The organism is Geobacter sp. (genome assembly GCF_030834625.1).
GTDB lineage: Bacteria > Desulfobacterota > Desulfuromonadia > Geobacterales > Geobacteraceae > Geobacter.
On sequence record NZ_JAUQXO010000059.1, the window covers coordinates 1 to 55,762 of the forward strand.

The 55,762-nt window shown below is 58.6% G+C and carries 57 protein-coding genes and 2 pseudogenes (1 of these 59 cut by a window edge); 24 read left to right on the forward strand and 35 right to left on the reverse strand.

Annotated features, from left to right (window positions below):
- Nucleotides 1-1,115: 1,115 nt before the first annotated feature.
- From RCH91_RS13830 to queD, 5 genes are all read right to left on the reverse strand, one after another.
- Nucleotides 1,116-1,802, reverse strand: a complete 687-nt coding sequence (locus tag RCH91_RS13830; protein WP_306535553.1) for an RES family NAD+ phosphorylase — start codon at nt 1,800-1,802, stop codon at nt 1,116-1,118.
- Nucleotides 1,802-2,263, reverse strand: a complete 462-nt coding sequence (locus RCH91_RS13835) for an MbcA/ParS/Xre antitoxin family protein (RefSeq protein ID WP_306535554.1) — start codon at nt 2,261-2,263, stop codon at nt 1,802-1,804. Before RCH91_RS13835 ends, RCH91_RS13830 begins: the two co-directional genes overlap by 1 nt.
- Nucleotides 2,264-2,331: 68 nt before the next feature.
- On the reverse strand, nt 2,332-3,051 hold the full coding sequence (locus RCH91_RS13840; protein ID WP_306535555.1) for a creatininase family protein: 720 nt from the start codon (nt 3,049-3,051) through the stop codon (nt 2,332-2,334).
- Nucleotides 3,052-3,068: 17 nt separating this feature from the next.
- Complete coding sequence (locus RCH91_RS13845; protein WP_306535556.1) at nt 3,069-3,821, reverse strand: 7-carboxy-7-deazaguanine synthase QueE; 753 nt, start codon at nt 3,819-3,821, stop codon at nt 3,069-3,071.
- Nucleotides 3,814-4,182 carry a 6-carboxytetrahydropterin synthase QueD gene (gene queD, locus RCH91_RS13850; protein ID WP_306535557.1) on the reverse strand — a complete coding sequence of 123 codons (369 nt, stop codon included), beginning with the start codon at nt 4,180-4,182 and terminating at the stop codon, nt 3,814-3,816. Before queD ends, RCH91_RS13845 begins: the two co-directional genes overlap by 8 nt.
- Before the next feature lie 161 nt (nt 4,183-4,343).
- On the opposite strand from queD, the gene RCH91_RS13855 reads away from it, so the two are divergent.
- The 3 genes from RCH91_RS13855 to RCH91_RS13865 all read left to right on the forward strand — a co-directional run bounded on the left by RCH91_RS13855 (nt 4,344) and on the right by RCH91_RS13865 (nt 6,009).
- A complete protein-coding gene (locus tag RCH91_RS13855) occupies nt 4,344-4,712 on the forward strand; it encodes a hypothetical protein (RefSeq protein ID WP_306535558.1) in 369 nt (122 codons plus the stop codon).
- A 38-nt stretch (nt 4,713-4,750) separates the two neighbouring features.
- Nucleotides 4,751-5,155 carry a CoA-binding protein gene (locus RCH91_RS13860; RefSeq protein WP_306535559.1) on the forward strand — a complete coding sequence of 135 codons (405 nt, stop codon included), beginning with the start codon at nt 4,751-4,753 and terminating at the stop codon, nt 5,153-5,155.
- Nucleotides 5,156-5,316: 161 nt separating this feature from the next.
- Nucleotides 5,317-6,009, forward strand: coding sequence for an A/G-specific adenine glycosylase (locus RCH91_RS13865; protein WP_306535618.1), 693 nt, complete (start codon nt 5,317-5,319; stop codon nt 6,007-6,009).
- A gap of 38 nt (nt 6,010-6,047) precedes the next feature.
- Here RCH91_RS13865 and gpmA read toward each other — a convergent pair whose 3' ends face one another.
- The 4 genes from gpmA to RCH91_RS13885 all read right to left on the reverse strand — a co-directional run bounded on the left by gpmA (nt 6,048) and on the right by RCH91_RS13885 (nt 12,754).
- Nucleotides 6,048-6,791, reverse strand: a complete 744-nt coding sequence (gene gpmA, locus RCH91_RS13870) for a 2,3-diphosphoglycerate-dependent phosphoglycerate mutase (RefSeq protein ID WP_306535560.1) — start codon at nt 6,789-6,791, stop codon at nt 6,048-6,050.
- Between the two features lie 86 nt (nt 6,792-6,877).
- Nucleotides 6,878-9,991: an efflux RND transporter permease subunit gene (locus RCH91_RS13875; protein WP_306535561.1), complete on the reverse strand. Its 3,114-nt coding sequence runs from the start codon at nt 9,989-9,991 to the stop codon at nt 6,878-6,880.
- The gene (locus RCH91_RS13880; protein WP_306535562.1) at nt 9,988-11,196 is read right to left on the reverse strand and encodes an efflux RND transporter periplasmic adaptor subunit; all 1,209 of its coding nucleotides are present in this window, start codon (nt 11,194-11,196) and stop codon (nt 9,988-9,990) included. The genes RCH91_RS13875 and RCH91_RS13880 overlap by 4 nt, the downstream gene beginning before the upstream one ends.
- Before the next feature lie 49 nt (nt 11,197-11,245).
- Complete coding sequence (locus tag RCH91_RS13885) at nt 11,246-12,754, reverse strand: TolC family protein (protein ID WP_306535563.1); 1,509 nt, start codon at nt 12,752-12,754, stop codon at nt 11,246-11,248.
- A gap of 353 nt (nt 12,755-13,107) precedes the next feature.
- Here RCH91_RS13885 and RCH91_RS13890 point away from each other — a divergent pair, with 353 nt between their 5' ends.
- Complete coding sequence (locus tag RCH91_RS13890) at nt 13,108-13,683, forward strand: OmpH family outer membrane protein (protein WP_306535564.1); 576 nt, start codon at nt 13,108-13,110, stop codon at nt 13,681-13,683.
- A 167-nt stretch (nt 13,684-13,850) separates the two neighbouring features.
- Here the strand turns inward: RCH91_RS13890 and RCH91_RS13895 are convergent, their stop codons facing one another.
- The 16 genes and pseudogenes from RCH91_RS13895 to RCH91_RS13975 form a co-directional block, all read right to left on the reverse strand.
- On the reverse strand, nt 13,851-14,078 hold the full coding sequence (locus RCH91_RS13895; protein ID WP_306535565.1) for a hypothetical protein: 228 nt from the start codon (nt 14,076-14,078) through the stop codon (nt 13,851-13,853).
- A gap of 65 nt (nt 14,079-14,143) precedes the next feature.
- A complete protein-coding gene (locus RCH91_RS13900) occupies nt 14,144-14,587 on the reverse strand; it encodes a hypothetical protein (protein WP_306535566.1) in 444 nt (147 codons plus the stop codon).
- 62 nt (nt 14,588-14,649) lie between these two features.
- Nucleotides 14,650-16,218: a cytochrome C gene (locus RCH91_RS13905; protein ID WP_306535567.1), complete on the reverse strand. Its 1,569-nt coding sequence runs from the start codon at nt 16,216-16,218 to the stop codon at nt 14,650-14,652.
- A gap of 479 nt (nt 16,219-16,697) precedes the next feature.
- Complete coding sequence (locus RCH91_RS13910; protein WP_306535568.1) at nt 16,698-18,629, reverse strand: SWIM zinc finger domain-containing protein; 1,932 nt, start codon at nt 18,627-18,629, stop codon at nt 16,698-16,700.
- Between the two features lie 77 nt (nt 18,630-18,706).
- A pseudogene (locus tag RCH91_RS13915) lies at nt 18,707-19,701 on the reverse strand (Fic family protein).
- A gap of 7 nt (nt 19,702-19,708) precedes the next feature.
- On the reverse strand, nt 19,709-21,631 hold the full coding sequence (locus RCH91_RS13925; RefSeq protein WP_306535571.1) for a type I restriction-modification system subunit M: 1,923 nt from the start codon (nt 21,629-21,631) through the stop codon (nt 19,709-19,711).
- A gap of 80 nt (nt 21,632-21,711) precedes the next feature.
- On the reverse strand, nt 21,712-22,902 hold the full coding sequence (locus tag RCH91_RS13930) for a restriction endonuclease subunit S (RefSeq protein ID WP_306535572.1): 1,191 nt from the start codon (nt 22,900-22,902) through the stop codon (nt 21,712-21,714).
- On the reverse strand, nt 22,899-25,304 hold the full coding sequence (locus tag RCH91_RS13935; RefSeq protein WP_306535573.1) for a DEAD/DEAH box helicase family protein: 2,406 nt from the start codon (nt 25,302-25,304) through the stop codon (nt 22,899-22,901). The genes RCH91_RS13930 and RCH91_RS13935 overlap by 4 nt, the downstream gene beginning before the upstream one ends.
- On the reverse strand, nt 25,301-25,522 hold the full coding sequence (locus RCH91_RS13940) for a DNA-binding transcriptional regulator (RefSeq protein ID WP_306535574.1): 222 nt from the start codon (nt 25,520-25,522) through the stop codon (nt 25,301-25,303). The genes RCH91_RS13935 and RCH91_RS13940 overlap by 4 nt, the downstream gene beginning before the upstream one ends.
- A gap of 10 nt (nt 25,523-25,532) precedes the next feature.
- Complete coding sequence (locus tag RCH91_RS13945) at nt 25,533-25,781, reverse strand: hypothetical protein (protein WP_306535575.1); 249 nt, start codon at nt 25,779-25,781, stop codon at nt 25,533-25,535.
- A 221-nt stretch (nt 25,782-26,002) separates the two neighbouring features.
- On the reverse strand, nt 26,003-26,227 hold the full coding sequence (locus RCH91_RS13950; protein WP_306535576.1) for a sulfurtransferase TusA family protein: 225 nt from the start codon (nt 26,225-26,227) through the stop codon (nt 26,003-26,005).
- Between the two features lie 5 nt (nt 26,228-26,232).
- Complete coding sequence (locus RCH91_RS13955; RefSeq protein ID WP_306535577.1) at nt 26,233-27,186, reverse strand: 4Fe-4S dicluster domain-containing protein; 954 nt, start codon at nt 27,184-27,186, stop codon at nt 26,233-26,235.
- Nucleotides 27,187-27,200: 14 nt separating this feature from the next.
- Nucleotides 27,201-27,599, reverse strand: coding sequence for a M67 family metallopeptidase (locus tag RCH91_RS13960; protein WP_306535578.1), 399 nt, complete (start codon nt 27,597-27,599; stop codon nt 27,201-27,203).
- Nucleotides 27,600-27,601: 2 nt separating this feature from the next.
- Nucleotides 27,602-28,411, reverse strand: coding sequence for a molybdopterin-synthase adenylyltransferase MoeB (locus RCH91_RS13965; RefSeq protein ID WP_306535579.1), 810 nt, complete (start codon nt 28,409-28,411; stop codon nt 27,602-27,604).
- Complete coding sequence (thiS, locus tag RCH91_RS13970; RefSeq protein WP_306535580.1) at nt 28,412-28,624, reverse strand: sulfur carrier protein ThiS; 213 nt, start codon at nt 28,622-28,624, stop codon at nt 28,412-28,414.
- 11 nt (nt 28,625-28,635) lie between these two features.
- A complete protein-coding gene (locus tag RCH91_RS13975; protein WP_306535581.1) occupies nt 28,636-29,880 on the reverse strand; it encodes an O-acetylhomoserine aminocarboxypropyltransferase/cysteine synthase family protein in 1,245 nt (414 codons plus the stop codon).
- A 408-nt stretch (nt 29,881-30,288) separates the two neighbouring features.
- Here RCH91_RS13975 and RCH91_RS13980 point away from each other — a divergent pair, with 408 nt between their 5' ends.
- From RCH91_RS13980 to RCH91_RS14000, 5 genes and pseudogenes are all read left to right on the forward strand, one after another.
- On the forward strand, nt 30,289-30,606 hold the full coding sequence (locus RCH91_RS13980) for a hypothetical protein (RefSeq protein ID WP_306535582.1): 318 nt from the start codon (nt 30,289-30,291) through the stop codon (nt 30,604-30,606).
- A gap of 82 nt (nt 30,607-30,688) precedes the next feature.
- Complete coding sequence (locus RCH91_RS13985; RefSeq protein ID WP_306535583.1) at nt 30,689-31,699, forward strand: vitamin K epoxide reductase family protein; 1,011 nt, start codon at nt 30,689-30,691, stop codon at nt 31,697-31,699.
- Nucleotides 31,700-31,803: 104 nt separating this feature from the next.
- Nucleotides 31,804-32,124: a YHS domain-containing protein gene (locus RCH91_RS13990; protein WP_306535584.1), complete on the forward strand. Its 321-nt coding sequence runs from the start codon at nt 31,804-31,806 to the stop codon at nt 32,122-32,124.
- Nucleotides 32,125-32,259: 135 nt separating this feature from the next.
- A pseudogene (locus tag RCH91_RS21485) lies at nt 32,260-32,500 on the forward strand (copper-transporting ATPase); the annotation flags it as partial.
- 21 nt (nt 32,501-32,521) lie between these two features.
- Nucleotides 32,522-33,505 (forward strand): HD-GYP domain-containing protein, encoded by a 984-nt coding sequence (locus tag RCH91_RS14000; RefSeq protein WP_306535586.1) that lies wholly within the window; start codon nt 32,522-32,524, stop codon nt 33,503-33,505.
- Here the strand turns inward: RCH91_RS14000 and RCH91_RS14005 are convergent.
- Nucleotides 33,502-33,945 (reverse strand): PCYCGC motif-containing (lipo)protein, encoded by a 444-nt coding sequence (locus tag RCH91_RS14005; protein WP_306535587.1) that lies wholly within the window; start codon nt 33,943-33,945, stop codon nt 33,502-33,504. The two genes, RCH91_RS14000 and RCH91_RS14005, sit on opposite strands and share 4 nt — an antisense overlap.
- Nucleotides 33,946-34,257: 312 nt before the next feature.
- Entirely contained in the window at nt 34,258-35,310 is a 1,053-nt protein-coding gene (locus RCH91_RS14010; RefSeq protein ID WP_306535619.1) for a DMT family transporter, read from the reverse strand.
- Nucleotides 35,311-35,552: 242 nt separating this feature from the next.
- Between RCH91_RS14010 and RCH91_RS14015 the strand changes: the two genes are divergently transcribed.
- The 3 genes from RCH91_RS14015 (at nt 35,553) to RCH91_RS14025 (ending at nt 38,767) form a co-directional block, all read left to right on the forward strand.
- Nucleotides 35,553-35,894, forward strand: coding sequence for a hypothetical protein (locus tag RCH91_RS14015; protein ID WP_306535588.1), 342 nt, complete (start codon nt 35,553-35,555; stop codon nt 35,892-35,894).
- Entirely contained in the window at nt 35,891-37,372 is a 1,482-nt protein-coding gene (locus tag RCH91_RS14020; RefSeq protein ID WP_306535589.1) for a TolC family protein, read from the forward strand. Before RCH91_RS14015 ends, RCH91_RS14020 begins: the two co-directional genes overlap by 4 nt.
- A gap of 123 nt (nt 37,373-37,495) precedes the next feature.
- Complete coding sequence (locus RCH91_RS14025; protein WP_306535590.1) at nt 37,496-38,767, forward strand: multicopper oxidase family protein; 1,272 nt, start codon at nt 37,496-37,498, stop codon at nt 38,765-38,767.
- A gap of 130 nt (nt 38,768-38,897) precedes the next feature.
- Here the strand turns inward: RCH91_RS14025 and RCH91_RS14030 are convergent, their stop codons facing one another.
- From RCH91_RS14030 to RCH91_RS14065, 8 genes are all read right to left on the reverse strand, one after another.
- On the reverse strand, nt 38,898-39,266 hold the full coding sequence (locus RCH91_RS14030; RefSeq protein WP_306535591.1) for a hypothetical protein: 369 nt from the start codon (nt 39,264-39,266) through the stop codon (nt 38,898-38,900).
- Nucleotides 39,267-39,545: 279 nt separating this feature from the next.
- Nucleotides 39,546-40,511, reverse strand: coding sequence for an HD-GYP domain-containing protein (locus tag RCH91_RS14035; protein ID WP_306535592.1), 966 nt, complete (start codon nt 40,509-40,511; stop codon nt 39,546-39,548).
- 157 nt (nt 40,512-40,668) lie between these two features.
- Nucleotides 40,669-41,268 carry a M23 family metallopeptidase gene (locus RCH91_RS14040; protein ID WP_373694394.1) on the reverse strand — a complete coding sequence of 200 codons (600 nt, stop codon included), beginning with the start codon at nt 41,266-41,268 and terminating at the stop codon, nt 40,669-40,671.
- A 44-nt stretch (nt 41,269-41,312) separates the two neighbouring features.
- Complete coding sequence (cysK, locus tag RCH91_RS14045) at nt 41,313-42,242, reverse strand: cysteine synthase A (protein WP_306535594.1); 930 nt, start codon at nt 42,240-42,242, stop codon at nt 41,313-41,315.
- Nucleotides 42,243-42,274: 32 nt separating this feature from the next.
- The gene (locus RCH91_RS14050; RefSeq protein WP_306535595.1) at nt 42,275-42,424 is read right to left on the reverse strand and encodes a hypothetical protein; all 150 of its coding nucleotides are present in this window, start codon (nt 42,422-42,424) and stop codon (nt 42,275-42,277) included.
- Nucleotides 42,425-42,455: 31 nt separating this feature from the next.
- The gene (locus RCH91_RS14055; RefSeq protein WP_306535596.1) at nt 42,456-42,647 is read right to left on the reverse strand and encodes a hypothetical protein; all 192 of its coding nucleotides are present in this window, start codon (nt 42,645-42,647) and stop codon (nt 42,456-42,458) included.
- Nucleotides 42,648-42,668: 21 nt separating this feature from the next.
- Nucleotides 42,669-42,842 (reverse strand): hypothetical protein, encoded by a 174-nt coding sequence (locus tag RCH91_RS14060; RefSeq protein ID WP_306535597.1) that lies wholly within the window; start codon nt 42,840-42,842, stop codon nt 42,669-42,671.
- Between the two features lie 144 nt (nt 42,843-42,986).
- Complete coding sequence (locus tag RCH91_RS14065; protein WP_306535598.1) at nt 42,987-43,511, reverse strand: hypothetical protein; 525 nt, start codon at nt 43,509-43,511, stop codon at nt 42,987-42,989.
- Between the two features lie 446 nt (nt 43,512-43,957).
- Here RCH91_RS14065 and RCH91_RS14070 point away from each other — a divergent pair, with 446 nt between their 5' ends.
- The 12 genes from RCH91_RS14070 to RCH91_RS14125 all read left to right on the forward strand — a co-directional run.
- Nucleotides 43,958-44,389, forward strand: coding sequence for a heavy-metal-associated domain-containing protein (locus RCH91_RS14070; protein WP_306535599.1), 432 nt, complete (start codon nt 43,958-43,960; stop codon nt 44,387-44,389).
- A 25-nt stretch (nt 44,390-44,414) separates the two neighbouring features.
- Complete coding sequence (locus RCH91_RS14075; RefSeq protein WP_306535600.1) at nt 44,415-44,831, forward strand: heavy-metal-associated domain-containing protein; 417 nt, start codon at nt 44,415-44,417, stop codon at nt 44,829-44,831.
- A gap of 87 nt (nt 44,832-44,918) precedes the next feature.
- The gene (locus RCH91_RS14080) at nt 44,919-45,389 is read left to right on the forward strand and encodes a DUF2318 domain-containing protein (RefSeq protein WP_306535601.1); all 471 of its coding nucleotides are present in this window, start codon (nt 44,919-44,921) and stop codon (nt 45,387-45,389) included.
- Nucleotides 45,390-45,413: 24 nt separating this feature from the next.
- On the forward strand, nt 45,414-46,574 hold the full coding sequence (locus RCH91_RS14085; RefSeq protein WP_306535602.1) for an FtsX-like permease family protein: 1,161 nt from the start codon (nt 45,414-45,416) through the stop codon (nt 46,572-46,574).
- 53 nt (nt 46,575-46,627) lie between these two features.
- A complete protein-coding gene (locus RCH91_RS14090; protein WP_306535603.1) occupies nt 46,628-47,293 on the forward strand; it encodes an ABC transporter ATP-binding protein in 666 nt (221 codons plus the stop codon).
- Nucleotides 47,294-47,296: 3 nt separating this feature from the next.
- Entirely contained in the window at nt 47,297-47,722 is a 426-nt protein-coding gene (locus RCH91_RS14095; protein WP_306535604.1) for a response regulator, read from the forward strand.
- A 111-nt stretch (nt 47,723-47,833) separates the two neighbouring features.
- On the forward strand, nt 47,834-47,971 hold the full coding sequence (locus RCH91_RS14100; RefSeq protein WP_306535605.1) for a hypothetical protein: 138 nt from the start codon (nt 47,834-47,836) through the stop codon (nt 47,969-47,971).
- Between the two features lie 21 nt (nt 47,972-47,992).
- Complete coding sequence (locus tag RCH91_RS14105) at nt 47,993-49,390, forward strand: sigma-54 dependent transcriptional regulator (protein WP_306535606.1); 1,398 nt, start codon at nt 47,993-47,995, stop codon at nt 49,388-49,390.
- Between the two features lie 192 nt (nt 49,391-49,582).
- Complete coding sequence (locus RCH91_RS14110) at nt 49,583-50,863, forward strand: TolC family protein (protein ID WP_306535607.1); 1,281 nt, start codon at nt 49,583-49,585, stop codon at nt 50,861-50,863.
- A gap of 73 nt (nt 50,864-50,936) precedes the next feature.
- Entirely contained in the window at nt 50,937-52,334 is a 1,398-nt protein-coding gene (locus tag RCH91_RS14115; protein WP_306535608.1) for an efflux RND transporter periplasmic adaptor subunit, read from the forward strand.
- Nucleotides 52,335-52,435: 101 nt separating this feature from the next.
- Nucleotides 52,436-55,573 carry an efflux RND transporter permease subunit gene (locus RCH91_RS14120; protein ID WP_306535609.1) on the forward strand — a complete coding sequence of 1,046 codons (3,138 nt, stop codon included), beginning with the start codon at nt 52,436-52,438 and terminating at the stop codon, nt 55,571-55,573.
- Between the two features lie 76 nt (nt 55,574-55,649).
- A protein-coding gene (locus RCH91_RS14125) for a hypothetical protein (RefSeq protein WP_306535610.1) crosses the window boundary here: on the forward strand, nt 55,650-55,762 show its beginning. 361 nt of this gene lie beyond the right edge of the window; the window shows 113 of its 474 coding nt (coding positions 1-113); the start codon lies at nt 55,650-55,652; its stop codon lies off the right edge, out of view.

Sequence of the window (55,762 nt, forward strand, 5' to 3'; positions counted from 1 at the left end):
TACATCGAGATATTCTACAACCGCCAACGACGCCACTCGCGCCTTGGCTATCTGGCCCCGGCCGTGTTTGCCCTGAACTTCTGCACAAACACGGCCGCCGCTTGAGTTGGGAGTGTCTACTATTGACAGGACACCTCAGTAGTCCTCCCGATCCGATCAGATTCAGGCGCAAAAGAGGAACCGTGCATGCCTCTGCAAGGTGCTGGGTAAAATGTCCAGATGAAGCAATTCGGAAACGGGCCAGCGAGCTCCGGGGAAAGCTCGATAATCGTTCGATGTCCGCTCAGGGAGCATATCACGACATAGATGATGACATGTCTAAGGTCTACAAGGCGGTTCGGCGCCACATCGTCAAAAACTTCCTCGGCGGTTTCCACGGCAAATGCGCGTCCGTGGTTTCAAAATCGATCTGGTGGGAACCCGGTCATCTCGACACCTTGCCACTATGCCCTTGGGCGTTTGCGTACCTGTATTGGCGAAAGCACTGGGAAATGAAAGTGTATGGCTACAGGCGCAAGACTTGCTTTGTCTGGGATTATAGAGGGATAAATTACGGGTCGCTAACAAACGAACTCGAAAGAAATTGGCTCAGGTTCAGGGTCTGCGCGCAAGAATGCTATTGGACTTTTCAGGAATGTGTTCTCTTGGCCAAAGAGATGAACCGGCGGGGGGAATACAACTGGGATGACGCCCAGATATCTGGGAGACTGTTGCCGTATTGGGCAGTTGAAGTGTCCGATTCGCAGCCACCAGTAGTTCACTGGTGGCCATACAAGGCTTTGCCCAGCAAAACTCTTAAGGCAAGCGAGACCAACCGACGTCATCAGCAAACGACTGTTCGGCAAGCAGATGCAATGATGCCTGGTAGCTTGCTACGAATAAGAAACCGACGAGGGAAGCTTTTGCAGCTATTCGTGAGGACAGTGACGCATGCCGGAGGATGAATTCTACATCAATTTGGCAGGGTAAATACTTTTACTTCAAATTCGTAAATACTTTTAGATAAACAGACTTGTCAGGAAGTCAATGTCCTCAAAATCCAACAATTACGTCCCATAAGATATATTATGTCAAGTACATGAGGTGACGGAGGTCAAGCAAGTGATGAGACAGCCTCAAGAGAACTGATGGTGAAAAATGACATCCCCAGGCTGTCGCTCAACCTCTACAGTCTTTGTCTGATAATCATAGGTATAAGTAAGATAACAGCTTACCCGCGGATCGTTTAAAATATTCGGAGTGAAAGCTACCAGGTTCGCTCCGGGACACCGCGCTGACGGCGCCAGCAATCCCGGATGCCCTTCTTTTTGCAACCGCTCGGCAATTTGCTGCGTGAAGCTGTAATCATCGGAAACAAGGTCCGGATATCGTTTTTCCTTTCCTATCAGGTCTATGAGAACAGCGCGGGCTCGGACCAGATAGACAGCCCTTTCCCTCACAAGACGCCCTGTTACCCCTTCAATCCTCGATTCCTCCCTCATCATGTGATAGACGGTTTCATGGATGGTGGCCTCTAACTGTAGAGAACCATACCACACACCAAATGTCCCGTTCCCATAGCGCGAGAGCATATAGGGTTCTTTGGTGAACGGGTAATCTATGGCTGTTGTATAGTGAAAACCTCGATCAATCAGGCCAATAGGAATACTTTCTTTAACCCTTGCTTCAGCAATTGTCGCGTACTGGCTTTGGCCCACATCGTCAGTGAGATCGTCAAAAAGGTCGACCGATTCACGCAGAGAGACAATATTCCGGAACACATCACCCTGGAAATCGTGGGTTTTTACAAACAGGGTCTTCACTAGAGTCCCCGGTAATAATCAAGATAACGTGCGACCCTGGCGAGCCCGATAATCCCCTGTTCCTTCATAACCGTCAGAGGGGTGAGATTATTGAATGCCGTGTTGCGTCGGTTCACCCAGGAATACCGTATTTCAGGATTGTATGGATAAAGCAACCGTAACGACTTATGGATCGCCAGCAGGAAGCCAACCCGGTCAAGGGAATCTCGCCCCTCCGGCAAAGCTTCCCCTTTCGCATATTTCGCGAGAAGCCCGCGGCTCTTTGGACTAAGGCCCAATAATTCCAGCTGGTCAGAAGTCGACAGTTCCCAACGGGTAAAGAGCTTGATGATCATTTTGGCCAATGCACTGCGGGCTTCCGTGCTGTGCAGGTTAATTTCCGAAGGCCGAGTCTGAGTAAGTAGCATCGTGGAGCACCTCTCTTTGTGTTCAATAATACACAAAGAATGTTCAATATGCAACAGCGTGCCTCCGCTATCGACACGCACCTGTGCGGTAATTCTGGATTAGAAGTCTGTTGGCCCCCTGCTCACTCCTGAAACTGTTCGAGTGCCGTAACCAGTTCGACTATCTTTTTCACGACCAGCTCTTCCAGGCATTTCCCCTTTTCAGCGGTTGCCTTGGTCGGATCGCCCCAGACACCATTCGGCCAGAATTTTCTCTTGTTCCGGACCAGAATTCCCGTGGGGAATGAGGGGAACTCCCGCTCTCCCGCACCCTTCACCAGATGCGGATGCGTGTGCATGATCCGCGACGTCTCTATCTCACCGGCATGGGCATCGCCCTCCGTCTCGATAATCCCCTTCCCTTCCCTGCTGGCAAGCTCATATTCGGTGACGACCGCAATCCTGATGTCGGGAATCTCCGGCAGAAGCTCCTCTCCGGCGTCCTGAAGCGCCATGCGGTGGGAGCCCCCTGCATGGCCGGTGAGAACGACGATATTCCGCATCCCCTGGGCGTACAGAGAGCGGACGATGTCTTTCATGAGCGCCTTGAGGGTTGCGGTGGTGATGGAGATGGTGCCGGGATGGCATGATGTGGAACGGCAGGAGCCGTAGTGGATCGGCGGGACCACGAAGAGGGGAATCTGCTGGGCCGCCTTCTTGCCGACTTCGTAGGCCTGAATGGTGTCGGTGGAAAGCGGCAGGTGGGAGCCATGTTCTTCAACGGACCCGAACGGGATAAAAACCGTTTGGGTGCGCTTCAGGCCCTCCTCGAACTCGACCATAGTCATTGTTTCGATGATCATGTCGCTCCCGTTTGCCCTTACAGCTGTGCCATGAACTTGTGGGTCTGGGGGATTATGCGGACTTCATCCAGGTGGCGGCAGGCAATCTCCTGGAATTCCAGCGCCCTGACGGGGTTAATGCCGACACTTCCGCCAGATTCGGTGACGGGTTGCAGGATGAGGGGAATATGGCTGTTTATGGCGGCAATCAGTTCACTGGCGCGGATGATCTCCCATTCTTCCGTTTCATCCCCTACGATAACTTTTACAAAGACATTCTTTCTGGCGGCAATTTGAAGAAAACTCCGGTGGTCGTCCCACAGGCCGGTGCAGCCCGAGGTTGAGGGAATCTTGATATCCATGCCGATGATGTCGATATGGTCGATCAGAAGCCCAAGGACGGTGTGCATGACACCATTGGTTTCCAGGTACACGGGAAGGAGATTTCTCAGGACGGGAAGCCACGCCGAAAGGACAGCATGGCTCAGAAGAGGCTCTCCACCGGTGAGGCTTATGGAATGATGGACCCCCGGCCATCCCCGGTGCCAGCCTTCCATGAGCGCGGTCAGGCGGTCGAGGGAAATGGGGTTCGGGGTGGGAACAAAATCGCGTCTGCCTGGCGTCTGCTCGATGAGACAGGGCTCAGCGGTGCATTCGGTGGGGGTGTCGCAGTAGTCGCAGGTGAGGTTGCAGCCGCGGAAGCGGACGAAAATCTGACGCAGGCCAATCAGCATCCCCTCACCCTGGACCGATGAGAAAATTTCAGCGAGTTCCGCGGTCGGCTTACTCATAATAGGTGGCAGCGGCGTTGTCCGACTCCCAGACGGTTATGCTTTCAACCTTGATGTTACCATCATTGAGACGCTTCGAAAGCTCCTCGTAAAGGTAGCGGGAAATGTTCTCCGACGAGGGGGAAATATCGCGGAAAGGGTCCAGATCATTCAGGTACTTGTGGTCAAGGGTTCGCAATAGTCCGTTCGTCTCCTGCTTGAGAATCTTGAAATCGATCCCCAGACCTGCCTTGTCGAGCTCCTGGGCCATGACGGCCACCTCTACCTTCCAGTTGTGCCCGTGGAGGTTCTCACAGTCACCCTGGTAATTGATGAGGCAGTGGGCAGCGGCGAAGGAGGTAAGAATCTTGAGTTTGTACATGGACTGTTCCCCTGACAGTGATTTGATTGAGCGGTGGGATAGTACCATGGGAGACCTTAAATTGCAAAAACTCTCCCCAATTCCCCCACCTTTCAGTTTACACAGGTAAGTATGTATGGTTAAATTTAGACTGTAATGTATTGATTGTCAGGAGGCTGCATATGAGTAGCGACGTGATTGAAGGTCAGATGGCCCTCTTTGAAAGCCCAGCCAATTCAAAGGAGAAATCTGCCAAGAAGAAAGCGAAACCACTTGAGGTGAAAGCAGAACACAGGTCAGTAAAAAAGGCCACAGAGAGTTCCGCCCCCCTTAAAAAAGCAACTACCAGGAAGTCGGAACAAAAATCCCAAAGCAAGAATAAAGCAAAGACACAAGCCCGACCAACATCTGGTCAGGTGCCTGAGGGGGATGTGCGGCTCACCGCAAACATTCGCGAGGATCTCCATCTCAAGCTGAAGATTGCCGCAGCGAACAAACGAACGACTATCGGTGAACTTATCGAGATGCTGGTTGCAAAACATCTGAAATGACAGATACTGTTCTCCAAAGACGTCTCGGGAGGGTGACCATGAATACCAAGGATCAGATAGATATCTTTTTCCAGTCGAAGGCCTTTGGCGTTGTCGGCGCTTCAATTGACCGGCACAAATACGGCAACAAGGTGCTGCGCTGCTACCAGCAGAAGGGTTTGCGGGTAATCCCGGTAAATCCCAGGGAGCAGGAGATCGAGGGTGTTGCGTGTGTGCCGGGCGTCATGGAACTTCCCGACGATGTGACGAGCATATCGGTAATTACCCCGCCCAAGATCACCGAACAGGTGGTTGAAATGGCTGCCAGCAAGGGGATAAAAAACGTCTGGATGCAGCCGGGAGCCGAAAGCGATGCTGCCGTCGAGGCGTGCCGGAGAAGCGGGATCAACGTGATTGCCGACGGAAGTTGCATTCTTGTGGTTCTCGGCTATCACGACCATTGAGCGCGGAGAACCGCCTCAGGGATATCTATTGCTCCGGGGGACTCACCCCTGAGGCTGCCGCCCTCTTCCGCCACATTGTCTACAGCCACTACCGCCGCCACGGCCGTACCCTCCCGTGGCGCGAGACTCACGACCCCTACGCCATCCTTGTCTCCGAAGTAATGCTTCAGCAGACCCAGGTCGACAGGGTGGCAGGTAAGTATGAAGCATTCCTTTCGGCGTTCCCCGATTTCGGTTCCCTTGCCGCAGCCCCCCTTGATGCGGTTCTTGCCACCTGGCAAGGGCTCGGCTACAACCGGCGGGCCCTCAATCTTAAGCGTTGCGCCGAAGCGGTCATGGTAGAACATGGCGGCACCCTACCCTCCTCCATCGCTGAACTGGAAAAGCTCCCCGGCATAGGCCACTATACCGCCCGGGCCGTTGCTGCCTTTGCCTTCTCTGTTCCTTCCGTATTCATCGAAACCAACATCAGAACCGTTTTCATCCATCACTTTTTTCATGGACCGGAAAAGGTTCATGACCGCGAGATTGCTCCGCTGGTAGAAGGGACCCTTGATCGTGGCAATCCACGCGATTGGTATTATGCCCTCATGGACTACGGCGTTCACCTCAAGAGGTTCCACGGCAATCCTTCGCGGCGTAGCGCCCACCACGCAGTCCAGAGTCTCTTTAAGGGATCCAATAGGGAGCTGAGGAGCCTGATACTTAAAGCGGTACTGGATAAGCCAGGTATAACACTTGAAGAAATAACAGCTTACCTAGACAGACCGCAGAAGACCGTACTGAGTAACCTACAGCAGATGGAAGGGGAAGGGTTTATTGCGAGGCGTAAGGGGCGGCTGTTTATCGCCTGACGAGGGACAGTGGTATTGACGCAGCCGCCATGGGATACTTACTTCTTTATCTGGTCCGCCACCATCCGGCTTGCCTTGGCCACCTCGTCAGGATCGCCCATATAGTAACTCCTGATGGGTGTCAGGTTGTCCGTTAGCTCGTAGACAAGGGGGATGCCGGTCGGAATATTGAGATTGACGATCTCGGTTTCGGAGACCAGATCCAGGTATTTCACGAGGGCGCGCAGGCTGTTTCCGTGGGCGGTAATGAGAACCCTTTTCCCCTCGCGCACAGCGGGGGCGATTGTTTCGTGCCAGTACGGGAGAAATCGGGCGACCGTATCCTTGAGGGATTCGGTGAGGGGAAGCTCCTCGGGTGAAAGTGATGCATAGCGGGGATCTCTGCCGGGGAATCGTTCATCGTCCGCCGTGAGGGCCGGCGGCGGGATATCGTAGCTGCGGCGCCAGATCATAACCTGCTCCATGCCGTGCCGCTCGGCAGTCTCTGCCTTGTTGAGCCCCTGCAGCGCCCCGTAGTGACGCTCGTTCAGCCGCCAGTGGCGGTATTCCGGAATCCACATGAGGTCCATCTCTTCCAGGACGTGCCAGAGGGTCTTGATGGCTCGCTTGAGGACCGATGTGTAGGCCACGTCGAAGACGAACCCTTCCCTCTTCAGTGTGCGCCCCGCGCTGATTGCCTCCTCGATTCCCTTCTCGCTGAGACCCACATCGGTCCAGCCGGTGAAACGGTTCTCCCTGTTCCAGGTGCTTTCGCCGTGGCGGAGCAGAACGAGCTTTTTCATGATGAGGTACCCTCAGAAGTCGGAAATTACAGCCTGTTTCGTCTGACTGAGTAAGTATATACAGGCATCGGCTCTGTGCAACTCCCCTATGCTTTCGCCTCCCGCTCCTTTCCCGAGTTCCGCCCGGTGCCCAGACGGGTCTTCACCCACTCCTGCATGCGATCCATATAATAGTAGATGACCGGCGTGATGTAGAGGGTCAGTAGCTGTGATACGACAAGCCCCCCCACAACCGCGAGACCTAACGTACGCCGTGCCTCGGCTCCTGCCCCAATCCCGAGGGCGATGGGGAGGGTCCCCATGAGGGCCGCCATGGTGGTCATCATGATGGGACGGAAACGGACGAGGGCCCCCTGGTGGATCGCCTCCAGGGGGGGCTTCCCTTCGCTGCGCTGGGCCTCCAGGGCGAAGTCGATCATCATGATGGCGTTCTTCTTGACGATGCCGATCAGCATGATGAGGCCTACGAAGCCGTAGAGGTTCAGCTCCTTGCCGAAGAGCATGAGGGTGATGAGCGCCCCGAAACCGGCGGAGGGAAGTCCCGACAGAATGGTGATCGGATGGATGTAACTCTCGTAGAGGATGCCGAGGACGATGTAAATCACCACGATCGCCATGATAATCAGGACCGTGAGCCCCGTGGTGGACTGCTGGTAGGCCTGGGCAACCCCCTGGAAGCTCGTGGTGAACGTGGCGGGAAGGGTTTCGCGGCTCACCTTGTCGATGGCTGCCACCGCCTCGCTCAGGGGAGTGTCGGGCCGCAGGTTGAAGGAAATGGTAACCGCGGGAATCTGCCCCAGATGGTTCACCGACAGGGGACCGAGGGTGCGCCGCAGGCTGGCCAGGGTATTGAGGGGAACCAGATCGCCTTTCTGGGAGCGTATGTACAGCATGGAGAGGGCCGCCGGATCGATCTGGTACCGGGGTTCCAACTCCAGAATGACCTTGTACTGGTTGTTGGGGGCGAAGATGGTGGAAACCTGCCGCGAACCGTAGGCGTAATACAGGGCGTCCTCCACCTGGTGGGCGGTGATGCCGAGGGCCGACGCCTTGTCCCGATCGATGTCCAGCTGAACCTGGGGATTCTGGAGCTGAAGGTCGCTCGTCACGTCAAGGAGCAGCGGCACCTGCTTCAGCTTTACCTCCAGCTCGGCCGCTCGGGCGTAGAGGTCCTCGGTGTCGGGGCTCTGGAGCACGAACTGGTACTGGCTTTTCGCCAGCCTGGCCTCAAGCCGGATTGGCGGCGGGTTCTGGAGGAACATGAGGATTCCCGGCACCCCCATCACCTTTGGCCGCAGCTGCTGGATGACTTGGTCGGCGTTCAGCTTCCGTTCGTGGCGGGGCTTGAGCTTGATGAACATGAAGCCCGAGTTGGACGACACCCGGTTCCCCCCTGCCCCCGCCGACGACATGAACGCCTCCACGTTCGGGTCCTGGAGCACGATGGCCGCCAGCTGCTGCTGCTTCGCCTTCATCTCCTCGAAGGAGATTCCCTGGGCCCCCTCAGTCATGGCGAAGATGGCGCCGATGTCGTCGCTGGGCAGCAGGCCCGTGGGGACCTTCGTGAAGAGCCACACGGTGAGGACTGTCATAACGAGCGTGCCAATAAGCACCGTCCGGCGAAGCCTCAGGACTTGGCCTAGGGTCACTTCATAAAAGCGGTACATGCCGTCGAAGAACCGCTCCATGAAATTATAGAACCGGCCGTGGTTCTTCTCGCCGTGGGGGCGGAGGAAGCGGCTGCAGAGCATGGGGGTCAGCGAGAGGGAGACGAAGCCGGAGATGAGGATCGCCAGGCTGATGGTGACGGCAAATTCGTGGAGGAGCCGTCCCAGCATCCCCTTCATGAAGAGTACCGGGATGAAGACCGCCACCAGGGAAATCGTCATGGAGACGATGGTGAAGCCGATCTCCCGGGCGCCCCGGAGTGAAGCCTCCATGGGGTTCTCACCCTTCTCCAGGTGCCGGACGATGTTCTCCAGCATGACAATGGCGTCGTCCACCACGAAGCCCACCGAGAGGGTCAGAGCCATGAGGGTGATGTTGTTGACCGAGAACCCCATCAGGTACATGGCCGCAAAGGCGCCGACGATGGAGAGCGGGAGCGCAAGGCTCGGAATTACCGTGGCCGGCAGGTTCCGCAGAAAAAGGAAAATCACCAGGATCACCAGGCAGATGGTGAGCATCATGGTGAACTTCACGTCGGCAACCGACTCCTTGATCCCCTCGGTCCGGTCGAAAAGGATGTTCAGCTCCACCGATGCGGGGAGCTGGGAGCGGAAGTGCGGGATCAGTTCCTTGATCCGGCTCACCACCTCGATGGTGTTGGTGCCGGGCTGGCGCTGGATGGCGAGGACGATGGCGCGGGTCTGCTTGTACCAGCCGGCTATCTTGTCGTTCTCCACGCTGTCGATGACCGTGCCGATCTCTCTGAGGCGGACCGGCGAGCCGTTGCGGTAGGCGACGATGAGCGGCTCGTATTCCCTGGCGGTATAGAGCTGGCCGCTGGTCTGGATGGTGAGGGCCTCGTGCCTCCCCTCCAGCGTACCGGTGGGGAGGTTCACGTTACCCCGCTCCAGGGCCTGGGCCACCTCGTCGATGCCGATCTTGCGGGCCGCAAGGGCCTTGGGATCCACCTGTACCCGCACCGCGTACTTCTGGGCGCCGTTAATCTGCACCGAGGCCACGCCGTTGACCATGGAGATCCGCTGGGCGATCATGGTGTCGGCGTACTCGTGGACCGTGGAAAGGGGAAGCGTGGGCGAACTGAGGGCCAGGTAGAGGACCGCCTGGTCAGCCGGATTCACCTTCTGGAACGACGGCGGCGCCGGCATGTCCTGGGGGAGCTGGCGCTGGGCCCGGGAGATGGCCGCCTGGACATCCTGGGCCGCGGCGTCGATGTCGCGGTCAAGGGTAAATTTGATGGTGATGCGGGATGAACCGAGACCGTTGGTGGAGGTCATGGAGTCCACGCCGGCGATGGTGGAGAACTCCCGCTCCAGGGGGAGCGCCACCGACGAGGCCATGGTGTCGGGGTTGGCGCCGGGGAGGCTGGCGGAGACCTGGATGGTGGGGTAGTCGACGGTGGGGAGGTCGTTGACCGGCAGCTTGTTGTAGGCGATGAGACCGAAAAGCATGACGGCCAGCATGACGAGGCTCGTCATGACCGGCCGCCGGATGAAGATTTCGGCTATGTTCATGGATGGCTACCCGGAGACTGGCCGGTAGCCTGCCCGGATTTTGCTGGTCCCTGGTCCCCGCCCCCCGGTCTCTGCTTTTCCATCACCTTGGCATTGGGGGTGAGCCGCATCTGTCCGTCGGTCACCACGGTTTCGCCCGGCGCAAGCCCCTGCTCAATGATGGTGAACCCTTCGTGGGCAATGCCCGGGGTCACCGGACGGATCTCCACGGAGGAGTCGGCCTTCACCACGAAAACGTAAGGGCCGCTCTGGCCGGTCTGGAGCGCCTGGGTCGGTACCACGACGGCATCGGGCCGGGCCGAGAGGGTCACGACCACGTTGGCGAACTGCCCTGGCCAGAGGCGCCGTCCCCTGTTCTCGAAGGTCCCCTTGAGCTTTATGGTGCCGGTGGCCATATCGACGGTGTTATCGAGGAAGCTGATGATCCCTTGTTCCGTCGGGCCGTTATCGTTGGGAATGGTCGCCTCCACCGCCAGCTTACCCCCTGCCATGCGGCGCTTGATCTCGGAGAGGTCCTTTTCGGGGATGGAGAACGTCACGTAGACCGGCGTTATCTGGTTGATGGTGACCAAAGGAGGGTTCTCGTTGGCCTTGACGATGTTCCCCGCGTGGACCGCCAGATTCCCGGTGCGGGAGCGGATGGAGCAGTAGGAAAGCTCCACCTTCGCGTTCTCCACGGCGGCCAGGTCGGCGGCCACGTCGGCGGCAAAGGCCTCGGCCCTGGTCCGGTACTGTTCGTACTGCTCCTGGGTGACGATGCCGTCCTTCACCAGTTGGGCGTACCGTTCCGCGTCCTGTCGGGCGTTCCGGGCCTGAACCCGGTTGCGGGAGAGGTTGGCCTCGGCCTTCCTCAACGCAGCCTGATAGGTGCGCGGGTCGATGGTAAAGAGAAGGTCCCCCCTTTTCGCATCCTGCCCCTCGGAGAAATGGACCTTCAGCACCTCGCCGCTCACCTGGGCCTTGACCGCCACGGTGGCGTAGGGTTCCACGTTGCCGATGGCCTTGATCTGGACCGGAATGGTTTTCCGCTCGACCGTGGCAAGCGCAACCGGCACCGGCGGCTTGGCTTTCGGTTTCTGCTCCTTCTTTGCACAGGCGCCAAACACCAGCGGAATCAGCAGTACAAGGACCTTAACTCCCGCAGGGGAGCACAGAAAATGGATGAGCGGTCTTCGGCCGCCAGATGTAGCGGAAAGCATCGTCATTACAGTTGACTCCGAAGCGGGTGACAGGCGTTTACCGGATATGGAACGGTCACTGGCGGGCGTGTTGCGCATAGAGACTATCGCCATCCATTTCAGTAACCGTTATTCCCAGTTTTTCCAGAAGATCGCCGGTTACGCGCCAGAGTTGGGTTATGGCTTCGGAATATCCCACCAGTGCCTTGATCTGGTTGTCCTTTGCCGTTGCCAGGTCGTTCTCGACATCGAGCACATCCCTGGTAGTGGCGAGCCCCACCTCGTTCTTCCTGATAAATGAGCGAAGCCGCTCCTCGGCAAACGCCTTGCCCCGGTCGGTGACCTCGATCTGCTTGAAGTTGGTCTTAATGGCGCGAATGGCTATCTTCACATCGTTTTCCACGTTCGACTCGAGGCTTCTGATCTGGGTCCTGATCTGCTCCACCTGGAGCCTGCTCCTGATGTACTCATTCCGTGCCGCATCGTTGCCGAGAGGATACTCGAACGTGAGCCCCACGCTCCAGACGGGGTAGTCGGCAGAACCCACTTTCTCCACGTCACGCCTGTATTTGCTGTCGATCCCGGTGAGGGCAAGACTGGAATTGAGGTTCAGGTCGGGAAGCGTCCGGTTGTGGGCGACCTTCATCTGGAGTTCGCTGGTACGCAGGTTGCTCCGCTGCTCCAGCAGTTCCGGGCGGATTTCCAGGGCACGCCTGACCAACTCCTCCTGATTGGTCTGGAAAGGGTCCCTTGTCGGTACGTCGGTCGGGATGATCTCTCCCTGCATGGGAAGCTGAAGCAATACCCGCAGGAAATCGTTTTGATTGAGCACCGCCCTCTCGGCGTCGTTCAGATCCTTCTCCCTGCTCGCCACGCCGAATTCAGCGTTGAGGATCTCCATGGCAGGAAGGACCCCCGCCTTTACCCGCGCTTGCGTATCGCTGAGAATCTTGCGGGCAAGATCGAGGGACGTACGCTTCACCTCAAGTTCCTCCCGCAAGAGGTAAAGCCGGTAGTACTCGGTCCGAACCCGGGCCACCGTGTCCAGCAGCTTTGTCTTGAACCGCTCGGTGGAGCCGTCCTTGTTCCCCATGGCCACCATGATGCCCAGTTCGGTCGGCTCCCTGCCGAAGTTCTTGAGCAGCGGCTGCGAAATGCTGAGGGAGACGTCAGAATTCCAGTATTCGTTGAGGAAGAGTCGTTCCGAAGATGCATTGTTCTTGTTGTAGGCATTATTGAAGGTGAGGCCGACAGTGCCGCCGAACGGGATGAGTTGGTTGATCCCCGGATTGATCGTGAATTGGCTGTTCCTGTTGATCGCAGAACCCGTCTGGAACGCGCTTACCGCTTCAGTTTCTGAATAGTCGAATGCGGTATCGAGGGTGAGCCGCGGGTTGTAAATCCCCTTGTTCTTCCTGACATCCGCCTCGGCCATGGCCGGGTTGTAGAGCTCGGCCTTAACATCGAGATTCCTTTCAACAGCACTCCTGACGGCCTCCGCGAGGGTCAGGGATATCCGGCCCTCCTCAGCCAAAGCGGGCACCGCGGCAAGACAGAGGCACAGGGCAGCACACATCCGTTTCATTGGTCAATTCCTCCTCAAAAGCCGTCGAAGCAGGGTTGTGCCCTCTTCCGGCAAAAACAGATTATTCTTCATCCATTGTCAAGTAAACGAGGAACCCCGCAAAACGTTGAAAAAATATTTTCCACCCCGCCAGCATCGATGATGCAGCGATTCCTCGAAGCTATGTTCACTAAAATACACACCCTGTCAAGGCGAAAGTTTTAACAGTTCTCCTACTTCGCGGGCGCATTATTGGTCCTTCTTCATGGCCCCGAAACAAGCGCAACACACGGTTTTGTTTGCCTGGTTTATGCAAACAGCGTATCTTCGTTTTGTTCCAGCAGATAACACATCTATCTCACAGAGGTGCTCCTATGAAACCAATTGCCATCCTTGTCCTTCTCGCCTGCATCTTTTCCTTTTCCGCCATGGCAGAAGAGCTGCCAAAGATCGAACCCCAACCAGCCAGCGAGCCGCCTAAGGCCACTGAAACGCTGCAGTCACAGTCGACCGTGAAAATCGGCTCTGTGGACATCTCGAAGATAGCCAGCGACTCGGCCCCCGGCAAGGCGGCAAACGCCAGGTTAAAGGATAAGACCGAGAAATACCGCTCCCAGATTACCGCCCGGCAGAAAAAACTCGAAACCATGAAGAAGGATATCGAAACGAAGCTTCCTGCCCTCTCCCCGCAGCAACGGCAGGCAAAGATAAAGGAGCTGGAGAAGAAGGTGGGGGAATATCAGAAGTTTGCGCAGGGCGCCGAAAAAGAGATGCGGAAAATGGAGAGCGAATTGAGCGAGTCCATGATCAAGGCCATCCAGAAGGCCGCGGACGAGTACGGAAAAGCCAACGGTTTTGCCGCAATTGTGCCGAAACGGGACCTGCTCTATCTGGGTGACATGGTGGAACTGAGGGATGTGACTGAAGATATAATAGAAAATATTCGTTAAGCTTTCTACCCTTAACAGCTGACCTGCTTTATGCTTCAAATCCTTGAATGTCGTAGATGAGAAACGATGGTGAAATTAAGGGGGCACCCAAGGCAGGAGCCCCCAAACTCAATAAACTCATTCGCTCCAAAACGTAAGAGTTGGATGACTGGATTTTGGAGGTCTCTTTATTTTTTCTTCGATTCACCAAGAATATAGCCGGTAAGAGCTCCTGCTGCGCCGCCGAGAGTAGCTCCAACCGCGGCATTCCCCCCTGCTATCCCGGTAAGAAGGGCCCCGCCTGCGGCACCAATTGCACCTCCGCTCAACGTGCGCTGCTCGGTTTGCGACATCCCGGCGCACCCTGCCGTTACCGAAACCAAGGCAGCTATAGCGACAAATTTATTAAGTTTCATAAGACATCTCCTTTCTATCAACGCCACGACATAAACCTTCTGACGATGTCTGATAATCATCATTTCTATTCTTTGATTTCATCGTAAAAACCGGCCTTTATTCTCGGCTTGACAATTTTGTCCCAAAGAACCTTCATTACAGGATCTGAAAGCGATCCGGGATTGTCTGTATAGTATTTGTCGATCATAGAGACAATCTCAGTCATAGGCATTCCAGCCAAACCCTCCGCCATCTTCGAGGCGAGTCCTGCTTTTTTCAATTCTGGCCGTTTTCCCTCAACTTCACGTTCCATCGTCACGACATGCCCGATACCCCAGATGAAGGCAATCTTTTCACCAGAAGTCATGGCCTGCCATGTTTCTCCCTTCAAGAGAGGCATCTCCTTAAGATTTACACTGGCATCAGACAAGGGCTTCTCTTCGGTTGCACTCGCGTCAAGGTAAGTTCCCACTGTTGCCCCCACTAAGGCCAGCGCACAACACAAGCAGATAAGTTTCAGCAATTTCATGGTCATCCTCCTTTCCTCAATAATAATCCTCAAGTTGTGGCAACATCTGCCGATAGAAGAAATCAACGCGTCTTCAAGAATTCCGTCAGCGCATACTTGTCTTCTGCCGAAAGGTCAGCCCCGAAATAGTGCCCCTGGTTTTCCATGAGATCCGGGCAGAGATTGTCGCCGCTGCCTGGCTCGATATTGGCGAACTGCGCAACGGGAGTCCCGGCTGGAAGCGTCACGACACCGGTCGGGGTCGGCAGTTGCACGAAATCATCGGTACGCAGGATGGAACCGGCTTCATCGCGCTTTTCAGGGTTAAGAAGCAGGTCCATCGCAGTTTCATAGGCTGCGATTCGTCCGGCGACTGACGGGTCACCTGTATTGGGACCCAGCCTGTCATTGTGGAAGAACGGAGCGGTGGCCCAAATGCCGACCAGGGGCATATCACGGTAGAAACCGGGGCCGCCGGTGGGCCGTTCCTTGTATTGGTCCGATGAGAAGGCTGCCCAGATGTGCCCCTCCATCCAGTTAGTTGTGTGGGCCCGGCAGCTGTTCGTGCCGATTTCCGAATACGGGTGGATCAGGTCGTCGGTAAGAGTGTTGTGTTTCACGGAACGATCGCCATCAGAGTGGCACGATCCGCAAGCGCTGAAGAAGACTTTTTCCCCCTTTTGGACAACCTTCCAATCGACAAACTGAGGGCCGCCCGGGGCGGTCACCAACCGGGGAGAACGGGGTGTCTGGAGAAAGGCACAGAGCTTCCCGACGGACGCCTCGGCCTCCAACAGATCGGGGCAGACATTCCGGCACTCGGCAAGATCGATGGGCGTCTGACTCCCGTCGGGGCCGTTGGCCAGATGCCCGACCATGCACTCCGCAGCGCACATGCCGATGTTGAAATAGACGCGGAGTGCCGCTGTTTCGCAGCCGGCATCATCCTCACCCCCCTGTCCGTTGCGATGGACACTAAGAGGCACGCCGTCATGGGTCACATCGAAGAACGGACGGTCCGGAACAGCCCATATCGGCGTAATCATCCCCGGATTGTTGATGTGGTCGTTTTCCAGAACTGTCGTGTCCACCGTGCCGGGAGCCCAACTGTTAAACACCTGGTATCGGGGATCGTGGGGCGAGAGGTGGGCTTTGAAAATCTTTCCGATCTGCACAAACTGGTTTCCTATGGTCGGGTGAATGTTTTCCGCCTTCGGATGGTTCGGATCAACGGGGGGATGATTGGGATCAAACCCGGCATGACAGGCGGCGCAGGTAACGCCGATGAGTGGAGGCCCCCCTGACGGATTGGGGAACTTGCGGATTCCGATGACGCCCGCGGACTCTGGGTCGGCGCATCGGTCGAAGTAGCCGGTCGAGGCGTCACCCGGAGTGCAGTCCGGGTCATTGATAACCCCAAACTCGTCGAAACGGGTGTCGCGGGGCCAGGTCAGCATTTGGTCGAAACCAAGCGGGAGACTGAACGGCGGATTAGGCAGGATAAGGCTGAAAAAACGCTCACCACCGAAAGTACTCTTGAACCAGATGTCGCGTCCCTCTGCCGCATCCTGTTTGTGTTTTGCGAAACCTGCACCCGCAGAGACTAACAGCACGGCAATTAAAGCCGCAATGCTTGAGACTATTTTTTTCACGGTTGTCCTCCTTGAAAATACAGCTCCTGCCCTAGGAGTTTGTACGGCCTTTCTGGCCAGACGTGATCATCAGAAACCTCCTTTCCCTCACCTCCCTTCTGCAATATTGATCAATACTTTCGGACGCGGGTTCGACTCCCTCCACCCACCCAGTCTGCGTCTTCCAAGACAGTTTACTGTGCAAGTTTATATCGGCTTGTCAGGTATGCAACGGACCGAAAACATTATCTCCCCCTTACCAAACCCAGGATGAACTACCCCCAAACTCTTGAACATGCCCGACAACACACAAACAAAAAGGCCCCGGTAAATCAGGGCCTTTTGTCTGTCACGGGCGATAATGTCGGAAATCATTTCAAAATAATCATGCGAACTTACTGGCGCTATCTTTCCCTCTCAATATATTCGTCAATATGAGTGAATCCTACTCTCTCCTGCTCCAGTTGCCCCCGATCTCTCAGAAGATTTCGGCGTAGCTCCTATCTGTTTTCCAGTCCATTCAGCACCTCCATCAGACGCCGCTTGGCCTTGTGCTCCACGCGCAAGCGGGCGATCAGCGCCTTCCAGTCGGCGAGACAGCCGGTCTGCCCGTAAACCGTGTGCATCTTCCGCAGATACCCCGCGGCTTCCTCGTAGGCCTTTGGCTTGACCTGCCCGATCAGGCGATCGACAATCGATTTCCATATCTGCAAGGCAATATCGGGATGGGTCGCATGCACCGTCTGGGCCAGCTTCTCATCGATGCTCCAGCTCCAGCGCTTGGACTTGGCCAGTTCCTGATAGATGGCCACGGCATCATCGTGGCGCTCTTCCAGAATGGCGATTTCAATCAGCATTTCACTGTCCGGAAAGCTTGCGCCCCTGATTTTCCCCTTGGCTTCAGGCTTTTTAACCTCCGGCTCCGACAGCGGCCATCCTGCTTCCCCTTTACCGCCGGCCACGGGGCGCCGGCCAGTCTGCAGATAATCGAGACCCCCCTTACGAACCGCAGACCACACACCTACCCGTTCCGACGCCTGGCGCAGCTTGTCATAGGCACTGACGGACGGCTGATCGAAAAAATCATCGGCCCGGTAGGCTGCGGAAAGGTCAAACCTCCCCTCCTCTTCAGCCATCTGCCGCAGGCGTTTCTGCAGTCCGCTGGCAATCCCGGGCGCATCCGAAACGGTCTGTTTGAATCCCCGAATGCACCACTGTCGCGCCTGGTCACGCTCGCCGACTTCAAGCAGGGCCTTCACCAGGGCATCGTAACTCCGGCAACGGTCAGCCTCCTCTTCGAGCAACGGGATAACCTTCTGCGGCTCCCCGCTGCGCTGGTAGGCACTGCAGAGCCAAGTCACGAGCTTCTCGCGGTGATAAGTCTCCGTAAAACCCCCCGATTGCGGCAGCGCTATCTTCTGCAGACGCTGCTGAAGCCCCGTGGCAGCCTCGCGCCAGTGATCCTCCGTGTAGCGCCGGTCGTTAAGGAAAACATCCGCCCCGTTCAGCAGGGCGAATTCATCGGCAATCTCATGCTCGACCAGCCATAGCAGCTGCCCGGAAGGAGCCAATGAGGTTCGGGGCAGGGCCTGCAGAACAATTTCAAGACAGGACGCGATCGCCAGGGCCGTGTCCCCTTCGTCTTGGGATTCCTCCACCTGCGTACTCCCCAGTTCCCACAGCTCCTCGCCAAGGGCGAAAACCTCATCGGCATGCCCATTGTCGAGCAGCGTCTGCAGCTGTTCCTCAACATGGGAATAGTCGGGGAGGTTCCCCTCATCCTTCCAGGGGTTGAACCAGGCATCCTGGGCCGTCAGGTTGCGGATCTCCTTTTGCAGCGCACGGACGAGTTTGTCGACCTGCCCCGTCTCAAGTTGTGCCAATTCCCGAATCCGACGGTTCACCTCGGGGAAATCTACCGCCAGATCTATCAGCAACGCCTGCAATTCATCGCGGCTTTTCGCGGCAAGGATGGCTTCGATCTGCGGGGCTCGCCCCCTGACCGCTGGCCGGGGAGAATCGTCCGCGTCAAAGTCGTCGTCATCCTCGTCATCCGCCCAATCGTCGTCCTCCGGGAAATCGTCAAACGCCTCCAGATAGAGATCGTCATCAGGGTCAAGCAGGGGAATATCCCGCTTCCGCTCCAGCTCTCTGGCAACCGCCAACAGCACCGCCACCACATGCTTGCAGGGCCCCCAGCCGTCATAGGGGCAGGTGCAGCCATAATCGAAATCCCCCTCATCGTTTCGACGGACCGAGGTCGCGTACTCGTCCGTACCGGAAACCCAGGCCACCAGAGTGCCATCCTCGGTACGGGAAAGCCCCGATACACTGGCCACATAATCCTTGCCGCGATTGAAGATCTTGCTTCCGGCCCACTGGCGGATATCTTCGTGGGTCAGCCCCTTCAGCATGGTCTTGATTGATTGCATCTTCTTTTGCCTCGCTCAGATTACTCTTCTGATGTTCAAGTACCTTACTGGCCTATTCCCGGAACTTGCCCCACTATTCACGATTCCGCAGCCGCCCTCCCCTGCCCGGTCAGCCGATATTTCTGCAGCCGGCTGTTGGGCTTATCCGGAATCGTCATCTCAATCACCCCCACCGCCAGAGCGGGCTTGAGATAACGCTCCATGAACGACTTTCGGTCCCTCAGACCGAGGGCGCTTTGGATCTCTTCGCGGGTCATCTCGCCATTCATTGTTTTTAGCAACCGTTCGACTTGGGGGGTAACTTGTGGTGCGACTTGGGGGGTGGCGGACTGTACGGCATCCAAAATCATCCGGAGCATGAACTCGATAAAAGGTGCCGAGTCGGTCTGAGCCGTGCTCTTTTGCAGCGCCTCGTAATACTCTGCCTGATGTTCATGCACTAAACTTTCCACCGGGATTTCGACAAATATCGGATTCCAGCGGGTCAGAATCAAGGTCTGCCACAAGCGTCCCATGCGACCGTTGCCGTCGGCGAAGGGGTGGATGAACTCGAACTCGTAGTGAAAGACCGAACTGGTGATAAGGGGATGCGCTTCACTGGTAGCCAGCCATCGAAAGAGATCATCCATCAGCGCTGGAACGCGATCCGCCGGCGGCGCCATGTGGATCACCTGCCCACCCGCCATCACCCCTACCCCACTGCGGCGGTAGTTTCCGGCCTCGTTAATGAGCCCTTTCATCAGGATGCGATGGGCTCCAGCAACTCTGCTTCCACCTCAGGCCGCCACTTCTCGAAACGGTCATAGGCGGCGATGGCGTTACGCACCTCCAGAATCTCCCGGGGAGGGGCGATAACCCGCCTGCCGTCCAGGATTGCGGTAATCTGCTCTTCGCTCAGGGTGTTCCCCTCGATGGCCAGCGAGCCCCGGATGGTGCGGATGCGGTTGATGCGCCGCAGGCGCAGTGCCTTGACTGCATCGCTTTGGATGGTCAGACGACCAATGGCTTCGCTGATCCACGCGACCAGATTCACGATGGCCGGGGTAATGGTGAATTGCGGAGTGAAGATCATGATCGCCTCAGTCCAATTCAGCCAGTAGCGCGGTAAGTCTGGCCAAGGCGTCCGAAACGATGCGCCCCTGGGCCTCGATAGTGCCGATGATCTCCCGCGGCGAACGGGCATCCACCTTGGCGACTGCATTGGGGTTTACCGCCTTCAGGTCGAAAACAGCGGCATCAATGTCAGTGGCCTTGGTTTCCAGTTCACGGGCAGCCTTCTCCTTCTCCCTGATTTCTCCATCAAGCGTATCCAGCGCTTCCTTGCCGGCTCTCTCTTTCTTCAGGCCCTTGAGCCGTTCCTTGAGGTCGACCACCGCCCCCTTGATCCGCGATGCTTCGTCCAGGAGCGGCTGCATCTCCTGACGAGCCGCGGCGCGCCGTGCGACAAAATCCACGGTCCAGGAGTAGCGGCTCTCCCCCTCCGGCCTGCCCCGCTGTTTGAGCATCCGGGCATAGCTGGGAAAGGGTTTCCCCTCGTTGGCTTCACCATCCCGCCATTCCGCGGTGAGGCTGGCGGGCAAGTGGGCGTCGGCCAGCACCGCACCGTTTGTGTCGAAGCCAAAATGGGCCAGGGTGAGCGGTGTCTTCTTGCCGACCTTCACCTGTGACAGGTCGTAGTACCAGATCTTTTCCGTCTTTTTGCCCTTGGTGAAAAACAGCAGGTTGGTTTTGACACCGGCCCCGGCGGTGGAAAACACCCCGCCAGGCAGGCTCACGATGGCCCACAGCTCGCACTCGTCCACCAGCTTGCGCTTGGTCTCCACAAAGGCGCTCTCGTTGGTGCGAAACAGCAGTCCCTCATCCAGCACAATGGCGCAGGTGCCCCTGGGGGCCAGCTCGCTCAGGATGTCCTGCACGAACAGCACCTGGGTAGCGCTGGTTTCAAAGGCGAAATTCTTCTGGGCGTCCTTCCCCTCCTTGCCGCCGAACGGCGGGTTGGTGAGGATCACGTCGAAGGTCTTCGGCGCCTGCTCGAACAACGCGCCGTAGGTGGCGCGGCGGGTCAGGGAGTTGCCGTGCCACAGATTGGGCTGGTCGATACCGTGCAGCACCAGGTTGGCCAGGGCGATGGGGAAAACCAGGTTCTCCTTTTCGCGGCCGAAAAAGGTATCGTGCTTGAGGGTGTCGATATCGGTGCTGGTGGCGCTGCTGCCCAGCGTACGGGCGATGTGCTCGTAGGCGATGGCCAGAAACCCGCCGGTGCCGCAGCAGGGGTCATAGACCGTCTGCCCCAGAGACGGATTCACCGTATGCACCATGGCGCGGATCACCTCGCGCGGGGTGAAGAACTGGCCGCCGTCCGAGTTCTTCTCACCCATCTTCAGCAACAGGTCTTCATACACCTGCGACAGGGTGAAAAAGTGGGTGTCGTCCACATGGTCGGTGTTGATCTCGTGCACCTTGTCGAGGATATCGCGCAGGTTGGTCTCGCTATCGACCCGCACCCGCTCCACTGCCGTCATGATGCGGCCGATGATGCGCTGCTTGCGGCTGGCTGAGGGGTTGGAAAGGCCGGTGCGTGTATCGATATCCAGGCTGTGCAGATGGGGGAGCAGTTCCTTGTTGATGAAGTCGAACAGCTTGCCCTCACCGGCGGCGAACAGCTCCTGCCGCTTCCAGCCGAAGGGCTTCCCCTCAGCGGTTTTCGGGTGATCGCTCTTTTCCGACCAGGGGGCGGCCCAGTCCTGCCAGCGGTAGGGGGCGTGCAGGGCTGGGCTGAAATTGGCGCCCACCGCCTCCGCCTCCTCCCGCGACCGGGATTCCTGATCGTCGAGAATCCGCAGGAAAAGAATCCAAGTCAGTTCCGGCACGTACTGCAGGGCGCTGGCGCAGTTGGAGCGGCGCATCACGTCGCAGATGGATTTCACGAAAGAGGAAAGCGACTGGGTGGAGCCGATGGTTTTTGGGGTTTTCTGCTTTTCAGATCTTTTTTGTCTGGGCATGGGTGTCTTCTTTTTGGATTCATTCATTGTGGGTTTTCAACTCCTCCCCCCAGCGGGGGGAGGCGGGGAGGGGGGCGGCCTCACGCCGCCGCATCAAAGGCGCTGGAGAGAATTTTAGTCGGCAGCAGATTGATGTATTCCAGCGTCGCCTTACAAGAATTACTTATCGCTTCGATCTCAGTCAAAGCTGCTTTTACCCTCTCCACGATTATGAGCTGCTCGGTTTTCTTCGGAGCAGGAATTTCCAGCGCTTTTAGTAAAGCACCATTCAGGTTGGCCTGATTCCCGCCACGGTCTTCGGATACGTCGCGTAAATCCTGATATGACGATTTAAGCCAAAAGTACAAAAATTCTGGCTCCCAAGTATCATTGGGCAAGATGGCAAAACACGCTTGGTTGGTTGTGGCCGGAATTTCGAGAATCGCCGATTGGCCCCGAGTTTTTCCTTGGCCGTACATGGCGATTAGAACTGTCTTGGGAGGGAGCAATGTCAGTGAGCACTCTTCCAGTGCGGTTCGTGATATCGCCTCTTCCGTTTCGGTAATGGGGGCAAATGCCACCTCGGCTGTTTTTACCCACGGAATTTCAGCAGGCAGCCAATAGTTCTTGTAGCCTCTTGCAGGTGTCGAACCACTCGTCGTCGCTGCAATGTCGCCAATTTTGGCCTTTGGTGCCATATCCAAGTCAGAAAATATATCTTTAAGAACACGAGAACTCAGATTTTGAGTGTCCCGATACTGTGCCTCCGCCGCCTGGCGAGCTATTTCTACCTCGGCCAGTTGGGTTTTCAGTCGGGCGGCAATCGCTCGCTGCTCAGTAATTGATGAAATCGGGATCTCTAATGCTTCCAATTTGCTTCGCTGGACTGCGGCCTGACCGATCCAACGATCACACATTCCCTCAAAGACCTTTGCTCGCCATTGATGTTGTAACCAGAGAGCCAGGTATTCAGAGTCTAGTTCGTCGCTTCTCACTCGGAGTCGCGTTATGTGGTTGCTGAAGGTAATCTTTTCGTGGTGACCGGCAAAGTAGGCAGTCTTTCCAACGAGCTCGACACTGTTCGTGTTGTTGAACAGAACGTCGCCGGACTGCAGCAGCATTTCCTCAGTTACCAGGTCACTCGGAATCCTGATATGGCCCACAAAGTCGACCGCACCATTCGTCAGTAGATTGTTTAATCGAAGCTGCGCAGTTCCTTTGTCGTCACGCTGCCCGCAAGCGATGCCGGCCTGCGCAGATATGATAAACTTGGACAACGGCTGGTTTTTCATACCCCAAATAACCTCCCCTTCGCCTCATGCATCAACGCCGCCGGCCTCCCCAGCACCCGCAGCGCATTCAGCCCCCCTGCCCGCTTGATCTCCGGCACCTCCCACAACGCCGGGGTCTCCAGCGCATCGGTCCCCCCCTGGGCGAACTGGTGGCCGAGCCCCTTGAGCACGATGGCGGCCTTGCCATCCATGCCGTCAAACCACCCCTGATTGCCGGAGATATACAACCCGCCGCGCTCGGGGCGCTTCAGGGCGCGGGCATGGTAGCCGTGGTGGCCGAAGAAGTCGTAGAGGTCGAAGTCGTTCATCTGGTCGATTTCACGGATCACCTCCGGGCTGAAGTTGTCCCCCAGCAGGTGGCTGATGAGTTGGCGGCGCTTCTGGGTCTCTATCCACAGCTGGCGGAATTCATCGAGGTTGTGGGCCTCGCGCAGCACCCGCTGAATCACCTCGCGGCGGTATTCGTCCACCGGAATGGGGGTGTCGCGGCCATCGCGGTTGGTGAGGATGAATCTCCCCTGCGGGGTGACGGCAACGTAATGGCCGCCCACCTCGGCCACGGCGGGGGGCTCGGGATCGCCTCCGCCGGGGCCTTCGCCGCCGCCATCGCCCCCCTTCCCTCCGCCTCCCGGACGGGGCGGCTTGGTGATGAAGTCGGTGCCGAACAGGCTGGTGACGTCGGTGTAATCGTAGAGCCAAAACTTGTACTTGTCCGTCTCTTCGTGGATGCGGGTGCCCCGCCCCACCATCTGGTAGAACTTGATGGGCGATTGCAGGTAGCGGAAGAAGACCACGGCGTTGAGGCGTTCGATATCCACCCCCGCTTCCAGAAGGTCCACGGTACAGGCGATGAAGGCCCGCTCGCCGGAGCCCCGCATCGGCTCGATCATGTCCGCGCCGTTGTTCTGGCCCCCCATGCACTTGAAGGCGTAGTGGTCCTTGGGTGTCTGGCGGTTTTCGCGGCACCAGCGGGCGTAGAGGTTGTTCATCTGCTGGGCCACACGGTCGGCGTGGATCTCGCGGGTGCAGAAAATGATTACCTTCTGCTCCGGCCCGCCGTTCTGGCAGAGGAGCTGGAACAGGTCTTCGCACATCTTGGGGGTGCGCAGCTCGATGAACAGCTCGTGGTCGAAGTCCTTGCCGGTGTATTCCTCCTTGGTCAGGTCCGCTTCGGTGAGGGGCCTGCCGGTCCGGATATCCACTGGCTTGGCGGCGAGAATTTCAGTCCTGGTGAAGACGCGGTTGTCGATGCTGGCCTTGCGCTTGACGATTTCACAGGCGGCCAGGTAGCCGTCTTCCTGGGCCTGGATCAGGGTGTATTCGTACACCGGCTCGCCAAAGTATTTACGGTTGTTGGCGGTGATTTCCTGGTCTTCGGCGGTGGCGTTTTTCGATTCGTGCAACTGGCGCGGGGTGGCGGTGAGGCCGATATGGACGGCGCTGGGGTTGCGCCTAAGCACTTCCGACCATCTGCCCCAGGCGGAGCGGTGGCATTCGTCGATGATGATGACGCTGAAGGCGTCTTCGCCGTAGTGTTCGCTCAGGAAGCTGGCAAAACCCTCATCGTCATCGTCCAGCCCCAGGGTCTGGTAGGTGGCGATGTGGATGCGGGCATTGCGGGCGGCGTTCTGCCCCTTTTCGGTTTTAACAATGCGGGCGTTGTCGCCGAAGGCAGCCTTGAGTTTGGTGTAGGCCTGCTCGCGCAGTTCGTCGCGGTCGCACAGGAAGAGAGCGGGTTTGGGCAGCTGCCCGGCTTCGCTCAGTCGCCACAGCAAATTGGTGGCGATGATGGTCTTGCCCGAGCCGGTGGCCAGCGTCAGCAGCACACGGGGTAGCTCCCCATTTTGCCGGCACCGGATGATCTTTTCAAAGGCGGCGCGAATGGCGGCATCCTGGTAGTAACGGCTTTGGGCCCAGGCGGGGCTGTCGGCCTGAAACAATATCGCGGCCTCGGGCCTGGAAATATCGATACCGGTGTCTTTGGCGTAGCGTGCGGTCAGAGCCGGATGCGGCGGAAAATCCTGAAAGGGAACCGGCCCGCATTGCAGGCGGGTGAAAAAATTGAATTCACCATAGCGACGGCCGTTGGTGGCAAAGACATACTTCACCTCGAAACGCTGGCAATCGGCATACCCCTTGGCCTGCTGCATCCCCTTGAGGGGGTCCTCGCTCTCCCTTTTGGCTTCCAGCACGCCAACAGGAAGGGGTTTGGGCATGTCACCCACCTGCACGCAGAGCAGGTAATCGGTACGCCCCGGCCCCTTGCGGCGTCGCCCCTTGGGACCGGTGGGTTCAACCGGCGCGGGGGTTTCCAGCTTGAGCCATTGATGGTCGTTATAGCCCTTGTCGCGCAGCACAGGGTCGATGAGAAAAAAGCGGGTCTCCTGTTCGTTGTAACTCATGGTTTGCCCGTCCCTGTTGTCGGGTCAATGTTCTTATCCATGCAAAACGACACAAATTGTCGCTGCGCCAGCTTCGACGGCATCGTCTTGCCGTTCTCCCAGCGGTTGACCGTGGCAAAGCTCACCCCCAAGGCATGGGCCAGCTCTTCCTGGGAAAGCCCCAGTTGCCTCCGGACTTCCTTCACCTGTTCCGGAAAATTTTCGGGTTGCCGGATCATCGGTTCAACCTCAGCCGCTTGAGAGCAAGATCACCGTGGTGGGAGCATTTTGGATGTGTTTCGCGAATATAACATCTGTTATGCTCTTTGCAAAAATATTATTCGGGACCCTGCTCTGGATCACGACAAATAATGCTGCATCTTCCCCTACTATTGGAGCTCCAAAGAAAAAGCCCTGATTTCTCAGGGCTTCTTGTACTGCTCCGGTCCTTAACGGACCATTAATTGGTGGAGGTGGCGGGAATCGAACTTTTCCCATCTAACCCGACGCAACTACATGTAATCGTTGTCATCTTGCTTCGACACTTGCTGTCGAATTCACATATTTTGTACCTAAGATAATGCCAAATTTCTGGTTTTTTGGCAACTTGATAAATATTGATAAATACTTCAACGCTCGTTGACCTTTGGGAACCAACATATCTTTCATTTCAGAAAACAGTCTCTTCCCTTCTCTGATCGATTATTTTGAGTTCGTCTCTACTCGTCCACCTTCTCCAAGGTCAGCACGTAGTAGCCGTCGGTTTCCTTGAGACCGAGGAGCTTGTGCCCTTCCGCCTTGAGACTCCGGGGGACGTTTTTCACCGGTTCGCCGTCGTCGAGGAAGAATTCAATCACCTCGCCGGCGTCGACCATCTCCAGCGCCAGCTTGGCCTTGACGAAGTTGGTGGGGCAGGTTACCCCGCGCAGATCGACCGTTGTCATAGCGTTCACCTCTCCTTTCCTACCTGGGTGGCAATGGCTTGGGGGGGAATCGTGGCATCGACCACGGAGTCGGGGAACCGCTCCCTCAGGCGGGCGAGGAGCCCATCAGGACCCTCGGCGCGAATCACGTCGCCGAGCCTCACCCTCCCCTTCCCTTCGGCCATTTCCTTGTACCAGTCCAGCACCGCGGCGATGAAATCGACCACCTGCTCCTCCGGCAGGAACTCGGCGAAGAGGGTGCCGACCAGGGGACGCCGCCCCCACTTGCCGCCGATCCGCACCGTGTACCCCTTCCTTTCCGCCCGCCAGGCCTCGGTGGGGCAGACCTTGAGGCAGTCGCCGCAGTAGAGGCAGTTCTCGGGGATAAAGCGGGGCTTCCCGTCGTCTCCAATGGTAATGGCGTCTTCGGTGCACGATTTGTCGCAGAGGCCGCAGCCGATGCAATCCTCAACAGAGAGCATGGGCCAGACCGCCCCCTGGAAGCCGACATCGTTGGTGGCCGACTTGGGACAGTCGAAGGGGCAGCCGGCAAAGCCGACCTTGAACTTGTGGTGACCGGTGGGGGTGCCGAAAAGCTTCTCGTCCACCTCCAGGGCCGATTTCTGGGTGTCGACAAGCCCGTTGGGGTTATACTCGCAGCCGCCGCAGGCGGTGGGGACCCGGACCCGGGCGCCGCAGGAGGCGACCTTCTGGGTACCCTCCCCCAGCTCGGCCACCACGGCGTCGAAGTCACGGAAGTTGATGTTTATAAGCTCCACTGACTGGCGGACCGAGAGATGCACCATCCCCTGGCCGTACTTCTCCGCCACCTCGGCAATCTTCTTCAGTCGCCCCACCGGCAGCCGCCCGCCGGGGACCCGCAGACGCACGGTGAAGAGGTCCTTCCCCCGCTCCTTGATGAAGCCGCCGGCCTTGAGGTTCTTCAGATCGATGGCGGTGGTTTGCTTTTCGTCAGACATTGGTTCGTTCTCCTTTATTCCACTATCTCGATCGGTTCCGGCTCCACCACCCCGTCGGCGATGCGGAACGCTTTCACGTCGGGCTCCACTCCGGCGAGGGAGACAATAACGTAGGAGACCCCGGGGGTGAACGCCAGACGGATATCCTCCTCCGACGGTCGGGCCGGGGTCTCGGGGTGGGAGTGGTAGATGGCGAGCATGGCCAGCCCCCGGTTACGCAGCTCTTTCACCACGGCGAACTGTTCTTTGGGGTCCATCGTGAAATGCTCATTGCTCTGATCGGTATTGGCCATCCGGAAGATGGCCGAAACAATACCGTCAACGCCACCGAGTATGCCGCACGCCTCATAGGGAAAGTCGGCCCGGGCATGGGCGATGAGATCGTCATGGATCGCGCGGGGAATCTTGAGCATGGTCACTTCTCCAGGTCGCAGACGTTCAGGGCGTCCAGTTCGTCCACCAGCTCCGTCACCGTGGGGTTCTCGCCACAGACGGGGCATTTGCGGTTGCGGTTGATCTTCACCTTGCGGAAGTTCATCTCCAGGGCGTTATACATCATGATATGACCGGTAAGGAGGTCACCCTTCCCGATCAGGAACTTGATCGCCTCGGTGGCCTGGATGGTGCCGATGACTCCGGGAAGAACGCCGATGACCCCCGCCTGGGAGCAGGTGGGGATCCCATCCTTGGGGGGCGGGGCCGGGAAAATGCAGCGGTAACAGGGGGATTCCCCCGGCCTGATGGTCATGGTCTGGCCCACGAACTGGAGAATGCCGCCGTGGGAATAGGGTTTCCCCACCATGACGCAGGCGTCGTTGATGAGAAACTTGGCGGCAAAGTTGTCGGTGCCGTCGATGACGAAGTCGTAGTCGGCAATGATCCGGGCGATGTTGGCGGCGGAGATCCACTCCTGGTAGGTCCGCACCGTCACATCGGGGTTCATGGCCTCCATCTTCTCCCGGGCCGATTCCACCTTCGGTTTTCCCACGTCGGGGGTGAAGTGGATCACCTGGCGCTGGAGGTTGGAGAGGTCCACCATGTCGGCATCGGCAATGCCGATAGTGCCGACCCCGGCCGCGGCCAGATAGAGGGCGATGGGAGCCCCGAGACCGCCGGCGCCGATCACCATTACCTTCCCGTCCAGGAGTTTCTTCTGGCCCTTCCCCCCCACCTCTTTCAGGATGATGTGGCGGGAGTAGCGTTCGATCTGCTCGTCGGTGAACATCTATTGCCCCCCGCCCATAAAATAAAGAAATTCCACGGCATCTCCGTCTTTCACAATCGTTGCGTCGAACCCCTCCCGTTCCAGAACCTCACCGTTCAGCTCCACCGTCACGTACTCGGCCTGGGCCACCTTGAGCGCGGCCAGGAGCTCGGTCACGTTCAGGCTCTCCGCGCCATCCACCGTTGAGGGTTTTCCGTTTACCGTCAGGTTCATGTCTATCTCCTTCAGATGTTTTCGAGGGACTCCGCAAAGTCCTCGATGATGTCGTCAATGGCCTCGATGCCGACGGAGACGCGGATCATCTCCTCGCTCACCCCCATGAGGGCCTTTTCTTCGGGGCCGAAGTCGGCGCAGATGGTGCTGGCGGGGTGGATCACGAGGGTCTTGGCGTCACCGATGTTGGCCAGGTTCTTGGCCAGCCGCAGGCCGTCGATGCAGCGGAAGGCGGCTGCCTTGTCGGCCAGACCGAAGGTGAGGAGCGCGCCGTAGCGGCCGCCGAACTGCTTCTTGGCCGTTTCGTACCACGGCGATGAGGCCAGGCCGGGATAGTTGACCCACGCCACCTTGGGGTGGGCGGCCAGAAACTCCGCCAGGCGCAGGGCATTGTCGCAGTGGCGCTCCATCCGCAGCGCCATGGTCTCGATCCCCTCGGCAAAGAGGAACGAGTTCATGGGGGCGGGACAGGCGCCGAGATCCTTGTGGATCAGCTTCCGGGCCCGGGCGGTAAAAGCGAACTGGCGGAACTTCTTCACGAACGGCTCGAAGTGGGGATAGCTCTCGCGCCGCCAGTCAAAGATGCCGCAGTCGATGATGGCGCCGCCGATGGCGCTGCCGGTGCCGTTGATGTACTTGCTGGTGGAATGGACGATGATGTCGGCCCCCAGCTCCTTCACCCGGCCGAGAACCGGGGTGGTGACGGTGGCGTCCACAACGAGGGGGACCCCCGCCTCGCGGGCGATGGCCGCCAGGGCCGCCAGGTCGGGGACGTCGAGCCGCGGGTTCCCCATGGTCTCGACGAAGATGAGGCGGGTCCGCTCGTTGACCGCGGCCCGCATGGCCGGCAGGTCGCTGGGATCGACGAAGCGGGTGGCGATGCCGTAGTTGGAGAGGGTGTCGCGGAAGAGGGAGAAGGTGCCGCCGAAGAGGGAGGCGGAGGAGAGGATCTCGTCGCCGTTGCGGAGGATGGTCAGCACCGCCAGGGTGATGGCCGCCATCCCCGAGGAGGTGGCGATGGCGGAGATTCCCCCTTCCAGCAGCGCCAGGCGTCGCTCAAGGCTCTCGGTGGTCGGGTTGTTGATCCGGGTGTAGACGTGGCCGACCTTCCGGCCGCGGAAGATGTCTTCCAGGTCCTCGGCGGTGTCGTGGGCAAAGGAGGAGGACTGGACGATGGGAACCGTGGTGGCCCCGGCCGGTCCGGGTTCGAGGCCGCCGTGGATCAGAAGGGTATCGAGGCGAAATTGTCGAGTCATATTCTTTTTATCCCCATGCCGGCACTACCGGCGACCTGATGTAATTCAACACTAAGTGTGTGTGTGAAATTTATTGCAATATTATACTTTGGAAGTAAACAATTACGGATTGAGTTTTTAATTCGTATTGTCATAAATATCAAGATATTTTTTGATGGTTTATGTTGTTAATTGCTTCATATGTCCGATTGATATAAGCACGTTCAGATGTAGATTATTCGCCTACAGATTCCGGATTGATGAAGAATATTCTCAATATAGCCTTTGCTTGGAAATCGGCATCATGTGCGACTCACCAAAAAAGCATGTAGTTTTGGCCAGTTAACAGCGCCGCCTCGTTTGGGCATGATTGTTGGTATACCAAGGACAGATTGAACAAATCCACGACATCAACAAGGAGGAATGGTCATGAAAAGAACTTTCACGTATGGCATCGTCGCGGCCCTGGGGCTCATGCTCGGTGGAGTGTCATATGCGGCAACGTGCGGCTCGTGCGGAGATGACGCCAAGTGCAAGGATCCGCAGGCGGTCCAGCAGTTCAAGGAAAGCACTGCACCGTTGAGAAACAGCCTGAATGAAAAGGAGAACGCACTGCGCGCCGAATACGGCATGAACAGCATCGATACGAACAGGACAGCCGACCTGGAAAAACAGATAGGTGAGCTGAAGAAAGAGATCCGTTCAGCAGGAGAGAAGATGGGCTTTGCCCCCTGCTGTATTTCCTAGCGCCGGGCGTGCCCGTCAGTCGTGGGGTGGGGGCGGCAGCCCCCATTCCTTTCTGCTGTCGGTGCAGCATTGGTAGGTCACCATGTCCCCCAGAATATCCCTCACATCGCTGCTGCTCTGGCTTGCCACCATCGCGGGATTGTCCCTTTCGGTCATTTCGCTCCTCAAAATCTGCTCCGCGTGCAGCGAAACCGGTCAGTTTTCCATCCTGGCCTTCGATTTCGGGTGGTTCGGCATCACGTTCTTCGTTGTGCTGGCTGTGGCTCTGGCTCTCCGACGCCGATTCCATAAAGCAGAACGTGCCGTCACGCTCCTGTTGCTTGCTGCCGCAGGCGCAGAGATCAGGTTCATCTGGCTTCAAAAGTACGTTATCGGGGAGTGGTGCCCTATTTGCCTTGGCATCGCGGCAGTAGTGCTTGTCGGATGCATCTCCCTTGGGATGGAAGCGATGGCAAAGAAGGCGAACAAAGGAGCCGTTATGGGTAAACGATTGAAAAGAATGATCACTGCTGCCGCTGTCATTGTGGCCGGGTTCACAACCGCTCTATTGGGGGTACGCCAGGAGAGCGCGGCAGCCGGTCTTGACCCCTATCTCGGGAACAGGCAAAGTTCCACGATCGTCTATTTCGTGAGCGACTGGTTCTGTCCTGTCTGCCGCAAGGTTGAGCCGTCCATCGCCGCCATGTACCCCGAAATTGCCAGGAAGGCGAAAGTCGGTTTCGTCGACTTCCCCATCCACAAGGAGACTCTCAACTTCACTCCCTATCATCTCCAGTTTCTCGCCTTCGAGAAGGAGAAGTACTTCGCGCTGCGCAAGGCACTGAGCGAACTTTCCCTGAAGACGAAGAATCCCTCTCCCGAGGAGGTCCAGGCCGCTGTGGCCCCCCATGGCGTCAAGCTGCGCCAGCTCGATTACGCGGATATCCTTTACGGCATGCAGTCGGATCTCTCCGTCTACCGCGGTTACGGTCTCAAGGGCACACCTTCGGTGGTTGTCACGAATTCCAAATCAAAAAAGACGAAAATTTTCGTGGGTGATCGGGAGATCACGCGGGAAGCCATAACTAATGCGATCGCCGAGGTTGGGCGCTAATAGCTTGATGACCAAAGCCTGAAGAATCGGGAAAGGTTCGTCCAGATCCGTCCGCAGTGAAAGCCCTCAGGAAGGTGGTAAACTTCGATTCCAGGAGGTGCTCCATGAACCATCCACACGAAGTGACTGATCCCGTCTGCGGAATGGAAGTTAACGCCGACTCCGCCGCCGGCAGCTACGAGCATGACGGCAGAACCTACTTTTTTTGCAGCCGCCACTGTCTCGAAAAATTCCGTTCCGATCCCGAATCATTCCTGAAGCGGCCGGGCGAAAGCAAAAAGGAAGATGTCCAAGCCGGCAGCGAATATTCCTGCCCCATGCATCCGGAGGTTGTCAGCAGTGTGCCCGGCGCGTGCCCCAAATGCGGCATGGCTGGAGCCCCGTACCATATCCGGCGAGGAAGAGACCAATCCGGAACTCGCTGACATGACCCGCAGGTTCTGGATAAGCCTCGTCCTGACGCTCCCCGTCTTCGTCATCGCCATGGCGGAAATGATCCCCGGACAGCCGTTGCAAAAGCTGCTGCCGACCCGCTTCTTGACTAGGCGGAGTCATACCGGCAGAAGAGGGAGGTGGTCCGGCGGCTCCAGAACGATGCGCACGGTGGCAATGGCGGGGGATGGAGTGGTCCATGTGGGGGCGCCATGGGTGCCGGTACCGATGTGGCCATGGAAAGCGCCGGGATTACCCTAGTACAGAGGGATCTCCGGGGTATCGCCCGCGCCCGGCGGCTAAGTCGCGCCACCATGGAGTAACATTCGCCAGAACCTCTTTTTCGCTCTGGTCTATAACGCCTGCGGAAAAGTCTGCGACGGGTTGTACATGGAAGCGGAACTCTCCACACATAAACGTAACCTGAGAGTCGCGGTCCTGCTCCTGATGTTGGCGCTGGTCAGCCTGTTTCACTTCCTGATTCCCACCGAGCCCCACACTCTCCACAAGATTCACATCATTCTGCGCAAGCTCTATTTCCTGCCGCCGGTCGTTGCAGCTGCGTGGTTCGGGCTGAGGGGGGCAGCTGTGGTCACTGCCCTCATCTCTGTTGCTTTCGTTGCGCACGCATTGCTCGATTGGCCCGGAAACTATATGGAACAGGCCAATCAGCTTGGCGAACTTGTTGGCTTCTGGGTGGTAGGGCTTCTTCCCGGGTGGCTCTTCGATCGTAGGCGGGTTCTCATGGAGAGTCTCGCCCGGGCCAACGAAGAAACCCTCCTCGCCCTCGTGTCGGCCCTTGATATGCGGGAGAAAAACACCCGGCTCCATTCGCAGCGGGTGAGGGAATACACCCTCCTGCTCGCCGCCCGGTTCGGCGTCAAGGAAAAGGAGAGGCGGGTACTCGCGCTCGGCGCGCTCCTCCATGACGTGGGGAAGATCGCGGTGCCTGACCATATCCTGCTCAAGCCCTCAGGGTTGTCGGAAGACGAATGGCGGGAGATGCGCCGGCATCCCGGGGAAGGGTACCGATTGCTGCGCCGGATCGGCTTTCTTGAGGCGGCGGCGGAGATCGTCCATGCCCACCACGAACATTATGACGGAACCGGCTATCCCCGTGGACTCAGGGGTGAGGAAATCCCGCTCGGTGCCCGCCTCTTCATGGTGGCCGATGTCTTCGACGCCCTCACCTCGGAGCGGCCCTACCATCGGGCTATTGGGTACGAGGAGGCGGCGCGCGTCATCAGGGGGAAGAGAGGGAGTCACTTTGATCCGGCCGTGGTGACAACATTCGATGCGATTCGCGCCGAAGAGTGGGAGGAGGTCCGAAAGCGCTACACCTCCCCAGTCGAAGACAGCAAGGCCGCTTCTTAAGGATACGTGATTCCCTCGGGTATCGGCCTTTCCGGCATGAACCTCTTCTTCATCCCCTCGATTATCTCCTGATCGGTAGCCTCCAGTTCTGCCCAGAGAAAGGCAAGCATAGCCTCGCCGTAGCAAATGGTGCAGAAAACGGCGTGTTTGTCGAATACCCCCGGCTCGCCGTTCTTGAAAAAACAGTGCAACAGGTTTTTGTGCCCTATCTGCTCGCAGGGGCAGTAACAGTGGATTTTCGCCAGCAACTCTGGCCTCTTTACGGCGATCTTGTAGGCCGCCTCCACCGACTCATTGGTGAAGACATAGTCGGGGAAACGGTGGCCTTCCCACTTCTCATCCGGATACCTCTTCGTCAAGGCAGCTCGGGCGTATTCGGTCAACTCATCCAGGGACATAACGAATATCCTGTGGAATTCCTTTTCCTGCTTCTTGTCCATGGCGAAGGCAGATACAGAGATGCACACCAGCAAGACGGTGAGAAAGGAAAGCCAGCGCCCGAATAATCTCATAAGCTTACCTCTGCTGATTTCACTAGGTTATTTTTCCTGAGAGAGGGTACAAGTTACGGTATTGCTATACATGATATCGCACATTTCACCGATTTCACCACTTCCTGGTGCGGTGTGGGCGAGTTAACCAGTAGTCGCGCCAGCCAATAACCACGGCTTTGATACCTATGAGAATCCGTTACGATCTCAATACAGGGCTGTGGGTCGTTCTGACAGGGGTGGCGGGAGCCCATGCTAAGGTCAGTGCCGATGCCGATGGTGGATATCCGGCCAGTGCACATGAGCGTGGACGAGTTCCTTGTGAACGTGGAAATGCTGATGGGCGCCCTCCGCTTCCCCTTCGTCGTGGGAGTGCAGGTGGTGCTCGTCGTGGACGTGCGGGTGGTCGTGGGCGAGCGCTTCATGCTCGTGGAGATGGACATGCTCCTCCCGGAAGAGCAGAAACAGCCCGGCGAGCATTAACCCCACCGCTAGCCAGAATCCCCCTGAAGTCTCCTCCCCCAGCAGCGTGACGGAGAGGAGAGTCCCCACGAACGGCCCCGAGGCGAACCAGGTGGCGGTGCGGGCCGAGCCGATCTGCCGCAGCGCGTGGATGAAGAGGACGAGGCTGGCTCCGTAGGAAAGGGCGCCGATGGTGAGGGAAGCGCCCGCCTGGAATGGGGTCACCGTTGCGGAAAGGAAGAAAAAGCCGACAAGGATGTTGAACAGTCCCGCAACAAGCCCCTTCGCCGCCGCCAGAACCGTCGCCGGCAACTCCTCCAGCTCCCTCGTCAGGTTGTTGTCGATCCCCCAGAAAAAGCAGGCTCCCAAGACCGCCAGCCCCGGCACCGAAACGGAAAGCGCCGAAGCGTCCCGGACCACGAGAACCACCACGCCGAGCACCACCAGGAGCTTGCTCATCCATACCCTCATCCCCACGTACTCATGAAAGACAAAGGCCGCGAGAACGGTCGTGGCGACAGCCTCGAAATTGAGCAGGAGCGACGTCTGCCCGGCTGTTCCGTACTTGATGCCGTAGGCCAGGAAAAGGGGGGCCAGTATCCCGCCGGAGAGGATGGCCCCGCCCAGGAAAACGAGTTGCCGCGACGAAAGGTCCAGCATGGGGGACAAAAACGGCTGCCGGCGCAGGAAAAGAAAGAACGACAGACCGATCCCGGATCCGAGATAGAGAAGCCCCGCCAGCGTGGCGGCGGACATTTCTCCCACGATGGCCTTGCATGCCACAGGCGAGACTCCGAACAGGAGGGCCGAAAGTATTGCCGTAACGTTTCCCGAAGTGCTCATCGCATGCATGGTAACAGAAGGAGCCACGCAATACCAACCTCTCAGCGCATGCCCCCTGTCCATCATCTCGCTCTCCGTACGCCCCTTGACCTCTTTCAACCTTAAAACGGCAGTAAAAACATTTTCCAGGTTCAAAATCTTTTCAGCGCACGGTGTTGACACGGGACTGCGGTGTGATTTCCTATGATTACACAGACGCGATAATTGCCCCCGTTCGGATACTCCGTCTATTTGTTGACGAGAACCCCGTTATGCGACGTTTCCGCCACTCCATAATCTTCGTGGTATTGCTTGTCACTCTTTCCGGCTGCACCGGAGAGAGCGTTCGGGTCGTTTTGCCGGAGCGGCATCCCGCAAACCCCTCGGCCGTCGAAGCCCCCTTCGTCCTCCCCCCCAACCCGTTCGCAGAGGAGGCGCTCCCGTCCCCTCCGCCATCCGAAAAGCCTGCTCATCGCCGACACGGCGACCATCCCGGCGCGCCGGACGATGAGATGCGGATGGATGACATGCGGATGGACGACGACCAGGGGGGCGCCATGATGGATGGTGGTCACGGCATGCACGGTGGGGAGAAAAAGGAGGGGGGACAATGACATGGCGGGGGCGTGCGTTTCTCCTCCTGGCGGTGTCGCTGGCGGCGGCAGGCTGCGCCTCGGTGCCCCGCGAGGCGGGGATCGGCGAGGCACGGTCGCTGGTCTCCTCCCGGGAAGAACTTCCGGTCCGCTGGAATCAGGGGACCGCTGAGGACGAGGAGGTTTCCCGCAAGCTCGACGAGCTCCTCCAATCGGAGCTCTCCGTCGAAGGGGCGGTGCAGGTGGCGCTGCTCGCCAACCCGTCCCTCCAGGCGACCTACGAGGAACTCGGCGTCTCCCAGGCGAACCTGGTTCAGGCGGGGCTTCTCCGCAACCCGGTCCTCTTCTCCACGGTGCGCTTCCCGGACCGTCCTCCCTCGGGACTCAGCCTCAAGTTCGAGGCCGCCCTCGACTTCCTCGATCTCCTCCTCCTGCCGGCCCGGAAGCGGCTTGCCGAGGACGAGTTCGAGCGGGCGAAGCTCCGGGTGGCCGACCGGGTGCTGGGGATGGCCGCCGAGACGCGCCGGGCCTACTACGAGGCGCTCGGTACCCACCAGGCGGCGTCGGTCCGCCGCCTCATCGCCGAGGCGGCCGGGGCCTCCCTCGAGCTCGCCCGCCGCATCCACGCCGCCGGCAACCTGAGCGACCTGGGGCTCGCGCGGGAGGAGGCGCTGCACGACCAAGCCCTGGTCGCCCTGGCCAAGAGCGAGGCGATGCTCCGGGAGAAGCGCGAGCACCTCAACCGCCTCATGGGGGCGTGGGGCGAACGGACCGCCTTGCGGCTCCCCGCCGGCCTCCCCGATCTCCCCGCCGGGGAGGTGCCGCTGGAGCGTCTCGAATCGATCGCCGTCGCCAACCGCTATGATCTCGCCGCCGCCCGCAAGGAGCTGGATGTGGCGGCCCGCACCCTCGGCATCACCCGCGAATGGCGCTGGCTCCTGGGGGCCGAGATCGGCGCGACCGCCGAGCGGGACACCGACGGCCAATGGGTAGCAGGGCCATCCCTGTCGCTCGAGCTGCCGCTGTTCGACCAGCGCCAGGCCCGGATCGCCCGGGACGAATCCCTTCTTCGCAAGAAAATTGCCAAGGTTACCGCACTTGCGATCGACATCCGCTCCGAGGTGCGGGAGCTGCGCGACCGGCTCATCCACTACCGTCGCCTCGCCGAGCACTACCGGACGACGGTGATCCCGCTGCGGGAGCGGATTGTCGGCCTTACCGAGCGGGAATACAACTACATGCTCGTTGGGGCCTTCGATCTCATCACCGCGAAGCAGCAGGAATTCGACGCCTACCAGGAATACATCGAGGCGGTGACAGGCTACTGGGTCGCCCGGGCCGAGCTCCAGCGGGCCGTCGGCGGCCGTCTCCCCGACGTCAGCGGAGAGCCGGATAAACCGCCCCCGGGCCATGACCATCATCCTGAAAACAGCGGATGGAATAACACAGAGCAACAGAGCAACGGAGAAATCAATACGTTAAGCCCAAATTCTGCCTGACCCTACGCATGCATTACCAAAATGGTTTTAGAAGGATTTTCTTCTCAGATTTTACTCAGTTGCTCCGTTGCTCTGTGTTTCAAAAGCTTTTTCCAGGATTATTGAAGAGCGAGGAGAAGCGCCATGATCTCACGCCGCGACATGCTCATTTCCACGGCCGCCGCCCTGGCGGGGGGAGCGGCCCTTCTCTCGGGGGAACGGGGGGAGGCCGCCGAGCGCAGCGCTCCCGCCGAGGCGAAGAAACGCCCGGGACGATCACGCCCTCACGCCCCGGTGGTCACTCCCAACGGGAGCATCCTCCCCTTCACAATGAAGAACGGCGTCAAGGAGTTTCACCTGATCGCCGAGCCGGTGGAGCGGGAGTTCGCCCCCGGCATGACGGTGAAGTGCTGGGGGTACAACGGCCATACCCCCGGCCCCACCATCAAGGCGGTGGAGGGGGACCGGGTCCGCATCCTCGTCACCAACCGGCTTCCCGAGCACACCACCATCCACTGGCACGGCATCTTCGTTCCCAACGGCATGGATGGCGTCGGCGGCCTCAACCAGCCCCACATCCGGCCGGGGGAAACCTACGCCTACGAGTTCACGCTCCGCCAGCACGGCACCTTCATGTACCACCCACACGCCGACGAGATGCTCCAGCTGGCGGTCGGGATGATGGGGTTCTTCATCGTCCACCCCCGGGAGCCGGAGGAGACCCCCGTCGACCGGGACTTCGCCATCATGCTCCACGAGTGGGCCATCCACCCCGGCACTTACCGCCCCGACCCGGCCGTCATGCTCGACTTCAACATGTTCACCTTCAACAGCAGGGTCTTTCCCGGGACCGCCCCCCTCGTGGTCCGGACCGGCGACCGGGTCCGCATCCGCCTGGGGAACCTGAGCATGGACGAGCACCCGATCCATATCCACGGCCACCGGTTCTGGATCGCCGCCACCGACGGCGGCAGGATTCCTCTCTCCGCCCGCTGGCCCGAGACCACGGTCCTCGTCCCGGTGGGGGCCACCCGGGACGTCGAATTCGTGGCAGACAACCCCGGCGACTGGGCCTTCCACTGCCACAAGTCGCACCACACCATGAACGCCATGGGACACGTCCTCCCCAACCTCCTTGGCGTGAGCCAGCAGGGGCTCGAAGAAAGGATTAAAAAGCTCCTGCCCGGCTACATGGCCATGGGGGAGAGCGGCATGGCGGAGCACGCCGAGCACGCGGCACACATGGGGGGACCGGCGAACACCCTGCCGATGATGATGGGGAAGGGACCCTTCGGCAACATCGAGATGGGGGGGATGTTCACGATAATAAAGGTGCGGAACGAGCTGGAGAACTACGACGAGGATCCCGGATGGTACCGGCATCCGCCGGGGACGGTGGCGTGGAAGGTCACCTAGGCTGTTCGCTGCGGGCGCCCACCGACAGGGCGACGGAGGATTGGAAAGTGCCGAGTCGTTAGTCTGAAGACCATGTGGGGGGAGTCCGGGACGCCGTTGGCCCGGACAAAGATGAGTGATGAAAGATACGCTAGTGCTTCATCGGTTGGATCAGGCAAGCCGCCGATTCTTTCCTGGCGATGTCGCCCGGCTTCACCTCGCCCTTGACCACTTCGGCCTCGAAGTAGTGATCATCCACGTACGAAAGCACCTTGACCTGCCCCACTTCGATTGACTTGGGATTCTTGGCACCACCGATCTCCCGGTAGACGGTGACCACATCGTTGAGACAGATCTCCTTTTTCACGTCGGGAGTGCCGCTGTGGAAGAGATGAACCTTGTTGCCCACCTTCATCACCACCTCGCTCTTCACCTTTTTCTCGGCTGCTCCGGCAGTGATGGGAGCGATCATGAATACCGACAGGATTACCATTCCAACTGCTGCTGCAAATTTTCGCATTGAATTTCTCCTTTTGTGGTAATGAATTTGATGCTACCGGTGTCACACGGTTTACTAAACGTCCTTGTCGATCACCTCCTTTCCCCGTGATCATCTATGCAGATGCTTTTCTGCGAAATCATAACATCTTGCTTACATGTTACAATCTTCTGTCAGCGATCGGCATTGGCCGCGGTCTCCGTCGTCGCAGGCAACAAGAGTTCCCGTAATTATCTATGCCACGGCGGCGCCCACCTTATATCACTCCCATCATCCGCTGGATGCCCTCCTCAATCTATTCTATGCTTCTGCTGACTCTTTGTAGCGCCTGTTCACTTCGTTCCATTCGGCGCAATCAATTCCTGTAAAAAGGTCCACAAGCCGCGGGTCGAACTCCCTGCCCGATCTCTCCCGAATCACTCCGACCGCCTCCTCGCACCTCCCGATACCCTTACCGGAAACAAGCGTTTCGAAAGTGTCGGCAATCAGCAGCAGCCTCGCACCGCGCGGGATCTCCTCCCCCTTGAGGCCGCGCGGATATCCGCTTCCGTCGTAGTGCTCCTGGTGGGCACGGACGATGTCCGCCGCTTCATGGAGAAAGCCGATCTTCCTCAATAATTCATACCCATTTTCGGGATACGAGCGCATTTCCTTCAGCTCATTTTCCGGGAGACCGACTCGCTTGAGGAGTGAAAGCACGGAGTCGTGAATGGCAACCTTTCCAATCTCGTGGAGAAGTGCCCCGAATTCTATAGCCTTCCTTTCTTCCTCGCTTACCTCCAGCCGGTCGGCTAGAAGGAGTGCATACTCCTTTACCCGCCGGGAATGGAGGCGGCTGGTTCTCGCCCTCATGTCGAGGGCCGAAACGAGTACGAGGAGTGTCTCCTCATTTGCACTGGCAAGGTCAGCGAGAAGCGTGCGTTGCCGGTCGAACAGCCAGCCGGGGACGAGCCCCACGATCCAGAAACCGGCAAGTTCCCCCATCTGGTTTGCCTGCTCCATGTAGTTCCCAGGCCAATCGAGAAAGGCATGGAGGGAAAAAAAGACGGTGACGGCCGATGTCGTGTAGATTGCGCCTCTCAGGCCGAACCACGCCCCCGCCATTACGGGAGGGAGGAAGTAGAGCTTTCGCAGCACAATATGCACCATATGGTAGGAGTGTGACTCGGTAGGAACGGCAAAATGAAAGAGAGCGATGACAGTCGTCAGTAACGTCAGGATAATGAGTCTGTTCTTCGATCCGGCAGTCAGGTGAAACTTTTTCATGTCTGTTTACCTCTGTTGCCGAACTTCCTGACCCACAATTTGTGATTCACGCCAAGGGGAGTAGCGAAGGTGATCACCTTGTGGAATCGAATTTTCCCTTCGACCCGGAGCCTCGTCAGGCATGCTGCTGTCACGGACCCTCACGTAAATTTGGACTTTATCCACCCTGTCCCTTCCCCGCACCGGCGACAGAGGATCGCCCCAGCCCGCGCAGGATGGAATTCACGATCTCGTCCAATCGCTGCTCCTGCCTGTGCCTCAGTCCTCCATCCGGAGCGGGAGTCGGCTCCACCCCTCCTTCGTGCTTCTCCGCGACCATACTTTTTTCAGCCGGCCAGACCTCGTAGTGGACGTGGGGGCCGGTAGAACGGCCGGTGTTGCCGGAAAGGGCCACGACCGCGCCGGCCTCGAGCCGTTCTCCCGGCCGGACCTTGAGGGCCGAGTTGTGGCCGTAGAGGGTTTTCCCACCGTCATCGTGCTCGACGATGACGGTGAATCCATGACCGCCGTGGATTCCCGCATGGGCGACGCGCCCCCCGCGAGTGGCGCGGACCGGCGTACCCTCCGGCACCGCGATGTCGATACCTTTGTGGAAGACGAGTCTGCCGCTCCCGAAGGGATCGACCCGCCACCCCACTCCCGAGGTGACCGGCCCATTCGCCGGCAGGTCGAGGGCGGCTCGGCCCGTGGACGGCAGAACGGAGAGGAACATGACAGCGGTGATCACTCTAAAAGTGGTTCGTGACAAGTTTTTCACCCCTCACTCAACTGTCGGGTCGACAGGAGACGACATTAGCGTTGCTACTGATCCTGAAAAAGAGCGGTGCTGAGATACCGCTCACCGGTGTCGGGAAGCAAGACAACTATCCTCTTCCCTTTGTTCTCCGGCCGCCTTGCCACCTTCAGGGCTGCGAATACCGCGGCACCAGCAGAGATTCCCACAAGCAGACCCTCTTCACGGGCCAGTCGCCGGGCGGTTTCCAGCGCTTCCTCGTTTTTCACGGTGAAGATCTCGTCGATGACCTCCCGGTTCAAAACCTCCGGGACGAATCCGGCGCCGATTCCCTGGATCTTGTGGGGGGCGGGCTGTCCGCCGGAAAGGACCGGGGAGTCGAAGGGCTCCACCGCGATGATTTTCACCCCCGGCTTCCGCTTTTTGAGCACTTCGCCGACGCCGGTTATGGTTCCGCCGGTACCGACTCCGGCCACGAAGACATCGACCTTGCCGTCGGTGTCAGCCCAGATCTCCTCGGCGGTGGTGACGCGGTGGATGTGTGGGTTTGCTGGATTCTGGAACTGTTGAGGGATGAACGAGTTTGGGATTTCCTTTGCCAGTTCCTCGGCTTTATTGATAGCCCCTTTCATACCTTCCGCCCCCCGGGTGAGGACCAATTCGGCGCCATAAGCTTTCAGTAGGTTTCTCCGTTCGACGCTCATGGTCTCGGGCATGGTGAGGATCAGACGGTATCCCTTTGCCGCGCAGACAAAGGCGAGGGCGATGCCGGTGTTCCCGCTGGTCGGCTCGATGACGACCGTATCCTTGTTGACGAGTCCCTTCGCTTCGGCATCACGGATCATGAAAGCACCGATCCGGTCCTTGACGCTTCCTCCGGGATTGAATGATTCCAGTTTCGCCACCACGTCTGCCTCAACTCCCGCGGTCACTTTGCGAAGTCTCAGCAACGGGGTTTTGCCAATCAGGTCGGTAAGATTGTCGAAAATTCGTGCCATCTGTCACTTCTCCTTTTGTTGGTAGTTTGTTATCAGTGGGAATGGCCACCGTTTTCGGTCTGCCGATCCGTCGATTCGTCCCGTTCCCCATGGTGTCCCATGTGATCTCCCGGCATGAGCATCATGCACCCCGATGCCAGGAGCGAGCCGATGATGAGTGCAGATAAGAGAAGTGTTTTCATGGGAACCTCCTCGTGCCCAGACGCTACGCCGTCAGCAAGACCTCGTGCAGTCCGGATCGCCTTTCATCAAAAGAGAACACAACTTCTGCGCTCCCTTATGGGCGACTGTGGCCGCCGGGTGGGCCAGCGTCAACGAGATGACCACCGCCGACAAAACCGCGAACTTGATAAAGATCATTCTGTTCAGAAAACCGGATGACACCTCTTCAATCTTTGCATTCATTGTGGTTTCCCCCTTTTCGATTCAGTGCGAGTGTCCGCCACCATGTCCGCCGCCAAAGCTGCCCGAATCGTACTGGGGCCTGTTGTAGTCGGCATCGTGGCTGAAGTGCTTGCCGTCGAGGAAGTCGATCACCGTACAGCCCGACAAAAACGAAACGGATCCAACGGCTGCAAGTAAGAGCAAAAATCTTTTCATCCATTGACTCCTTGGTGTCGACGCTTCGGTTGTGGCTTGATGGCGTCGGTGTATTTGTATATCTGCCGGCAATTGTCCGGAACAGCTGAAAAAATGGCGCACTCCGAAGGAGGGACTACGAAGAGTACGCCCATAGCAACAAATCTATAAACCCACCGCCATGAGCGGCACCATTATGAGAGCCATGAGTCCGACGCCCCACCATCCCCACTTGCCGCCGCCGAAGTGGTGGGAGAAAAAGCCGTGCTTTCCGTATCCGCCATGTTCAGCGGCTCCGCCTTCCGCAACCGTTGCCATGACTTCGTAGCGCAGTGCCTGATCCGATGTCTGGGGACCGGCGATAGTGAGCACCACTCTGTAGTCTCCCGGCTTCTCGAATTTGAAGGTGTCGAGATACTCGTCATCGAGACGCTCGACTTCCCTCTGGAGAAGCGGCGCGGCGGAATCCTTTTCGTAGATTTCGATGGCAACCGTACGGTCGGTTATGGGAGTTCCTTCCCGCTGCAAGCCGAGCTTCACAGTGACGTTCTCCCCGGTCCGTGGCTCAGGGGGAGAAAGTTTGACGACAGCTTTTAGGCCGCCCTGGGTGAAGCTCTGTTCCATGGCGAAGCCCATGACCGGAAAAGAAAGCAGTATGATCGAGATGATAAACAACAACGGTACGCGCATCGATGAACCTCCGGACTTGAATGATTGCCTGGTTTCTACAAATGCCGTGCCAGTGCATAACTGGTTGTTATTGTTGCGTTGCAACAAAGTCTGCCGGCAGCCAAGTCAACATATTACGGAATAGTCCACAGCAGTTGTTGGATTTTCAACATGGTTATTCCGGGATTTTTATCTGCTATTTGTTAATGGCCATGGTCAATAAATACGACTAATTTGCGCAGAGGATGTCTATAACGTCTTGGTAAAACCACAAGCCAATAGGCCCTGATGAATATCAGACACGTGCTGCTGATTATTCCTCACATCTGCTTACCGCATCACTCGATAAAATGTAGTACTGCTTTGGTTTCGGCATGTTAGCGGGTTGGTCCGCCTTTTGTATAATGACGACTCAGGCGGATGCTGGCAGTCGGCAAAGGTAACGGAAGCGTCAGAGGGGACTCATCATGCGAAAGAGAACAATAGGTACCGGTATCCTGGTGGCATGTGCTGTGGGGCTTATCGTGTACCTGGCCTTTCACGTCAGGATTGCGCCGGTTCCGAACGCTGTGGCTGCCCTCAAAACCTTCGGGATGACGTGCCGCAGTTGCGCCGGCAAGATCGAAAAGGCCCTCAAGCCGCTGAAGGGCGTGTCGGGAGTCGAGGTGGATGTTAATGGCGGGTGGGTTCTGGTCGGTTACGATACACAATCGGCCAGTCCGGAGGCATTCGCCGGCGCAGTCCGCAAAGCCGGCTTTCAGAGTTGGCCAATGGAGCAGATGTCGCTCGCCGATTTCCGGCAGGTGGCGGGCCGGGATTTCGGCACGAAAGTCGCGCGGGCCAGCGGGTGCGGAGGTGGCGGCTGCGGCACTGGCGGCGGGTGCGGCAGTTCGAAATAAAATGAATCACGAAAGGAGAATAAGCATGAGACCTGGGCGAACAGCAAAAATCTTCCGGTTACTGACAATGGCGGCGCTGGGGCTTGTCCTTGGCGCGGGAGCGGCTCTTTCATCGACGTCACCCGATACGGTAACGGTGCTCAAATCCACGGGGCTTTCCTGCGGCGGCTGTGCGTCCAGGATCACCAACGCCCTGGAAACGGTGCCCGGGGTTGCTTCAGTGAAGGTCGATATCGAGTCCGGGCTGGTGACGGTCTGGCACGACGACACAGCTGCTCCCCAGAAGCTGGCTGCAACGGTAAGCGAGGCGGGATACCAGAGCATTGTTCAGGAGACAATGAGTGCCGACAACTACCGCACGGAGGCCGACAAGAGCGGTCCCGGCGCTGCCCGCAGTGGCGGCTGCGGCGGCGGATGCTGCGATCGGACGAAGATTCGCTAAAGGAGCTGAGTCATGGGAAAGAAAAGCAGGGCAAAGGGAAATAGTCAGGTCGAAACAATCAATCAGCCTGCGGGCGAGGAGGCAAACGTGAAAGTACCGAAGAAGAGCTTAAAGTGGGGGATTCTGGTGGCAGTGGCACTACTGGCCGGGGTGGCGACGGTGTTCGCTCTCAATTTCCCCGGCATGTCCGGCGTCGAGAAGGTGAAAGTGGTCAACGGCGTGGTGGCGATTCCGCTGGCAAAGGTTTCGGACGGCAGCGCCCACTTCTACCGCTATACCGACGGCGGCAAGGAGATCAGGTTTTTCGTGGTGAAGGGGAGCGACGGACAGATTCACACCGCCTTTGATGCCTGCGACGTCTGCTTCCGGGATAAAAAGGGATATGTCCAGGACGGAGACTCCATGCTCTGCAAGAACTGCGGCAAGAAGTTCCAGACGAACCGGATCGGCCCCCATTCCATCGGCGGCTGCAACCCCTCGTACCTCCCCGCCGCCAGTGACGGCAGGAACGTCATTGTGAAGGCTTCGGATCTCCAGCAGGGAACGCGCTATTTCTAACCGGACCGGCGAGGCAACGACACCATGAAACTCCACTCCATATCACTGAACAACCTGCGGCGGCGCAAGGCCAAGATGGCGTTTCTCACCATTGGCCTCATGGTCGGCATCGCCACCATCGTCACGCTCGTGACCCTCACCGAATCCATGTCCAACGACATCGGCCGGAAGATGGACGAGTTCGGCGCCAACATCCTCATCATGCCCAGGAGCGAGGACCTGGCCATGAGCTACGGCGGCATCAGCCTCGGCCGGGTGAGCTTTGACCAGCGGGAGATCCACGAAGGGGACCTGGCGAATATTCGCACGATTAAAAACAGCGGGAACATCCTCGCCATCTCCCCCAAAGTGCTCGGCGCGGCGACCCTGAAGGAGAAAAACGTCCTCCTCGTAGGTGTGGACTTCACGGAAGAGCTCAAGATGAAGCAGTGGTGGCGAATCTTCGGCGACGAGCCAAAGAGTGAGAACGAGATCCTTCTCGGCAGCACCACCGCCGATACGCTCAATCTCACTCAGGGCGACACGGTTACCATTGGCGGCGAATCGCTGAAGGTTGCGGGGATCCTGGAGCAGACCGGCTCCCAGGATGATTCGCTGGTCTTCGCGCATTTGAAGAAGGCCCAGAAGATCCTCGGCAAGGAGGACAAGATCACGCTTGTAGAAGTGGCGGCGCTCTGCGCCGGCTGCCCCATCGGCGACATGGTGGTCCAGATAGCCGAGAAGCTCCCGGAGGCGAAGGTCACCGCCATCCAGCAGGTGGTGGAGTCGCGGCTCAAGACCCTCGACCAGTTCAAGCGCTTTTCCTACGGCGTCGCCGGGGTGGTAATCTTCATCGGCTCCCTCATCGTCTTCGTGACCATGATGGGGAGCGTCAACGAGCGGACCACCGAGATCGGCGTCTTTCGCGCCATCGGCTTCAGAAAAACCCACATCATGCGGATCATTCTCCTGGAGGCGGCTCTGGTGAGTCTGCTGGCCGGCGCCTTCGGTTATCTCTCGGGAATGGGGGCGGCCAGGCTCGCCCTACCCTTCATGGCCGAGTCGAAGAGTGCCGCCCTTGTCTGGGACGGGCTGGTGGCATCGGGCTCCATCGGGCTCGCCGTGACGGTGGGACTTTTGGCGAGCCTCTATCCGGCACTTCACGCCAGCAGGATGGACCCAACCGAAGCCTTGCGGGCACTGTAAATGCGGGGACCGGGGACCAGGGACCGGGAACAACAAGAAGAACGGGGTATTTCATGGCACTCATAGAGATCAGCAATCTGACCAAGCACTACTCCTGCGGCGACGAGACGGTGGAGGCGCTGCGGGGAATCGATATCGGCATCGAAACCGGCGAGTTCATCACCATCATGGGGCAGTCCGGGTCGGGAAAGAGCACCCTTCTCTCCATCCTCGGCGGCATGAACCATCCGACCAGCGGCAGGGTGACGGTCAACGGAACCGATCTCTATGCCCTGGGGGATGAACGGCTGGCCGACTTCCGCGCCGGGAACTTCGGTTTCGTCTTCCAGTCGTTCCACCTGATACCGTATCTCACGGCCCAGGAGAACGTCATGCTTCCCCTGACCATCGCACCCATGAAGGGAGACGAGAAACGGCAGGCGGCCCTTCAGGCCTTGGAACGGGTCGGACTCGGCGGTAAATCGGACCGCCTGCCGAACCAGCTCTCCGGCGGCGAGCAGGAGCGGGTTGCCATAGCCCGGGCCATCGTCAACCGTCCCCACATCCTCTTCGCCGACGAGCCGACCGGCAACCTCGACACCGCCAACAGCGAGGCGGTCATGGCCCTTTTCCGGGAGCTGAACGACGAGGGGCAGACCGTGGTGATGGTGACCCACAACCCCGAGAACTGCCAGTATACCGACCGGACGATCCAGATCCGGGACGGCAGGGTGGTTTGACGGGTGTACGGGGTAGAGGCCAGAGACAAAATGTATTCGAGCGAAACCCAACCGGAGTGCGGAGATTTCCTTTTCGTTACTGAACGGAAGCTATGCACTGAACTCGAAGAGTTCTTCACCCAGGAAAACCTGAAGGTTGCCCGAGTCGAGAGCGGAAAAGAGGCTCTGGCGGCAATCGAGGCCGAGCCCTGGACGATCATGGTTGCCGATGCACAGCTTCCTGATATCGACGGTGTCGAACTGACCCGATCGGCTCTCGCGAAACGGCCGGACATGTACGTAGTTCTTGGCGATTCTGAGCCGCCAGTAATAGATCTTTGCGACAAAGCAGGATTGGCGGGAGTAATGGGAATCGTGAACACACCCTACAACCCGGATGAACTGTTTACATTGCTGTGGTTCGTTATGGAATTGCGGCAGCAGTTCTAACAAAAATAGCATGTTACGCTTTGTCGTGACATTGACTCTTCAGGATGTCATGGCATGCTAGAATACGATATACAATGGCCGCACCAGGCCCAGAGAGGGGGCAGCAGGCTGATGTCCGATACAATCAAGGATGCCATCGAGCATCACTGCCCGGTCTACGACACGCTCCGGCGCCCCATCGAGGTCAAGGGGAAGGTGGAGGTGGCCCGTCCCGGCGGAGAAGTCGAAGTGGTCACGAGCGTGGAATGAAGTCTCCGATCAGGTCTGAGAATGAAACGAACGATACTCGTCATTGATGATGATCCCTCCCTGCGGAGGGTGATGGAATTTAACCTTCAGGAGGCGGGATACGCTGTCATCACCGCCGTCTCGGGAGAGGAAGGCCTTGCCGCCTTCGCCGGATTCACGCCCGACCTTGTAGTGACCGATGTGAAGATGGGGAGAATGGACGGACTCCAGGTGCTGAAGGAGATCAAAAAGCGCTCCTACTCCACCCCCGTCGTCATCGTCACCGCCTTTGGCGCGGTTGGTGCGGCGGTGGAAGCCATGAAGCTCGGCGCCTACGATTATCTGACCAAGCCGTTCAAGAGGGACGAGTTGTGCCTCATCGTGGCCAAGGCACTCCAGATGACCGAGCGTGCCGTGGCGGACGTTCCCCCCATCCACGACGATCTTGCCGACCGGATCGGGTTCCAGAATATCATCGGCACCTCCCGCGAGATGACAATGGTCTTCGACACCATCCGTCGGGTCGCCGGCACCGAAGCTACGGTGCTGGTAACGGGAGAATCGGGAACCGGCAAGGAACTGGTGGCGCGAGCCATTCACGACCTGAGCGGCCGTTGCCAGGGACAGTTCGTTGCCATCAACTGTGCGGCAATACCCCGGGATCTTCTGGAAAGCGAGCTGTTCGGCCACGTCAAGGGAGCGTTTACCGGAGCGATTAAGGACAAGCCCGGAAAATTCCAGCAGGCCGATGGGGGGACCCTCTTTCTCGACGAGATCGGAGAACTGCCCCTGGAATTGCAGCCCAAGCTCCTGCGCGCCCTCCAGGAGCGGGTGGTGGAACCGGTGGGTGGAGATGCTCCCCGGCGCCTTGATGTAAGGGTCGTGGCAGCCACGAATGTCGATCTTGAGAAGGTTATCGCTAAAGGAGGGTTTCGCGAAGACCTCTACTACCGACTCTCCGTGATCCCGCTTCACCTTCCCCCCCTGCGCGAGCGCAAGAAAGACATCCTCCTCCTGGTCAGGCACTTTGCGCGGAAATTCGGCGGGGCGGATGTGGAATTCAGCCGCAACGCCCTCGATGTGCTCATGATGTATACCTGGCCCGGAAACGTCCGGGAGCTGGAAAATACCGTGGAACGCCTCCTGATCATGCGCACCGGCGATACCGTCACCGTTGAGGACCTGCCCGACAAGGTCCGTGGCGACCGACGGCCGATGCAGAAGGAAGTCGTTACCCTTCCCGATGAGGGGTATTCACTGGAGCAGCTTGAGCGCGATGCGGTCGTGCAAGCCCTTGAACGGAACAACTGGAACCAGACGGCGGCGGCACGCTTCCTCAGGGTCCCCCGCCATACCCTTGTCTACCGCATGGAAAAATACGCAATCATTCCGCCGGCAAAAAGTGAAAAATATTTTCATGATAAATCTAAAGTTAATTAAAGACCTGCCGATAGGAATAGAGTTTGTGCAAGCTCCACAGTAGGGAATATTCGGATGCTGTTGCCGAATATTCTGCAAGTTTGCAGTCAAACAAGAACCCCAACTTTAATAAGTGTCGTAAATTCAGCCAATTGGCTTTTGGCATGGCGTGTGTAAAGCCATAACTCATCACTTCACCTTCCAGGAGACCCCATGAAATCACGACTCGCCGTCGGGCTCATGCTCCTCGCCGTGCTGGCAGTTCCTTACCGGGCACCGGCCGAGGAGGCGAAGCCTTCCGAAGATCTGCCGAAACTCGTCGAGACCGCCGTCGCCAGCAACCCGGAGTTGAAGGCGTCCGAGGCCCGATGGGAGATGTTCCGCAACCGTGTGGCACAAGCAGGAGCGCTCGATGACCCGATGCTCATGCTCAAACTCCAGAATTTCCTGGTGCGCGATCCGTTCAACTCACGGCGGGACCCCATGAGCCAGCGGGTGATCGGCATCTCGCAGCAGCTCCCCTTCTGGGGAAAGCGTGACCTGAAGGCGGAGGTGGCAGCTAAGGAAGCCGAGGCCCTCAAGTGGCAGGTGGAGGAGCGGAAGCTGGAACTGGCCCGGATGGTGAAGGAGACATACTTTCAGATCTTCGTGACCGACAAGGAGCTGGAGATCGTTGAGAAGAACATCCGGATCATGGATGACTTCATCGCGCTCGCCGAGACGAAATACTCCGTGGGGCAGGGCGCCCAGCAGGATATCTTCAAGGCACAGGTTGAACGCTCAAAGATGTTCGACATGAAGATCACCCTTGAGCAGCAGAGAAAAAGCCTCCAGGCGACCCTGAACACCCTGCTCTACCGCCCGGCCGAAACGCCAGTGGGAAAAGTCGCCGACTTCGAGCTGAAGCCCTTCACCTGGTCTCCCGAGCAGCTCCGGGACATGGCCGCGGAGAATCGCCCGATGATAAAGAGCCTGCGCGCCCTGATCGAGAAGGGGGAAGCGGCCCACCGCCTGGCGGAAAAGGAGTTCTTCCCCGACGTGAATCTCTCCTTCGAGTACATGCAGCGCGACCCCATCGACGACATGGAGAAGGGGTACGACATGTACAGCGCAGGCCTCACCTTCAATCTTCCGGTCCAGCGGGAACGACGCCATGCCATGGTCCGGGAGTCGACGGCCGAGATCGCCATGGTAACCGCGGAACTGAACACCCTGAATAACAGCATCAACCTCGGCATCGCCGACAGCCTTGCCCAGCTGGAGCGGCGCGAGAAGCTGGCAAAGCTGTACCGCACCGGCATCATCCCCCAGGCGGAGCAGTCGCTGGAGTCGGCCACAATCGGCTACCGGGTGAATAAGGTCGACTTCCTCACGCTCCTGGACAACCGCGTGACCCTGTTCAACTACGAACGTGACTATTACGAATCCCTGGCCGAATACCAGATGCGGCTCGCCCAGCTTGAAGCGCTGGTGGGCAGGGAGTTGCAGGAGTAAGGGATCTTTCCGGCAGCGCCTGCTTTGACAATCACCATGCATTGAAATTTTCCATACACCGAGAGGTACGATCATGAAATTGAGCGCGAAGGTTGCAATTCCGGTGGCAGTGATTCTCCTGGCCTCGGCGGGCGGAGGATACTACCTGTGGCAGCAGAAGGGGGAAACCGCAAAGGGGGCAAAGGAGGGTGAAAAGGCCGCCCAAGGGCCGGTGCTCTACACCTGCGCCATGCACCCCTTCATCATCAAGGACAAGCCGGGCACCTGCCCCATCTGCGGCATGGAGCTCATCAAGAAGGTGGAGGGGGCCCAGGCCAACGCCAAAGAGCTTGAGATGCTCGGCCACGTCTCCCTTTCCCCCACCCAGCAGGTGATGGCCAACGTCGCCACCGTGGAGGCGAAGACGATGCCCCTCACCAAGGAGGTGAATGCCGTCGGCATCGTGCAGTACGACCAGTCGCGCCAGGCAAAGGTCACCGCGTGGGTGGCGGGCCGGATCGACAGGCTCTATGTCAATACCGTCGGCGCCTATGTATCCAAGGGGAAACCGGTGGCCGAGGTCTATTCCCCGGACCTCGTTTCCGCCCAGCAGGAATACCTCCTGGCACTCCGAAGCCGCGACCGGCTCAAGGATTCCCCCATCGCCTCCATCTCCCAGGGGGGCGAGGGGCTCGTGGCGTCGGCCCGACAGCGGCTCCTCCTCATGGGGGTGAAGGAACACCAGATCGCAGCGCTCGAGAAGGCTGGACAGCCGAACATCCGACTCTCCATCTATACGCCCCTCTCCGGTGTCGTCATCGAAAAGATGGCCCTTGAGGGACAGTACGTGAACACGGGGGACCCTCTCTTCAACATCGCCGATCTCTCCAATGTCTGGGTGGAGGTGGAGGTCTATGAAAACGAGTTCTCCTTCATAAAACTCGGCCAGCGGGTTGACATCATTTCCCAGTCCTGGCCCGGCAAGACCTTCTCCGGCCGGGTGTCGTTCGTCTACCCTTTCCTTGATCCCAAGACACGGACGGTCAAGGTGAGGGTCGAGTTGCCCAACCCCGGTATGAAGCTCAAGCCGGACATGTTCGTGAACGCGTCGGTCAAGGTGCCTCTGGGCACCGCCGTGACCGTGCCGGTGACGGCGGTGATGGACACCGGTACGCGCCAGGTGGCATGGGTCGAGACGGAGCCGGGGATGTTCGCGCCCCGGGACGTGAAGGTGGGCGCCCGGGTGGGGGAAATGCTCCAGGTCCTTTCCGGGCTGAAGGCTGGGGAGAAGGTTGCGGCCAGCGGCTCGTACCTGATCGATTCCGAGTCGCAGCTCAAGGGGACCGGCGGTGGCCATGCCGGCCACGGCGGGCAGCCGGGAGCGAAGCCGGACGAAAAAGGCACCGCCCCTGCGCCAGGAGGCCACGAAGGGCATGGAGCCCCCGCGGCCCCAAAGAAAGACAGCCTGAACATGGATGACATGAAAATGTAATTAATTCGGGGATCCGGGACCAGGGACCGGGGACCGGTAAATGCGCTTTTAAAGGCTTTTGCCGGTTCCAGGTCCCCGGTCCCCGGTCCCGGAGGTTCTCAATGATTGAAAGAATCATCGAATATTCCGCCCGCAACCGTGTGATCATCCTGATGATCTTCGCCCTGATCATTGCCTGGGGGGTCTGGGCGGTATACAAAACGCCGGTGGACGCCATTCCGGACCTCTCCGACAACCAGGTGATCGTCTTCACCGAATACCCCGGCCGCTCTCCCCAGGTTGTGGAGGACCAGGTGACCTATCCTCTGGCGGTTAACCTCCAGGGGCTCCCGCAGGTGCGCGCCGTCCGCGCGTCGAGCGCCTTCGGCTTCTCCATGATCTACGTGATCTTCGAGGACAAGGCTGACATCTACTGGGCGAGAACGAGGGTGCTGGAGCGCCTCAACTACGCCGCCTCGCTCCTGCCGCCCAACGTGCGCCCGACGCTTGGCCCCGACGGCACCGGCGTCGGCCACGTCTTCTGGTACACCCTGGAAGGGAAGGGGTATGACCTGGAACAGCTCCGGACCCTCCAGGACTGGTTCGTCCGCTACCAGCTGAACACCGTTCCCGGCGTGGCCGAAGTGGCCTCCATCGGCGGGTACGTCCGCGAGTACCAGATCGACCTGGACCCTAACCGGCTCTTCGCCTACAACATCAAGGTCGATCAGGTCATGGAGGCGGTCAAGCGCTCCAACAACGACGTGGGGGGGAGGCTCCTGGAGCAGGCCGACGCCGAGTACCTGATCCGCGGCAAGGGATACATCAAGTCCACCAAGGACCTGGAGGATATCGTGGTCGGGGCCGACATGCGCGGCACCCCCGTCTATGTGAAAAATCTCGGCAGCGTTCAGCTTGGTGGCGCCATCCGCCGGGGACTCCTTGACATGAACGGCGAAGGGGAGGCGGTCGGGGGCATCGTGGTCATGCGCTACGGCGAGAACGCCCACGACGTCATCCATCGGGTGAAGGAAAAGATCAAGTCGCTGGAGCAGGGGCTACCCCCCGGCGTTAAGATCATGGTTTCCTATGACCGTTCCGATCTGATCATGCGGGCCGTGGACACCCTGAAACACGCCCTGTTGGAAGAATCCGTGGTCGTTTCCCTCGTCATCCTCGCCTTCCTCCTCCACTTCCAGAGTTCCCTGGTGATTGTGCTGACACTCCCCATTGCGGTGTTGATCTCGTTCATCACCATGAAGCTGATGGGGGTCACCTCCAACATCATGTCCCTGGGGGGGATCGCCATCGCCATCGGCGTGCTGGTGGACGCCGGGGTCATCATGGTGGAGAACTGCTACCGGCATCTCTCCGAACTGCCACCGGAGGAACGAAAGGAGAAGCGGCTGGAGGTGATCATCTCCTCGGCCAAGCAGGTGGGGCGGGCCATCTTCTTCTCCCTGGCAATCATCGTCCTCTCCTTCGTGCCGGTCTTCCTCCTGGAGGGTCAGGAAGGGAAGATGTTCCACCCCCTCGCCTTCACCAAGACTTTCTCCATGGTGGGATCGGCCTTTATCGCCATAACGCTCGTGCCGGTTCTCATGTACTTCTTCATGCGGGGGAAGATGCCGCCGGAGAGCTCCAACCCGGTCTCCATGTTCTTCATTCGCCTCTACTCACCGGTCATCAAGTGGGTGCTAAAGTGGAAAAAGACCACCATCGCTCTCAACATCGCAGCCCTGGCCATCGCCGTCCCGATGTTCATGTCCCTGGGCTCCGAGTTCATGCCCCCCCTTGACGAAGGGTCGCTCCTCTACATGCCGGTGACGCTCCCCAACATCTCCATCACCGAGGCGAAGCGGCTGATCCAGGTGCAGGACACGATCATCAAGAGCGTTCCTGAGGTGGAACACGTCCTCGGCAAGGTGGGACGTGCCGAAACCTCCACCGACCCGGCACCGGTTTCCATGTTCGAGAGCATCATCATCCTGAAACCGAAGGATAAGTGGCGCGCCGGGGTCACCAAGGCCGACATCGTTTCCGAGCTGGACGCCAAGCTCCAGCAAATAGGGGTCAGAAACGGATGGACCCAGCCGATCATCAACCGGATCAACATGCTCTCCACCGGGGTGCGAACCGACCTGGGGGTGAAAATCTTCGGCAACGACCTGAACGTCCTGAAGGATCTGGCGGTACAGGCGGAAGGGATCCTGAAGACGGTTCCCGGTGCCGCCGACGTGGTGGCCGAGCGGGTTACCGGCGGCAACTACATCGACATCGACATCGACCGGGAAGCCGCAGCCCGCTATGGGGTGAACGTGGGCGACATCCAGGGGGTCATCGAGACCGCCCTGGGGGGTGAGATGCTCTCCACCTCGGTGGAGGGACGCAACCGCTTCCCGATCCGCATCCGCTACATGCGCGACTATCGGGACAACATCCCAGCCATCCAGCGCATCCTCATCGGCGGCATGAACGGCGCCCAGGTGCCGCTCTCTCTGGTGACGAAGCTCAAGGTCTCCACCGGCGCGCCGGAAATCAACAGCGAAGGGGGGCTGCTCCGCTCCATCGTCTTCCTCAACGTGCGGGGACGCGACATGGGGGGCTTCGTGGGGGAGGCGAAGACGGTTCTCGAAAAGAACCTCAAGCTCCCGCCGGGCTACTACGTGGCATGGTCGGGGCAGTGGGAGAACCAGATCCGGGCCAAGCAGCGGCTCCAGATTCTTGTGCCAGCGGGGATGGTGATCATCTTCATCCTCCTCTACTTCACCTTCCATTCGGCTCTGGAGGCGAGCATGGTCATGCTCTCGGTGCCGTTCGCCCTGGTGGGAGGGGTCTACCTGGTGGCGGCCCTGGGATACAACCTGTCGGTGGCGGTGTGGGTCGGCTTCATCGCCCTCTACGGCGTGGCGGTGGAGACAGGGGTCGTGATGGTCATCTATCTCCACGAGGCCCTGGACAAAAAGCTCATCAACGGGCCGTGCACCGAGCAGGACATCTACGACGCCACCTTCGAGGGGGCGGTGCTGCGCCTGCGCCCCAAGCTGATGACCGTGGCGGTGGCACTTCTGGGGCTGGTGCCGATCATGTGGTCTTCCGGCACCGGCGCCGACGTCATGAAGCCGATCGCGGCCCCCATGATCGGCGGGATGATCTCCTCGGCCATCCACGTCCTCATCATGACACCGGTCATCTTCGTGATGATGAAGAAGCGTGATCTGAAGAAGGGGAAACTGCACTATTCCGGGATGAAACACTAATTCACAACGTAGGGGCGCGGTCTCCGCGCCCTGGGCGGGGAAACCCCGCCCCTACACCATCAAAAGGAGAAACATCATGAAAAAACTCGCAGTCATCATCGCCGCCGCAACATTCGCCCTCTCGGCCCCCCTCACTGTCCTTGCCGCCGACCATGGCCACGGCTCCATGAAGATGGATCACGGCAAGCA

Excerpts from the sequence above, each read along its gene's own strand:
- RCH91_RS13840 (WP_306535555.1), bottom strand. The coding sequence starts at position 3,051 with ATGATCATCGAAACAATGACTATGGTCGAGTTCGAGGAGGGCCTGAAG.
- cysK (WP_306535594.1), bottom strand. The coding sequence starts at position 42,242 with ATGGCACGAATTTTCGACAATCTTACCGACCTGATTGGCAAAACCCCG.
- RCH91_RS14035 (WP_306535592.1), bottom strand. The coding sequence starts at position 40,511 with ATGAAAAAGTTTCACCTGACTGCCGGATCGAAGAACAGACTCATTATC.
- RCH91_RS13955 (WP_306535577.1), bottom strand. The coding sequence starts at position 27,186 with ATGTCTGACGAAAAGCAAACCACCGCCATCGATCTGAAGAACCTCAAG.
- RCH91_RS13980 (WP_306535582.1), top strand. The coding sequence starts at position 30,289 with ATGAAAAGAACTTTCACGTATGGCATCGTCGCGGCCCTGGGGCTCATG.
- RCH91_RS13880 (WP_306535562.1), bottom strand. The coding sequence starts at position 11,196 with ATGACGATGCTTTCCGCTACATCTGGCGGCCGAAGACCGCTCATCCAT.
- RCH91_RS14025 (WP_306535590.1), top strand. The coding sequence starts at position 37,496 with ATGATCTCACGCCGCGACATGCTCATTTCCACGGCCGCCGCCCTGGCG.
- RCH91_RS13875 (WP_306535561.1), bottom strand. The coding sequence starts at position 9,991 with ATGAACATAGCCGAAATCTTCATCCGGCGGCCGGTCATGACGAGCCTC.
- RCH91_RS14075 (WP_306535600.1), top strand. The coding sequence starts at position 44,415 with ATGAGACCTGGGCGAACAGCAAAAATCTTCCGGTTACTGACAATGGCG.
- RCH91_RS14100 (WP_306535605.1), top strand. The coding sequence starts at position 47,834 with ATGTCCGATACAATCAAGGATGCCATCGAGCATCACTGCCCGGTCTAC.
- RCH91_RS13945 (WP_306535575.1), bottom strand. The coding sequence starts at position 25,781 with ATGGGAAAAGTTCGATTCCCGCCACCTCCACCAATTAATGGTCCGTTA.
- thiS (WP_306535580.1), bottom strand. The coding sequence starts at position 28,624 with ATGAACCTGACGGTAAACGGAAAACCCTCAACGGTGGATGGCGCGGAG.
- RCH91_RS14060 (WP_306535597.1), bottom strand. The coding sequence starts at position 42,842 with ATGAAAAGATTTTTGCTCTTACTTGCAGCCGTTGGATCCGTTTCGTTT.
- RCH91_RS14105 (WP_306535606.1), top strand. The coding sequence starts at position 47,993 with ATGAAACGAACGATACTCGTCATTGATGATGATCCCTCCCTGCGGAGG.
- RCH91_RS14055 (WP_306535596.1), bottom strand. The coding sequence starts at position 42,647 with ATGAATGCAAAGATTGAAGAGGTGTCATCCGGTTTTCTGAACAGAATG.
- RCH91_RS14115 (WP_306535608.1), top strand. The coding sequence starts at position 50,937 with ATGAAATTGAGCGCGAAGGTTGCAATTCCGGTGGCAGTGATTCTCCTG.
- RCH91_RS13985 (WP_306535583.1), top strand. The coding sequence starts at position 30,689 with ATGTCCCCCAGAATATCCCTCACATCGCTGCTGCTCTGGCTTGCCACC.
- RCH91_RS13910 (WP_306535568.1), bottom strand. The coding sequence starts at position 18,629 with ATGCAATCAATCAAGACCATGCTGAAGGGGCTGACCCACGAAGATATC.
- RCH91_RS14085 (WP_306535602.1), top strand. The coding sequence starts at position 45,414 with ATGAAACTCCACTCCATATCACTGAACAACCTGCGGCGGCGCAAGGCC.
- RCH91_RS13935 (WP_306535573.1), bottom strand. The coding sequence starts at position 25,304 with ATGAGTTACAACGAACAGGAGACCCGCTTTTTTCTCATCGACCCTGTG.
- RCH91_RS13960 (WP_306535578.1), bottom strand. The coding sequence starts at position 27,599 with ATGCTCAAGATTCCCCGCGCGATCCATGACGATCTCATCGCCCATGCC.
- RCH91_RS13965 (WP_306535579.1), bottom strand. The coding sequence starts at position 28,411 with ATGTTCACCGACGAGCAGATCGAACGCTACTCCCGCCACATCATCCTG.
- RCH91_RS13975 (WP_306535581.1), bottom strand. The coding sequence starts at position 29,880 with ATGACTCGACAATTTCGCCTCGATACCCTTCTGATCCACGGCGGCCTC.
- RCH91_RS13895 (WP_306535565.1), bottom strand. The coding sequence starts at position 14,078 with ATGAAACTTAATAAATTTGTCGCTATAGCTGCCTTGGTTTCGGTAACG.
- RCH91_RS14005 (WP_306535587.1), bottom strand. The coding sequence starts at position 33,945 with ATGGACAAGAAGCAGGAAAAGGAATTCCACAGGATATTCGTTATGTCC.
- RCH91_RS14120 (WP_306535609.1), top strand. The coding sequence starts at position 52,436 with ATGATTGAAAGAATCATCGAATATTCCGCCCGCAACCGTGTGATCATC.
- RCH91_RS13940 (WP_306535574.1), bottom strand. The coding sequence starts at position 25,522 with ATGATCCGGCAACCCGAAAATTTTCCGGAACAGGTGAAGGAAGTCCGG.
- RCH91_RS14015 (WP_306535588.1), top strand. The coding sequence starts at position 35,553 with ATGCGACGTTTCCGCCACTCCATAATCTTCGTGGTATTGCTTGTCACT.
- RCH91_RS13930 (WP_306535572.1), bottom strand. The coding sequence starts at position 22,902 with ATGAAAAACCAGCCGTTGTCCAAGTTTATCATATCTGCGCAGGCCGGC.
- queD (WP_306535557.1), bottom strand. The coding sequence starts at position 4,182 with ATGTACAAACTCAAGATTCTTACCTCCTTCGCCGCTGCCCACTGCCTC.
- RCH91_RS14010 (WP_306535619.1), bottom strand. The coding sequence starts at position 35,310 with ATGCATGCGATGAGCACTTCGGGAAACGTTACGGCAATACTTTCGGCC.
- RCH91_RS13885 (WP_306535563.1), bottom strand. The coding sequence starts at position 12,754 with ATGAAACGGATGTGTGCTGCCCTGTGCCTCTGTCTTGCCGCGGTGCCC.
- gpmA (WP_306535560.1), bottom strand. The coding sequence starts at position 6,791 with ATGAAAAAGCTCGTTCTGCTCCGCCACGGCGAAAGCACCTGGAACAGG.
- RCH91_RS14000 (WP_306535586.1), top strand. The coding sequence starts at position 32,522 with ATGGAAGCGGAACTCTCCACACATAAACGTAACCTGAGAGTCGCGGTC.
- RCH91_RS13925 (WP_306535571.1), bottom strand. The coding sequence starts at position 21,631 with ATGCCCAGACAAAAAAGATCTGAAAAGCAGAAAACCCCAAAAACCATC.
- RCH91_RS13855 (WP_306535558.1), top strand. The coding sequence starts at position 4,344 with ATGAGTAGCGACGTGATTGAAGGTCAGATGGCCCTCTTTGAAAGCCCA.
- RCH91_RS14090 (WP_306535603.1), top strand. The coding sequence starts at position 46,628 with ATGGCACTCATAGAGATCAGCAATCTGACCAAGCACTACTCCTGCGGC.
- RCH91_RS14110 (WP_306535607.1), top strand. The coding sequence starts at position 49,583 with ATGAAATCACGACTCGCCGTCGGGCTCATGCTCCTCGCCGTGCTGGCA.
- RCH91_RS13845 (WP_306535556.1), bottom strand. The coding sequence starts at position 3,821 with ATGAGTAAGCCGACCGCGGAACTCGCTGAAATTTTCTCATCGGTCCAG.
- RCH91_RS13950 (WP_306535576.1), bottom strand. The coding sequence starts at position 26,227 with ATGACAACGGTCGATCTGCGCGGGGTAACCTGCCCCACCAACTTCGTC.
- RCH91_RS13990 (WP_306535584.1), top strand. The coding sequence starts at position 31,804 with ATGAACCATCCACACGAAGTGACTGATCCCGTCTGCGGAATGGAAGTT.
- RCH91_RS13865 (WP_306535618.1), top strand. The coding sequence starts at position 5,317 with ATGCTTCAGCAGACCCAGGTCGACAGGGTGGCAGGTAAGTATGAAGCA.
- RCH91_RS14020 (WP_306535589.1), top strand. The coding sequence starts at position 35,891 with ATGACATGGCGGGGGCGTGCGTTTCTCCTCCTGGCGGTGTCGCTGGCG.
- RCH91_RS13900 (WP_306535566.1), bottom strand. The coding sequence starts at position 14,587 with ATGAAATTGCTGAAACTTATCTGCTTGTGTTGTGCGCTGGCCTTAGTG.
- RCH91_RS13890 (WP_306535564.1), top strand. The coding sequence starts at position 13,108 with ATGAAACCAATTGCCATCCTTGTCCTTCTCGCCTGCATCTTTTCCTTT.
- RCH91_RS14070 (WP_306535599.1), top strand. The coding sequence starts at position 43,958 with ATGCGAAAGAGAACAATAGGTACCGGTATCCTGGTGGCATGTGCTGTG.
- RCH91_RS14030 (WP_306535591.1), bottom strand. The coding sequence starts at position 39,266 with ATGCGAAAATTTGCAGCAGCAGTTGGAATGGTAATCCTGTCGGTATTC.
- RCH91_RS13860 (WP_306535559.1), top strand. The coding sequence starts at position 4,751 with ATGAATACCAAGGATCAGATAGATATCTTTTTCCAGTCGAAGGCCTTT.
- RCH91_RS14050 (WP_306535595.1), bottom strand. The coding sequence starts at position 42,424 with ATGAAAACACTTCTCTTATCTGCACTCATCATCGGCTCGCTCCTGGCA.
- RCH91_RS14065 (WP_306535598.1), bottom strand. The coding sequence starts at position 43,511 with ATGCGCGTACCGTTGTTGTTTATCATCTCGATCATACTGCTTTCTTTT.